This is a genomic window from Streptomyces sp. NPDC050743 (assembly GCF_044456925.1).
Lineage (GTDB): Bacteria > Actinomycetota > Actinomycetes > Streptomycetales > Streptomycetaceae > Streptomyces.
In genome coordinates, this window is record NZ_JBITGJ010000029.1 from 1 (window position 1) to 55162 (window position 55162).

General features: G+C 72.3%; 53 protein-coding genes and 3 pseudogenes (1 of these 56 cut by a window edge). 30 read left to right on the forward strand and 26 right to left on the reverse strand.

Translation table 11 applies throughout. The features are described from left to right. A pseudogene (locus tag ACIBJF_RS25705) lies at positions 1-192 on the forward strand (IS110 family transposase); the annotation flags it as partial. Positions 193-237: 45 nt separating this feature from the next. Here ACIBJF_RS25705 and ACIBJF_RS25710 read toward each other — a convergent pair. From ACIBJF_RS25710 to ACIBJF_RS25720, 3 genes and pseudogenes are all read right to left on the reverse strand, one after another. Next, positions 238-1233, reverse strand: a pseudogene (locus ACIBJF_RS25710) (IS256 family transposase); the annotation flags it as partial. A 566-nt stretch (positions 1234-1799) separates the two neighbouring features. Then, complete coding sequence (locus tag ACIBJF_RS25715) at positions 1800-2054, reverse strand: hypothetical protein (RefSeq protein ID WP_399177018.1); 255 nt, start codon at positions 2052-2054, stop codon at positions 1800-1802. Positions 2055-2196: 142 nt separating this feature from the next. After that, positions 2197-2604, reverse strand: a complete 408-nt coding sequence (locus ACIBJF_RS25720; protein ID WP_399177021.1) for a helix-turn-helix transcriptional regulator — start codon at positions 2602-2604, stop codon at positions 2197-2199. A gap of 234 nt (positions 2605-2838) precedes the next feature. Here ACIBJF_RS25720 and ACIBJF_RS25725 point away from each other — a divergent pair, with 234 nt between their 5' ends. From ACIBJF_RS25725 to ACIBJF_RS25750, 6 genes are all read left to right on the forward strand, one after another. Beyond that, a complete protein-coding gene (locus tag ACIBJF_RS25725; RefSeq protein ID WP_399177023.1) occupies positions 2839-3054 on the forward strand; it encodes a hypothetical protein in 216 nt (71 codons plus the stop codon). A 41-nt stretch (positions 3055-3095) separates the two neighbouring features. Then, a complete protein-coding gene (locus ACIBJF_RS25730; protein WP_399177025.1) occupies positions 3096-3314 on the forward strand; it encodes a hypothetical protein in 219 nt (72 codons plus the stop codon). 135 nt (positions 3315-3449) lie between these two features. Then, complete coding sequence (locus tag ACIBJF_RS25735) at positions 3450-5372, forward strand: hypothetical protein (protein WP_399177027.1); 1923 nt, start codon at positions 3450-3452, stop codon at positions 5370-5372. A gap of 107 nt (positions 5373-5479) precedes the next feature. Further along, entirely contained in the window at positions 5480-6154 is a 675-nt protein-coding gene (locus tag ACIBJF_RS25740; RefSeq protein WP_399177029.1) for a hypothetical protein, read from the forward strand. Between the two features lie 140 nt (positions 6155-6294). Continuing rightward, positions 6295-7470 carry a 4-hydroxybenzoate 3-monooxygenase gene (locus ACIBJF_RS25745; protein WP_399177031.1) on the forward strand — a complete coding sequence of 392 codons (1176 nt, stop codon included), beginning with the start codon at positions 6295-6297 and terminating at the stop codon, positions 7468-7470. A 186-nt stretch (positions 7471-7656) separates the two neighbouring features. Then, the gene (locus ACIBJF_RS25750; RefSeq protein WP_399177033.1) at positions 7657-8511 is read left to right on the forward strand and encodes a Bax inhibitor-1/YccA family protein; all 855 of its coding nucleotides are present in this window, start codon (positions 7657-7659) and stop codon (positions 8509-8511) included. A 67-nt stretch (positions 8512-8578) separates the two neighbouring features. Here ACIBJF_RS25750 and ACIBJF_RS25755 read toward each other — a convergent pair whose 3' ends face one another. Continuing rightward, positions 8579-8809: a DUF4287 domain-containing protein gene (locus ACIBJF_RS25755; protein ID WP_020940491.1), complete on the reverse strand. Its 231-nt coding sequence runs from the start codon at positions 8807-8809 to the stop codon at positions 8579-8581. A 99-nt stretch (positions 8810-8908) separates the two neighbouring features. Between ACIBJF_RS25755 and ACIBJF_RS25760 the strand changes: the two genes are divergently transcribed. Further along, positions 8909-9220 carry a hypothetical protein gene (locus ACIBJF_RS25760; RefSeq protein ID WP_399177034.1) on the forward strand — a complete coding sequence of 104 codons (312 nt, stop codon included), beginning with the start codon at positions 8909-8911 and terminating at the stop codon, positions 9218-9220. A gap of 10 nt (positions 9221-9230) precedes the next feature. Here ACIBJF_RS25760 and ACIBJF_RS25765 read toward each other — a convergent pair whose 3' ends face one another. From ACIBJF_RS25765 to ACIBJF_RS25775, 3 genes are all read right to left on the reverse strand, one after another. Beyond that, entirely contained in the window at positions 9231-10022 is a 792-nt protein-coding gene (locus ACIBJF_RS25765) for a hypothetical protein (protein ID WP_399177035.1), read from the reverse strand. Between the two features lie 283 nt (positions 10023-10305). Continuing rightward, positions 10306-11523, reverse strand: a complete 1218-nt coding sequence (locus tag ACIBJF_RS25770; protein WP_399177037.1) for an acetyl-CoA C-acetyltransferase — start codon at positions 11521-11523, stop codon at positions 10306-10308. A gap of 891 nt (positions 11524-12414) precedes the next feature. After that, positions 12415-13434: an SGNH/GDSL hydrolase family protein gene (locus ACIBJF_RS25775; RefSeq protein ID WP_399177039.1), complete on the reverse strand. Its 1020-nt coding sequence runs from the start codon at positions 13432-13434 to the stop codon at positions 12415-12417. 159 nt (positions 13435-13593) lie between these two features. Between ACIBJF_RS25775 and ACIBJF_RS25780 the strand changes: the two genes are divergently transcribed. Further along, positions 13594-14985: a cystathionine beta-synthase gene (locus ACIBJF_RS25780; RefSeq protein WP_399177041.1), complete on the forward strand. Its 1392-nt coding sequence runs from the start codon at positions 13594-13596 to the stop codon at positions 14983-14985. Positions 14986-15313: 328 nt separating this feature from the next. Here ACIBJF_RS25780 and ACIBJF_RS25785 read toward each other — a convergent pair whose 3' ends face one another. The 7 genes from ACIBJF_RS25785 to ACIBJF_RS25815 form a co-directional block, all read right to left on the reverse strand. Further along, positions 15314-15628 carry a hypothetical protein gene (locus ACIBJF_RS25785; protein WP_399177043.1) on the reverse strand — a complete coding sequence of 105 codons (315 nt, stop codon included), beginning with the start codon at positions 15626-15628 and terminating at the stop codon, positions 15314-15316. 229 nt (positions 15629-15857) lie between these two features. Beyond that, positions 15858-16280, reverse strand: a complete 423-nt coding sequence (locus ACIBJF_RS25790) for a hypothetical protein (protein ID WP_399177045.1) — start codon at positions 16278-16280, stop codon at positions 15858-15860. A 10-nt stretch (positions 16281-16290) separates the two neighbouring features. Beyond that, entirely contained in the window at positions 16291-17706 is a 1416-nt protein-coding gene (locus ACIBJF_RS25795; RefSeq protein ID WP_399177046.1) for a purine-cytosine permease family protein, read from the reverse strand. Then, on the reverse strand, positions 17707-18639 hold the full coding sequence (locus tag ACIBJF_RS25800) for an ABC transporter substrate-binding protein (RefSeq protein WP_399177048.1): 933 nt from the start codon (positions 18637-18639) through the stop codon (positions 17707-17709). A 12-nt stretch (positions 18640-18651) separates the two neighbouring features. Next, positions 18652-19314, reverse strand: a complete 663-nt coding sequence (locus tag ACIBJF_RS25805) for an ABC transporter permease (protein ID WP_399177049.1) — start codon at positions 19312-19314, stop codon at positions 18652-18654. After that, positions 19314-19955, reverse strand: coding sequence for an ABC transporter permease (locus ACIBJF_RS25810; protein ID WP_351807415.1), 642 nt, complete (start codon positions 19953-19955; stop codon positions 19314-19316). Before ACIBJF_RS25810 ends, ACIBJF_RS25805 begins: the two co-directional genes overlap by 1 nt. Next, positions 19952-20986: an ABC transporter ATP-binding protein gene (locus ACIBJF_RS25815; protein WP_399177051.1), complete on the reverse strand. Its 1035-nt coding sequence runs from the start codon at positions 20984-20986 to the stop codon at positions 19952-19954. Before ACIBJF_RS25815 ends, ACIBJF_RS25810 begins: the two co-directional genes overlap by 4 nt. Before the next feature lie 141 nt (positions 20987-21127). Here ACIBJF_RS25815 and ACIBJF_RS25820 point away from each other — a divergent pair, with 141 nt between their 5' ends. The 3 genes and pseudogenes from ACIBJF_RS25820 to ACIBJF_RS25830 form a co-directional block, all read left to right on the forward strand. Then, the gene (locus ACIBJF_RS25820) at positions 21128-22645 is read left to right on the forward strand and encodes an aromatic amino acid ammonia-lyase (RefSeq protein ID WP_399177054.1); all 1518 of its coding nucleotides are present in this window, start codon (positions 21128-21130) and stop codon (positions 22643-22645) included. Then, positions 22642-23544, forward strand: coding sequence for a MurR/RpiR family transcriptional regulator (locus tag ACIBJF_RS25825; RefSeq protein ID WP_399177056.1), 903 nt, complete (start codon positions 22642-22644; stop codon positions 23542-23544). The genes ACIBJF_RS25820 and ACIBJF_RS25825 overlap by 4 nt, the downstream gene beginning before the upstream one ends. 93 nt (positions 23545-23637) lie before the next feature. Continuing rightward, positions 23638-24219, forward strand: a pseudogene (locus ACIBJF_RS25830) (hypothetical protein); the annotation flags it as partial. 16 nt (positions 24220-24235) lie between these two features. Here ACIBJF_RS25830 and ACIBJF_RS25835 read toward each other — a convergent pair. The 5 genes from ACIBJF_RS25835 to ACIBJF_RS25855 form a co-directional block, all read right to left on the reverse strand. Further along, complete coding sequence (locus tag ACIBJF_RS25835) at positions 24236-24610, reverse strand: hypothetical protein (protein WP_356311675.1); 375 nt, start codon at positions 24608-24610, stop codon at positions 24236-24238. A 20-nt stretch (positions 24611-24630) separates the two neighbouring features. Further along, positions 24631-25146 (reverse strand): roadblock/LC7 domain-containing protein, encoded by a 516-nt coding sequence (locus ACIBJF_RS25840; RefSeq protein WP_399177059.1) that lies wholly within the window; start codon positions 25144-25146, stop codon positions 24631-24633. Positions 25147-25177: 31 nt separating this feature from the next. Further along, positions 25178-25981 (reverse strand): transcriptional regulator, encoded by an 804-nt coding sequence (locus tag ACIBJF_RS25845; RefSeq protein ID WP_399177061.1) that lies wholly within the window; start codon positions 25979-25981, stop codon positions 25178-25180. Then, positions 25978-26364, reverse strand: coding sequence for a hypothetical protein (locus tag ACIBJF_RS25850; protein ID WP_399177063.1), 387 nt, complete (start codon positions 26362-26364; stop codon positions 25978-25980). The genes ACIBJF_RS25845 and ACIBJF_RS25850 overlap by 4 nt, the downstream gene beginning before the upstream one ends. A 180-nt stretch (positions 26365-26544) precedes the next feature. After that, a complete protein-coding gene (locus ACIBJF_RS25855) occupies positions 26545-27984 on the reverse strand; it encodes a diaminopimelate decarboxylase (RefSeq protein WP_399177065.1) in 1440 nt (479 codons plus the stop codon). A 106-nt stretch (positions 27985-28090) separates the two neighbouring features. Between ACIBJF_RS25855 and hutU the strand changes: the two genes are divergently transcribed. Genes hutU through hutI form a run of 4 tightly spaced genes read left to right on the forward strand, consistent with a single transcriptional unit; the run spans position 28091 to position 33508 of the window. Next, entirely contained in the window at positions 28091-29755 is a 1665-nt protein-coding gene (gene hutU / locus ACIBJF_RS25860) for a urocanate hydratase (protein ID WP_399177066.1), read from the forward strand. Next, positions 29752-30969, forward strand: coding sequence for an allantoate amidohydrolase (locus ACIBJF_RS25865; protein ID WP_399177068.1), 1218 nt, complete (start codon positions 29752-29754; stop codon positions 30967-30969). Before hutU ends, ACIBJF_RS25865 begins: the two co-directional genes overlap by 4 nt. Next, a complete protein-coding gene (locus tag ACIBJF_RS25870) occupies positions 30966-32303 on the forward strand; it encodes a formimidoylglutamate deiminase (RefSeq protein WP_399177070.1) in 1338 nt (445 codons plus the stop codon). Before ACIBJF_RS25865 ends, ACIBJF_RS25870 begins: the two co-directional genes overlap by 4 nt. Positions 32304-32332: 29 nt before the next feature. Next, the gene (hutI, locus tag ACIBJF_RS25875) at positions 32333-33508 is read left to right on the forward strand and encodes an imidazolonepropionase (protein WP_399177071.1); all 1176 of its coding nucleotides are present in this window, start codon (positions 32333-32335) and stop codon (positions 33506-33508) included. Between the two features lie 30 nt (positions 33509-33538). Here the strand turns inward: hutI and ACIBJF_RS25880 are convergent, their stop codons facing one another. Both ACIBJF_RS25880 and ACIBJF_RS25885 read right to left on the reverse strand, forming a co-directional pair. Then, a complete protein-coding gene (locus ACIBJF_RS25880) occupies positions 33539-35107 on the reverse strand; it encodes an RICIN domain-containing protein (protein WP_399177073.1) in 1569 nt (522 codons plus the stop codon). Between the two features lie 310 nt (positions 35108-35417). Further along, the gene (locus ACIBJF_RS25885) at positions 35418-36314 is read right to left on the reverse strand and encodes an RNA polymerase sigma factor SigF (RefSeq protein WP_351807442.1); all 897 of its coding nucleotides are present in this window, start codon (positions 36312-36314) and stop codon (positions 35418-35420) included. 244 nt (positions 36315-36558) lie between these two features. Here ACIBJF_RS25885 and ACIBJF_RS25890 point away from each other — a divergent pair, with 244 nt between their 5' ends. The 7 genes from ACIBJF_RS25890 (at position 36559) to ACIBJF_RS25920 (ending at position 44198) form a co-directional block, all read left to right on the forward strand. Continuing rightward, the gene (locus ACIBJF_RS25890) at positions 36559-36936 is read left to right on the forward strand and encodes an STAS domain-containing protein (RefSeq protein ID WP_399177075.1); all 378 of its coding nucleotides are present in this window, start codon (positions 36559-36561) and stop codon (positions 36934-36936) included. Between the two features lie 306 nt (positions 36937-37242). Next, entirely contained in the window at positions 37243-37812 is a 570-nt protein-coding gene (locus tag ACIBJF_RS25895) for an ATP-binding protein (protein ID WP_399177076.1), read from the forward strand. 328 nt (positions 37813-38140) lie between these two features. After that, positions 38141-39424 carry a serine--tRNA ligase gene (serS, locus tag ACIBJF_RS25900; protein ID WP_399177078.1) on the forward strand — a complete coding sequence of 428 codons (1284 nt, stop codon included), beginning with the start codon at positions 38141-38143 and terminating at the stop codon, positions 39422-39424. A gap of 174 nt (positions 39425-39598) precedes the next feature. Next, positions 39599-40264: an LPXTG cell wall anchor domain-containing protein gene (locus tag ACIBJF_RS25905; RefSeq protein WP_399177080.1), complete on the forward strand. Its 666-nt coding sequence runs from the start codon at positions 39599-39601 to the stop codon at positions 40262-40264. A 201-nt stretch (positions 40265-40465) separates the two neighbouring features. Next, entirely contained in the window at positions 40466-41854 is a 1389-nt protein-coding gene (locus ACIBJF_RS25910) for a hypothetical protein (RefSeq protein WP_399177082.1), read from the forward strand. Continuing rightward, positions 41851-42930, forward strand: a complete 1080-nt coding sequence (locus ACIBJF_RS25915; protein WP_399177084.1) for a hypothetical protein — start codon at positions 41851-41853, stop codon at positions 42928-42930. Before ACIBJF_RS25910 ends, ACIBJF_RS25915 begins: the two co-directional genes overlap by 4 nt. Then, positions 42927-44198: a hypothetical protein gene (locus ACIBJF_RS25920; RefSeq protein ID WP_399177085.1), complete on the forward strand. Its 1272-nt coding sequence runs from the start codon at positions 42927-42929 to the stop codon at positions 44196-44198. Before ACIBJF_RS25915 ends, ACIBJF_RS25920 begins: the two co-directional genes overlap by 4 nt. Before the next feature lie 94 nt (positions 44199-44292). Here ACIBJF_RS25920 and ACIBJF_RS25925 read toward each other — a convergent pair whose 3' ends face one another. Then, positions 44293-45798 (reverse strand): oligopeptide:H+ symporter, encoded by a 1506-nt coding sequence (locus ACIBJF_RS25925; protein ID WP_399177087.1) that lies wholly within the window; start codon positions 45796-45798, stop codon positions 44293-44295. Between the two features lie 518 nt (positions 45799-46316). On the opposite strand from ACIBJF_RS25925, the gene ACIBJF_RS25930 reads away from it, so the two are divergent. After that, the gene (locus tag ACIBJF_RS25930) at positions 46317-46994 is read left to right on the forward strand and encodes a response regulator transcription factor (protein WP_020940464.1); all 678 of its coding nucleotides are present in this window, start codon (positions 46317-46319) and stop codon (positions 46992-46994) included. A gap of 49 nt (positions 46995-47043) precedes the next feature. Next, entirely contained in the window at positions 47044-48315 is a 1272-nt protein-coding gene (locus tag ACIBJF_RS25935) for an ATP-binding protein (protein ID WP_399177089.1), read from the forward strand. Between the two features lie 20 nt (positions 48316-48335). Here ACIBJF_RS25935 and ACIBJF_RS25940 read toward each other — a convergent pair whose 3' ends face one another. After that, the gene (locus ACIBJF_RS25940) at positions 48336-48842 is read right to left on the reverse strand and encodes a GtrA family protein (RefSeq protein WP_399177091.1); all 507 of its coding nucleotides are present in this window, start codon (positions 48840-48842) and stop codon (positions 48336-48338) included. 182 nt (positions 48843-49024) lie between these two features. Here ACIBJF_RS25940 and ACIBJF_RS25945 point away from each other — a divergent pair, with 182 nt between their 5' ends. Genes ACIBJF_RS25945 through ACIBJF_RS25955 form a run of 3 tightly spaced genes read left to right on the forward strand, consistent with a single transcriptional unit; the run spans position 49025 to position 51888 of the window. Continuing rightward, complete coding sequence (locus ACIBJF_RS25945; protein ID WP_399177093.1) at positions 49025-50164, forward strand: 5-(carboxyamino)imidazole ribonucleotide synthase; 1140 nt, start codon at positions 49025-49027, stop codon at positions 50162-50164. After that, positions 50161-50694 carry a 5-(carboxyamino)imidazole ribonucleotide mutase gene (gene purE / locus ACIBJF_RS25950; RefSeq protein ID WP_399177095.1) on the forward strand — a complete coding sequence of 178 codons (534 nt, stop codon included), beginning with the start codon at positions 50161-50163 and terminating at the stop codon, positions 50692-50694. The genes ACIBJF_RS25945 and purE overlap by 4 nt, the downstream gene beginning before the upstream one ends. A 6-nt stretch (positions 50695-50700) precedes the next feature. Next, complete coding sequence (locus ACIBJF_RS25955; protein WP_399177096.1) at positions 50701-51888, forward strand: dipeptidase; 1188 nt, start codon at positions 50701-50703, stop codon at positions 51886-51888. Here ACIBJF_RS25955 and ACIBJF_RS25960 read toward each other — a convergent pair. Beyond that, the gene (locus tag ACIBJF_RS25960; RefSeq protein ID WP_399177097.1) at positions 51828-52994 is read right to left on the reverse strand and encodes an alkene reductase; all 1167 of its coding nucleotides are present in this window, start codon (positions 52992-52994) and stop codon (positions 51828-51830) included. The two genes, ACIBJF_RS25955 and ACIBJF_RS25960, sit on opposite strands and share 61 nt — an antisense overlap. 61 nt (positions 52995-53055) lie before the next feature. Here ACIBJF_RS25960 and ACIBJF_RS25965 point away from each other — a divergent pair, with 61 nt between their 5' ends. Then, positions 53056-53415 (forward strand): MerR family transcriptional regulator, encoded by a 360-nt coding sequence (locus ACIBJF_RS25965; protein ID WP_399177099.1) that lies wholly within the window; start codon positions 53056-53058, stop codon positions 53413-53415. Positions 53416-53539: 124 nt separating this feature from the next. Continuing rightward, a complete protein-coding gene (locus tag ACIBJF_RS25970; protein ID WP_399177100.1) occupies positions 53540-54634 on the forward strand; it encodes a dipeptidase in 1095 nt (364 codons plus the stop codon). An 8-nt stretch (positions 54635-54642) separates the two neighbouring features. On the opposite strand, the gene ACIBJF_RS25975 is transcribed toward ACIBJF_RS25970, so the two are convergent. Together ACIBJF_RS25975 and ACIBJF_RS25980 are read right to left on the reverse strand one after the other, a co-directional pair. Next, positions 54643-55035, reverse strand: a complete 393-nt coding sequence (locus ACIBJF_RS25975; protein WP_399177102.1) for a VOC family protein — start codon at positions 55033-55035, stop codon at positions 54643-54645. Positions 55036-55055: 20 nt separating this feature from the next. Further along, positions 55056-55162 carry the end of a VOC family protein gene (locus ACIBJF_RS25980; protein ID WP_399177103.1) on the reverse strand. Its footprint extends 268 nt past the window's final position, so 107 of the gene's 375 nt are visible here — the last part of the coding sequence; its start codon lies off the right edge, out of view; the stop codon is at positions 55056-55058.

The window sequence follows — 55162 nt, forward strand, 5'->3', positions numbered from 1 at the left end:
TCTGCCCAGGCCGCCGCCCGTTGCTGCCCCGTCTCCAAGACGTTCTACGAGCGCAAGCGCAGCGAGGGCAAGGGCCACAAGCAGGCTGTGCTCGCCCTCGCCCGGCGCCGCCTCAACGTCCTGTGGGCCCTTATACGTGACGGCCGCGCGTTCGCAGCAACTCCGCACGACATCGCTGCCGCAGCGAACTGACCCGCTCACCGAGCGTCGCCATCACTACTTGACAAACCCATTGGGAATCTTCTTCCAGTGCCGATCAGGGAAGTCCGCGAACGCGGTCAGATCCTCCTTCGCCTCCAGCAGCATGACCCTGACCTTGGGGAACTGGCGGCCGAGCATGTCGGCGACGGTCTCGAGCTGGGCCCGGACGGCTGCGGCGTGGGGCTGGGCGAAGATCGTGCGGATGGTGGCGGCCACCATCTCGGCGGAGTCTTTCGGGATCACCGCGAAGACGTTCCGCAGGAAGTGAACGCGGCACCTTTGGTGGCCGGCACCGAGCATGACCTTGCGCACGGCCTTGACCAGGCCGCTGTGGTGGTCGGCGATGACCAGGCGGACCCCGGACAGTCCCCGCTCGCGCAGCGAGCGCAGGAACTCGCTCCAGAACGCCTCGGTCTCGCTGTCGCCGACCATCAGCCCCAGCACTTCGCGTCCGCCGTCCTCGGTGATGCCAGTGGCGATGACCACAGCCTGGGACACGATCTGGTGGTTCACGCGAGCCTTGCAGTAGGTCGCGTCCAAGTACACGTAGGGGAAGCGGGTATGGTCCAGCGGCCGGGTGCGGAAGGCCGTGAGTTCGACGTCCAGGGCGGCACAGAGCCGGGAGACCTCGCTCTTGGAGATCCCGCTGTCCGCGCCCAGGGCCCTGACCAGGTCGTCCACGCTGCGGGTGGAGACCCCGTGGACGTATGCCTCGACGATGACGGCATACAGGGCCCGGTCGATTCGGCGGCGGCGTTCGAGCAGGCTGGGGAAGAAGCTGCCGGTTCGGACCTTGGGGATCGCCAGGTCGAGATCGCCGGCCCGCGTGGTCAGCGTCTTCCCGCGGTGGCCGTTGCGCAGGTTGGTGCGGGTCTCGGTGTGCTCGCCGGGCTCCGCTCCGATGAACGAGGTGGCCTCGGCCTCGATCAGCTCCTGCAGGATCCGCTGGGCCAGGACCCGGACCAACTCGATTCCGTCCGCCGTACGCAGTGACTCCATCAGCCGGAGTAAGTCATGCTGGGACAAGGCCATCGCGTCACCTCTCTCAACGAGCCTCTCTACTCGGAGAGTTGCGCGATGGCCGCCCCATGACCAGGGGCTATGCAGAGATCGCTGCTACACCACTTGGCGGGACACCATCTGTCATCACGTGGAACCGTGGCGAGCACGGTGAGTGATCGGCGCGTGGCCTGCGTGAGACGGCCAAGCCTGTCCCGGTGGTTGCAGCACCGGTGGCAGTTCACCGTCGTACATGGCCATCCGAATTCGAACATCCCGGAGAGGGCTCCCGGCGGCGAACGCCAATGAATCGGACAAGGTTGGCATCCAGGAGGGCCGCTGGTTGCAGTTCTGGCTGCAATTGCCTCCCCCGGAGCGCGCCGCCGACCCGCTGCGCGGCGTCCTCCGTCAGCCTGCAGGTCGCTTGGGCGTCACTCTTGGTAACCGATTGGCCACCGATCAGATGTCGCGAGGGCAACCCACCGGAGTCCTGACAGCGGCGCGTGGGGTTGTGGGCGGGCGTGCGCGGCCGGTGGTGGGAGCGAGGGCAAGCGTGCCGGAACCGGCTGGTGATCCGCGCCTTTCGCGGGCCTGCCGCGTCACGCCCCCTCGTACACCGTCAGTACCGCTCCGTCCACCTCGATGCGCCGGCCCGCCCGGAGCCCGTCCGTGCGCAGGGTGCGCAGGCAGGTGTGGAACAGCTCCAGCTCGTCCGCGTCCAGGATCGCCGCGGCCAGGTCCAGCAGCTCGGTCACCGCGGCCTCGGTGAGCACCTCGGGCAGCTCGCCGGAGAGTAGGACGACCGATTCACCGGCGGGGGCCCGCACCACCGCGGTGGTGGGCCCGCCATGCACGAACAACACGTTCCCCCCAAAGAGCCCGGGTGGTCGTACGGCTCTCGCTCCTCGGGCAGGACGAGAGACTAGCGGGCGATGAAGGCCAATTCGGGGGAAGTTGCATGATTTTTCCGGCGTGGTCCATGAACGGACCGCCGGATCACTTCTCCGGTGCCGGGCCCGCGGACCGGCCGAGCAGGGACTCGACCAGGGCGGCGACATGCCGGCGGTCCTCGGCCGACAGCTGCTGCACGCTGGCGATGAGCAGGTCCACCTCGGGATCGGTGGTGCGAGCGGCCGTGGCGTCGGCGTCCTCGGCGGACGGGGTGCCGTAGACATGGATGCCGCAGGCCTCGGCCGCGGCCCGGCGCACGGCGTCGAGCGGCAGCTCGAGGCCCTTGGCCAGGCCTTCCAGCGTGCTGGCCTGGGGCATGCGGACGACCCGGTCGGCGGTGGCCAGGTGGTGGACGGTGGAGCGGGGCACACCGCCGCGCCGTGCCACGTCGCCGTAGGACCAGCCCTTGCGGTCGAGACGCTCACGGATCAACTGCTGCAGTGCGTTGGCCACCGAAGTCCACTTCCTGCTTGCCGCTCGACCTGACCGTGCCTGTCAGCGCCGATTCTACGGTCGGGTAGCGGGGCCGCCGAAAGGGTGATTCACCGGATCGAGGTTGCGGAGCGCTGTCACGAGGCTCTAGTGTCCAATCTCGTTGGACAGCTCGTCCGACCAAGTTGGACAGAGTCCGGGGGGAACCTGACTCTCTCCGACCGGAAGCGCCTGTTTCCCGAGGGGGAATCGACCATGTTGAACGCCCACGAGCTCGACGCCGAGTCCGCGGAGCTGCTGCCGGGCCGCGAGGCCCTGGGGCGGCTGAAGTTCAGCTTCCACCGGACGGTCAACGTCACCAAGCACGTCGCGAACATCAGCGCGCACAACGAGTCCGCCGCCCTGAACGACCACTCCTCGTGGTCCGTGGCCGACTCCGCCGCCGGCCAGACCATCAGCGTCAGCCAGTAGCCGCGCGCACCGACTCACCCACCACGAAAGGACCAACCACCATGAGCATGGACATGCGCGAGCTGGACGGCGAGTCCGCGGAGCTGCTGCCGGGCCGCGAGGCCCTCGGCCGGCTGAAGTTCAGCTTCCACCGGACGGTCAACGTCACCAAGCACGTGGCGAACATCAACGCCCACAACGAGTCGGCGGCCCTGAACGACCACTCCTCGTGGTCGGTCGCCGAGTCGTCGGCCCAGCAGACCATCACCGTCACGCAGTAACGGCACCACGGCCGTGGGGACGGACCGCACCGGCCCGAAGGGGCGCCGAGCGCCTCGGAGGGCTGAAGAGCACAGGGCGTGCGGGCGGTCCGTCCCCGCTGTCTTTTCCGGGGGGGACGTGGGGGGAGACCACACATGACGGTGCTCGACGACGGCACCAGCGCGCTGTACGACACCGGTCCGGTACCCGGGCCCGGCGGCTGGCCGGTGACGTACGAACAGGTGACGACCGGCAGCCTGCCGGTGCTCGGAACACCGGTCCAGCCGGCCCCGCGGCTCAGCGCGGGACTGCGGCTGCACGGCGAGTACCAGGGTTCGGGCTTCACCGAACCGAAGTACATCGCCCGCCGGGGGGACGGGCAGGTCGTCCAGCTGTCGCGGCTGCTGTACCTGGTGGCGTCGTCCGTCGACGGCGTCCGGGACGTCGAGACGATCGCCCACCGGGTCAGCGCCCGCTACGGCCGCGAGGTCAGCGGCGAGAACATCCGCTACCTGGTGGAGAACAAGCTCGAACCGCTCGGCGTGTGCGTGCCCGAGGGCCAGGAGGACGACGAGGTCGACGCCCCGCGCTCCGACCTGCTGCTCGCCCTCAAGGGCCACCGGGTGATCTTCGACGAACGCCGCACGGCGCGGATCGCGCGGGCCCTGGCCTGGCTGCACCGCCCGGCCGTGGTCGCCGCCGTCCTGCTCACGGCGCTCGTGATGGACGTCTGGCTGTTCGGCTTCTTCGGGGCGATCGAACCGGTGCTGGAGGTCCTGGACCAGCCGGTGCTGATCCTCGTCGTCTTCGCCCTCACCGTGGCCTCGCTCGTCTTCCACGAGTTCGGCCACGCCTCGGCCTGCCGGTACGGCGGCGCCCGGCCCGGCTGCATCGGCTGCGGGCTGTTCCTCATCTGGCCGTCGATGTACACCGACGTCACCGACGTCTACCGGATCTCCCGCGCCAGCCGGCTGCGCACGGACCTCGGCGGGGTGTACTTCAACGTCGTCTTCATGCTGGCCATGGCCGGGGCCTACTTCGCCACCGGGGCGCAGTTCTTCCTGGCCGCCGTCTACCTCGGGCACTTCGAGATCCTCGAACAGCTGATGCCGGCCGTCCGCCTGGACGGCTACTACATCCTGGGCGACCTCGCCGGAGTCCCCGATCTCTACGGCAAGATCAAGCCGATCCTGCTCTCGCTCGCGCCGGGCGCCAAGGGCCGGGCGGCGCGCGCGGAGGTCGCCGGGCTGAAGAGGTCCGCGCGCACCATCGTGGCCGGCTGGGTGCTGACGATGGTGCCGCTGATCGTCGGCGAGATGGGCTACGCGCTGTGGAACCTGCCCCGGATCCTCACCACGATGGTCCGCTCGCTGACCGAGCAACTCCTCGGCACCGGCGGGGCGTTCGCGCACGGGCAGATCGTCTCCGGGCTCGTCGGGGTGATCGGCTGCGTGATGCTGCTGTGCCCGATGGCCGGTGTCGTCTATCTGTCGGTGAAGATCGGCGGCCGGCTCTTCCGGGCCGCGAAACGCTCCACCGCCGGACGGCCCCGGCTGCGGCTCGCGCTGTGCGTGCTCGCCCTCGCCGGACTGACCGGGCTCTCCTACGCCTGGGTGTCCGGGGCGACCCCGAAGCCGCTGCCGAAGAAGCCCCCGATCGCACCGATCCTGCAGCCCGGGGTGCCCACCGAGGAGCCCTCGCCGCGGGACGCCTCGACCCCGGGCCCCGGCGGGCCTGGCGGGTACGGCACCGGCGGCGCCTCCGTGTCGCCTTCGGCGGTGCCGGGGGCGTCCGCGTCGGCGTCGGGTGACGGGCCGTCACCGGGCACCTCGATGAGCGCGTCCGCCTCCGCGCCGCAGTCCTCGGCGTCGGCTCCGGCACCGGGCGAGCCGACCGGCTCGAAGTCCCATGAGCCGGACTCCTCCACCGGCGGCGGCACCGCGAGTACGCCCCCGCCCACCAGCGAGGACCCCGGCACCCCGAGCTCCCCGACCCCGTCGGAGAGTGTCCCCACGTCACCGACCGCAAGCCCCACGCCCACACCGTCCGGCGACCCGCCCGCACCGGCGTCGTCCTGACGTCCAGAAGTCCGGTGCCCGACGTCGCTCTCCCTGAGCCACCGCCCGAAGCCACTGCCCGAAGACCGCTCTTCGCAGGCAGTCCTCATGACATCGCAGGAGACCCCATGAGCAGCCACCGCAAGGCACGCTCCAGCAACCACCCCCTCGCCCGCCGGGCCCTGGGCCTCAGCCTGTTCGCGGCCGGCATCGCCGGTGCGGCCACCGCCGTACCGGCCCAGGCGACGACCGGCGCCTCGCACATGGCCTTCGCCTCCGACCACATCTTCAGCCACGCCGATCGAGCCCATCACATGCGGGCCGAGGACTCCTTCACCATCCGCCAGTTCGGCACGGTCAACGCGGCGGCGGCGCGCAACCAGGCCAACGCCGTCTCGGCCGGCTGCTCGGCCGACGACCACTGCCGGTCGGTCGCGCTGTCCTTCCAGATCGTCACGTTCGCCGGTGAGCGCACACACCTGAACGCCGTGAACCTCAGCGACGCGGCCAACAAGGAGTGCACCGGCTGCCAGACCCTCGCCGGCGCCTACCAGTTCGTCGTCTCCACACCGGCACCGCTCACCCTCGACGCCGGCACCCGGCAGCAGCTCGCCGACATCCATAGCCGGCTGGACGCGCTGACCCGCTGCGCGCTGCCCGCGACCGAGCTGAAGACCCGGGTCGACGGCCTGGCGGGCGAGGTGAGCGCGGTCCTGCGCGATGCCGTCGCCCACGCGCCGAAGGCGGCCGCGCAGCCCACCGTCACCCTGCACCGTCATCTGGACGGCTGGCCGGGCCGCTGAACGCGGCGCCGAGCGACGGCCCGATGGGGCGCGATGCGCCCCATTGACATCGTTCGGCCCCCGGCGCAGACTCTGGCGCAAGATTGGTGAAGAAAAGTTCACTGCGCGAACGCCTAGAGTCGACTCGAAGGGACGAACCGATGCGCACCACCGTCGGCATCATCGGAGCCGGGCCGGCCGGACTGCTGCTCGCGCGGCTGCTGTACCGCGCCGGCATCGACTCGGTCGTCCTGGAGAGCCGCGACCGCGCCTACGTCGAACATCGGCAGCGCGCCGGAATCCTGGAGCAGGGCACCGTCGACGTGCTGCGCGCGGCAGGCGCCGGGGAGCGGATGGACCGGGAGGGCCTGCGGCACGACGGCATCGAACTGCGCTTCGACCGGCGCCGCCACCGCGTCGACTTCCCCGGCCTGACCGGCGGGCGGTCGGTGATGGTGTACGCCCAGACCGAGGTCTGCAAGGACCTGATCGCCCTTCAGCTGAAGGAGGGCGGGCCGCTGCTGTTCGAGGCGGAGGCGCTGGCGGTGGAGGGCGCCGAGGGCGACCGGCCGCGCATCCGGTTCCGGCACGAGGGCCGCGAGGACGTGCTGGAGTGCGACTACGCCGTGGGCTGCGACGGCTTCTGGGGCGTGGCCCGGGCCGCCTTCCCGGCCGCGCTGTCCCGGGTGTTCGAGCGGACGTACCCCTACGCCTGGCTCGGCGTCCTCGCCGACGTCGCGCCCTCGCACGACGAACTCGTCTACGCCCGCCACGACCGCGGCTTCGCCCTCCTGTCCATGCGCTCCCCGTCCGTCTCCCGCCTCTACCTCCAGGTGCCCGCCGGCACGGACGCCGACGAGTGGACGGACGCCGAGATCTGGTCGGAATTGGAGCGCCGTTTCGAGACCGCGGACGGCTGGCGGCTGGAACGCGGCCCCATCACCCAGAAGTCGGTCACGCCGATGCGCTCCTTCGTGCACGAGCCGATGCGCCACGGCCGGCTCTTCCTCGCCGGTGACGCTGCTCACATCGTGCCGCCGACCGGAGCCAAGGGGCTGAACCTCGCCGTCGGTGACGTCGTCACCCTCGCCCGCGCCCTCGTCCATGAGAGGGAGACCGGCTCGGCGGACCTCCTCGACGCCTACTCCGCGACCTGTCTGCGCCGCGTCTGGCAGGCCGAGCGGTTCTCCTACGACATGACGACGATGCTCCATCCGGCCCCGGACGCCACCCCCTTCGACGCCCGCCTCCAGCGGGCCCGGCTGGAGCGGATCGCCTCCTCCCGCGCGGCCGAGACCGACCTGGCCGAGGCGTACACCGGATTCCCGCTGGGTTAGCGGCGGGTCTCGGCGAGGTAGCAGGTTCGTCATGGAAGGCGATCACCCATGGCCGGGAATCACTCGTCCGCGTAGCGTGTTGGGCAGCACGGCAGGGGAAAGATCCTCCTCAAGTATCATGGTCGGTCCTTTGCCAATCCATTACTCTTGAGCCAAGGCTGCGCACGGCAGCCATGGAGGAGTGAAATGAGGAGCAGCAACCCGGTCTTCTCGCGACGGGGGTTCAGCCGCGACAACGGCTACGCCGGCTTCAACACCGCGCCGCAGGCCGGGTACGCACAGGGCAACCCGTACGCGCAGAACCCCTACGCCCAGAACCCGTACGCCCAGCAGGGTGCCGGCGCCCCGCCGCAGGCCCCCGCCACCACCGACCGGATGACCATGGACGACGTCGTCGTCCGCTCGGCCATCACGCTCGGCACCGTCGCCGTCGGCGCCGTCCTCGCCTGGGCGCTGCTGCCGGTCACGGCGACCAGCTACGGCCTGGCCGTCGGCTCGGCGATCGTCGCGTTCGTCCTGGCGATGGTCCAGAACTTCAAGCGCACCCCGTCGCCCGCGCTGATCCTCGGGTACGCCGCCTTCGAGGGCGTCTTCCTCGGTGTCATCAGCGAGATGTACAACAGCCGCTGGAGCGGCGCCCCCTTCCAGGCGGTGCTCGGCACCATGGCGGTCTCGGCCGCGACCCTGCTCGTCTACAAGGCCGGCTGGATCCGCGTCACCGCCCGCTACGCCCGCATCGGCATGGCCATCGCCATGGCGTTCCTGGTGGTCATGGCGGTCAACCTGCTGCTGGTCGTGTTCGGCGTCGCCGAGGACGGCGGTCTGCGCAGCTTCGGTCCGCTCGGCGCGCTCGTCGGCATCATCGCCATCGTGCTCGGCGCGTTCTTCCTGACCCTCGACTTCAAGCAGATCGAGGACGGCATCGCCTACGGCGCCCCGCGCAACGAGTCCTGGCTCGCCGCGTTCGGCCTCACCGTGACCCTGGTGTGGATCTACCTGGAGATGCTGCGCCTGGTGGCGATCTTCACCAACAACGACTAGCGCCCGCGCCGGTCATGAGGAGGGCCCCGGGTTCCGACCCGGGGCCCTTCGCCGTCTTCGGCGGCGGCTAGAGCAGCTTGCGTGCCGCCCTCCTCAGGTCGTACTCGTGGACGATCGCCTTCGCGTGGCCGTACGCGAGGTCGTACTCGTGCCGGAGCCAGCTGACCTTCTCCTCGAAGCGGAACAGGGCGGGGCCTTCTTCGACGGTGCGCAGCCAGTCGGACACTTCGCGACCGGTGCAGTGGGGGATGCGGGCGAGCAGATTGCGGTGGGTCTCCTCCGAGAAGAGCTGGGACATCGGCGCCTCCGAACGCAAAGGGGATGTAAGCCGGTCCTTCACGTCACCGTGCCTGAGCGTTCGCGTGTTGGCAACAGTGCGGCGCGTTACGCTCGGCGCGTGGTTGATACGACGCCCTTGACCCGAGCAGTGGATCACTTCGCCGACAAGTTGCGCGCGGCGCCGCAGAGCCGGCTTCAGCGGGGTGCCGCGGCCGAGGCCCTGGAGCTGGCCAGGGAGTTGGCCCGGCGGGCCCAGGCCGTCGAGGAGCCTGGAAGCGAGCCGCGGCAGATGCCGGACGCCGGGATGTTCGCCGCGGCCGATCAGATTCTCGTGGCCGTGCACGACTTGGCGCTGGTGCTGCGCAGTGACGACGAAGTCGCCGAGGCGGTGCGGGTGGTGGAGGAGGCGCGCCGGAGGGCGGGGGTCTGAGCGCCGTTCCCTACAGGGACGCGATGACCCTGTCCGCCAGGATGTAGACCATGTTCCTGTCGTCCTCGCCGTAGGCGAAGGTGAGGGTGTAGGCGCCGGAGACGCCGGAACCGCCGAGCAGATACGGGGCCTCGCCCGCGTCCACCGCCGCCGCCAGGCGCTCGGCGGTCTCGCGGTGGCCCGGGGTCATGCAGAGGGTGGTGCCGTCGGCGAAGACGTAGACGTCGAGGGTGCCGAGGGGGCCCGGGCGGACGTCGGAGAGCTCGACGCGTTCGGCGGCCAGCTGCTCCAGCGTGGTCACGGTGCGCTCGTGGTCGTTCACCGCCGGCGACTGCACCGGGACGAAGTCGGGGTGCGAGGGGTGACGGCGGCGGGCCGCGGCCAGTTCGGGCGACTCCCCGGCGAACTCGTCGGCGTCGGCGGTCGGCTCGGACACCGGCTCCAGGCCGACGAAGTCGGTCTGCCGGGGCAGGAACAGCTCGGTGTCGGGCAGGCCGAGCAGGGTCGGGGTGTCGGAGGCGTCACGGGCTTCCTGCGCGGCCCAGAAGGCGCGTGCCTCGGCCAGCTCGCGCTCCCGCTCCTCGGCGAGCGCCTCGGCCACGGCGGCGCGTATCTGGTCGGCGTCGGCGCCGCTGCGGGCGTTCGGCAGCAGCGCGCGCATGGCGGCCGACTGGTTCTCGGCGAGCTGGGTCTGCAGCTCTGCCAGCTGGCGGCGCAGCTTCAGGACGGTGCGCAGGACGGCGACGCCCACGGCGCCCGTGGCGGCCGTGGTGAGCAGCAGGGCGATCGGCATGGCGCTCACTGACGTACTCCCGGTTCAAAGTCGACCCCCGACTTCCTACATCAGCTTGAAGGGCGGACTAAGCAGCTGTCAGTGCGTAACGTCACGAAACGGACAGGACTTTGGCCTTGTGGTTTCGCCAGGGGCCGCGCTGACCTGCACTGACCTGCGCCGATGTGTCCGTCGAGCGAGATAGGTCACATCCTGGGGGAGATTCGATCACGAAAAGGCCCGGAACCGGGGAGTTTCCTCGGTTCCGGGCCGCTTCCTGACGTAAGGTGCCCGCCTCGCTACGGACGGTGGATCAGCTGAGGCGCTCGATGACCATCGCCATGCCCTGGCCGCCGCCGACGCACATCGTCTCCAGGCCGAACTGCTTGTCGTGCCACTGCAGGGAGTTGATGAGCGTGCCGGTGATCCGGGCGCCGGTCATGCCGAAGGGGTGGCCGACGGCGATGGCGCCGCCGTTGACGTTCAGCTTGTCGAGGTCGATGCCCAGTTCCCGGTAGGAGGGGATCACCTGGGCGGCGAAGGCCTCGTTGATCTCGACCAGGTCGATGTCGTCGATGGTGAGACCGGCGCGCTGGAGCGCCTGCTTGCTCGCCTCGACCGGGCCAAGGCCCATGATCTCGGGGGAGAGACCGGAGACGCCGGTGGACACGATCCGGGCGAGCGGGGTCAGGCCCAGCTCGCGGGCCTTGGTGTCGCTCATGATGACGACGGCGGCGGCGCCGTCGTTGAGCGGGCAGCAGTTGCCGGCTGTGACGAGTCCGTCCGGGCGGAAGACCGGCTTGAGGCCCGAGACGCCCTCCAGGGTGACGCCGGGGCGCGGGCCGTCGTCCTTGCTGACGACCGTGCCGTCGGGGAGGGTCACCGGGGTGATCTCGCGCTCCCAGAACCCGTTCTTGATGGCCTGCTCGGCCAGGTTCTGCGAGCGGACGCCGAACTCGTCCATGTCCTGGCGGGTGATGCCCTTGGCGCGCGCCAGGTTCTCGGCGGTCTGGCCCATCGCGATGTACGGGTCGGGCAGCAGGCCGTCCTCGCGCGGGTCGTGCCAGGTGGAGCCGGTCGACTCGGCGGTGGCCACGGTGCGGGCCTCGGCCTCGGCGAACAGCGGGTTGTGGGTGCCGGGCATGTCGGAGCTGCCGTGGGCGTAGCGGGAGACCATCTCGACACCGGCCGAGATGAAGACGTCGCCCTCGCCGGCCTTGATGGCGTGCAGGGCCATGCGGGAGGTCTGCAGGGACGAGGAGCAGTACCGGGTGATCGTGCAGCCCGGCAGGTGGTCCATGCCCATCTGTACGGCGACGATCCGGCCGAGGTTGTGACCCTGCTCGCCGCCGGGGAGGCCGCAGCCGAGCATCAGGTCGTCGATGTCCTTGGGGTCCAGCTCGGGGATCTTGGCGAGCGCGGCCTGGATGATCGTGGCGGTCAGGTCGTCGGGGCGCAGGTCCTTCAGGGAGCCCTTGACGGCGCGGCCGATGGGGGAGCGGGCGGTCGAGACGATGACGGCTTCGGGCATCACGGCTCCAGTGAACGGGGTTTTCTTCTCGGGCAGGGCCGGTTGGGAAGTTACCGCTACGTATGGTCCAGGTCACCGGTGTCGGGGTGTGACACTGACCGCAGTTTACTAAGCGCTTGCTTTGGCCTGCGGCGGCTTGGCCGACATCGTGCGGGTGGCTCCTGGTCGCCGTCCCGGGGGCTCCGCCCCCTGAACCCCCGCTCGCCCACCCTCCCACCGCCCCGGCCGGCCGAGAAGACACCGTGCCGGGTTCGCCGTGGACGGGAAGGGGGGCGCGGCGGGATCGGGGTGGTGGGCAGGCGGGTGTGGCGGTGGGTGGGGAAGACCCCGCGGCGGGATTGAGGTGGGTGGGCAGGCGGGGTGGCGGGGGCGCGGTGGGTGGGAAGGCGGCGTCACGGGGCGCGCCGGCGGGAGGCGTGGTGGGAGGCGTCGTGGTCGGGCGCTGGGTGGGAAGGCGTCGTGGCCGGGTCGTGGCGGGTGGGCAGGGCGAGGGTGGCGGCAGTAAGGCCGGGTTTCCGCCCCGGCTCCGGGGGCTGGGCCGGTTCGGGGGTGGAGGGGGGCCCTGTCCCCGCTTGCAGCTGACCGGGTCGGTTGGGCGGGTGGGCAGGGTCGATGGTGACGGCGGTGAGCTGGAGGCCGGACCCGGCTCCGGCCTTCCGGCCCGGCTCCGGCCTTCCGGCCCGGCTCCGGCCTTCCGGCCCAGCCCCCGGCCTTCCGGCCCGGCCGGTCTTCCAGCCCCGGCCCTGGCCTCCCCGGTCCCGGCCCCCCGAGCCCCCGCTCCAGGGGCTGGGGTGGCTTGGGGTGAAGGGGGCCACTGCCCCCGCTTTGCAGCCGACCGGGTCGCATGGGCCGGGGGGAGCGGGGGGTCTGGGATGCGGAGGCCCAGGTGGGTCACAGGGACGGGCGGGCGGGTTCGGCTTCCGGGACGCGGCGTCGGCGGCGGCGCTTCAGCAGGGCCCAAGGGCCTCGCGGCCCAGTCGGCATCGCCGCCGTGACCTCGGTACCCGCCTCCGACGCCGCCTCGGCCGCAGCCCGGGCGACCGGCAGGAAGCCCTCGCGCCGCGACACGTCCGGCCGTTCCTCCTCAGCCGGCCACAGGCCCAGCGCCGCGCACACCGTCGGCAGCACCGCCATCGCCGCCGTCGCGTACCCCTCCGCCGAGGGGTGGTAGTTGTCCGGCCCGAAGAGCTCCCGCGGGTTGGCCTCGAACTCGGGGCCCAGCAGGTCGCCCAGCGACACGGTCCGTCCCCCCTGCTCCACCACCCCGATCGTCTGCGCCGCCGCCAGCTGCCGCGAGGCCCGCCGGGCCAGCCAGCGCAGCGGCTGCTGCACCGGCTCGATGGTGCCGAGATCCGGGCAGGTGCCGACCACCACCTCCGCACCGGCCGTGCGCAGCCGTCGTACCGCCGCCGACAGGTGCCGTACCGAACGGGTCGGCGGCATCCGGTGGGTCACGTCGTTCGCGCCGATCATGATCACGCACACGTCCGGGACCGGCGACGCCCCCGACAGCACCGACGCCACCTGGCGGTCCAGGTCGTCGGACTGGGCGCCTGGCAGCGCCACGTTGCGCAGCTCCACCGGGCGTTCCGCCACCGCCGCCAGGCCCGAGGCCAGCAGCGCGCCCGGTGTCTGGCCGGCCCGGTGCACGCCCTGCCCGGCCGCCGTGGAGTCGCCGAGCATGGTCAGACGGAGGGGCGGTTCCCCGGGGACGTCGTAGGCGTGGCCGTACACGCCGTCGGCCACCGGGACGCGGCCGCCGCTGTGGTTGCCCACATGGCGCCGGGCCAGCCGTACCTCCGCGAGCAGCAGACCGACGGCGGCCGCGCCGAGAAGCCCGACCCCGCCGCCGCCGTACGCCGCTCCGGCCGCGATGCGCCGGGCCACTCTCGCCCTCGACATGCTGGTCATGCGTCGCCGCCACCTCCTCGTAGCCGTACACCCACTCCTTGCCCCGTACGGACCGTGCGTCAATCTCAACGGTGAGTGAACGGCCGCGCCGGCCACACGGCTGGCCTTAGGCTGGCGACACCACTAAGACCACATCTTTTGCAGCATCCGGAGACAACGGTGCAATTCCACGACTCGATGATCAGCCTCGTCGGCAACACCCCGCTGGTGCGGCTCAACAACGTGACCAAGGGCATCCAGGCCACCGTCCTGGCCAAGGTGGAGTACTTCAACCCGGGCGGCTCCGTGAAGGACCGCATCGCCCTGCGCATGATCGAGGCCGCCGAGCAGAGCGGTGAGCTCAAGCCGGGCGGGACGATCGTCGAGCCGACCAGTGGCAACACCGGTGTGGGGCTGGCCATCGTGGCTCAGCAGAAGGGGTACAAGTGCATCTTCGTGTGCCCCGACAAGGTCTCCACCGACAAGATCAACGTGCTGCGGGCCTACGGCGCCGAGGTCGTCGTGTGCCCGACCGCCGTCGCGCCCGAGCACCCGGACTCCTACTACAACGTCTCCGACCGGCTCGTGCGCGAGACTCCGGGGGCCTGGAAGCCCGACCAGTACTCCAACCCCAACAACCCGCTCTCGCACTATCACTCGACCGGCCCCGAGCTGTGGGAGCAGACCGAGGGCAGGATCACCCACTTCGTGGCGGGCGTGGGCACGGGCGGCACCATCTCCGGTACCGGCCGCTACCTGAAGGACGTCAGCGACGGCAAGGTCAAGGTCGTCGGCGCCGACCCCGAGGGCTCGGTGTACTCGGGCGGGTCCGGGCGGCCGTACCTGGTCGAGGGCGTCGGCGAGGACTTCTGGCCGACCGCCTACGACCGCACCGTCGCGGACGAGATCGTCGCGGTGTCCGACAAGGACTCCTTCCAGATGACCCGCCGGCTGGCCAAGGAGGAGGGCCTGCTGGTGGGCGGCTCCTGCGGCATGGCCGTCGTCGCGGCGCTGCGGGTCGCCGAGCGGCTCGGGCCGGACGACGTCGTGGTCGTGCTGCTTCCGGACAGCGGCCGCGGCTACCTCAGCAAGATCTTCAACGACGAGTGGATGGCCGACTACGGCTTCCTGGAGGACGAGGGCCCGAGCGCCCGCGTCGCCGACGTCCTGAACGACAAGGCGGCCGGCACCATCCCCTCCCTGGTGCACATGCACCCGGAGGAGACCGTCGGCCAGGCCATCGAGGTGCTGCGCGAGTACGGCGTCTCGCAGATGCCGGTCGTCAAGCCGGGCGCCGGTCACCCGGACGTGATGGCCGCCGAGGTCGTCGGGTCCGTGGTGGAACGCGAGCTGCTGGACGCCCTGTTCTCCAAGCGCGCCTCCCTCGACGACCCGCTGGAGAAGCACATGTGCGCCCCGCTGCCCCAGGTCGGCTCCGGCGAGCCGGTCGGCGACCTGATGTCCGTGCTCGGCTCGGCCGACGCGGCGATCGTCCTGGTCGAGGGCAAGCCCACCGGCGTGGTCAGCCGGCAGGACCTGCTGGCCTTCCTGGCCAAGGGCGGAAAGCAGTAGCGAAGCCCGGGTGAACTGCGGGTTCACCGGCGCCGTTTGAGGTGAGGCGGGGTTCGCGGAAGTGGTACGAGCGTGTCACGTGCGCGCAGCACCCGCTTAACACGCGTCCGGCACATTGGTGGATGTCGGCAGGGCGGGAGCGGCTCCCCGCCCCGGCCGGCGCCGAACGGCGCCAAGGACCTCCGGAGCGGCTCCCGGACCTCCATGGACGCCACGGACGCGCAAGCCCGGCCCTGACCCGGCCCGCGTCCCTCGCGGGGACCGCCGTCGTCCCGCCCCCCGGCAACGGGGGTGCGGCGGTCCCCGCGCAATTCTTTTCCGGACGGGTTCAGCGCGCGGCGCCGGGTGCCCGACTCCCCGGCGGAGCGAGGCGTTCGGCCGTCTCCGACCCCGGTTCCGGCGTGTACACCACGATCCTGTGCTCCGGCGCCGCCGGGATCTGGGCGGCGACCGCGTGCCACTCCGGATACAGCTCCCGGCCGGCCGGGTCCAGGAAGACCAGCCGGGGCACGTTCCGCTCGGCCGGTGCCAGACGGCCGAAGCCGTTCACCGCGTCGCCGAGCGCGTTCCAGGCGAGCAGGTTCATGCGGGTGTCCGGCACGAACGCCGGGCTGTGTGCCATGCCGTCGAGCAGGATCCGCACGCCGGGGCGTACGCGGGGCGTGGGCCGCTGCCGCCGCCCACGCTGCCGGCGGGGCCGCGCCACCGCGGCGCGGAGCTGTCCGGGCAGCTGGACGAGATGTTCGGGGCGATCGGCGGGCTGACGGCGGCCGAGGCCGCGGACGTCGCCGCCCCGCCTACGCCACCAGCCGGTCCCGGCACGTCGACCTCCGCCAGATCATGGTCCTGCCGACCCGGCAGGCGTGAGCGGGTCAGTCGTCGTCGGAGGGGCGGCGGCGGCCGCCGAACAGGGCCGGATTGGTGCGGGCGGCCTGGACGAGGTTGACGCCGACGACGCCGCCCCAGGAGATCAGCAGGCCGGACAGGCCGGCGTTGTAGGCGCCGATCGCCGACAGCGGGATCGCCAGCACCAGCGAGACGACGGCGAGGCCGAACCGCTCGGCCCAGGAGTCCGCGCCGGCCCCGGGGCGGTTGCCGCGCGCCACCTGCATCCGCTGCTCGGCCAGTGTCCGGCGCAGCCGGCGCTCGACCGCCCCGTCGATGCGCTGGTCGACCTTCTCCAGGAAGGAGTCGACCAGCGCCGACTCGTACTCCTCGCCCAGTTCCCTGCGGGTCTGGAGGGTGGCGTCGAGTTCTTTTCTCAGGTCGGTGTCCCGCCCGTCCGTTCCGGTCATGAGGGACACGTTAGAGAGCGCTCACGCCCTGCGCACTGGGGACAACCCCCCTCTTGCCGTCCTCGGGCGGGTAGGCCGCGTTGCGCCGGCCCACCAGCCAGTACAGCAGCGCCGGTACGGCCAGGCCCACGATCCAGGAGATGTCCGCGCCGCCCAGCGGCTCCACCAGCGGGCCGGTGTAGAAGCCCGTGGCGAGGAACGGCAGCTGGGCGAGCAGGCCCAGCGCGTACACGGCGAGGGCGTCCCAACGCCAGGCGCCGTAGCGGCCGTGCGGGTCGGACAGGGCCGGGATGTCGTAGCGCTCCTTGGAGATCAGGTAGTAGTCGACCAGGTTGATCGCCGACCAGGGCGTGAAGAAGGTCAGCAGGAACAGCAGGAAGTCCTTGAAGGAGGACAGGAAGCTGTCCCTGCCGAGCAGGGCGACCGCCGTGCCGGCCACCATGACCAGCGCGATGTACGCGGCCCGCCCGGCCCGTGACAGCCGGCGCTGCCCGCGAAAGCCGCTCACGCTCGTCACCACCGACATGAAACCGCCGTAGGTGTTGAGCACGTTGATGGTGAGCTTGCCGAGCGCGATGACGAAGTAGAAGAAGGAGGCAACGAGTCCGGTGCCGCCGAGGGCGACGACGTAACCGACCTGGCTGTCCAGGAACTTCGCGCCCGCGGTCGCCGCGACCAGCACGCCGAAGGTCATCGACCACTGGCTGCCCAGCGCCGAGCCGGACAGCGTCCACCAGAAGGTCGCCCTCGTGGACGTCGTGCGCGGCAGATAGCGCGAGTAGTCCGCCACGTACGGCCCGAACGCCAGCTGCCAGGACGCCGACAGGGACATCGCCAGCAGGAACATCGGCAGTGAGAAGTGGGCGTCGTGCAGCAGTGCGGTCAGGTCCGCGCGGTCGAGGAGCCGGATGCCGAGGTAGACGAAGGCCAGCGCGCAGATCACGCTGGCCACCCGGCCGAGGGCGTGGATGACCCGGTAGCCGACGGCCGCCGTGACCGCCGTGACGGCCGCGAACACGACGATCCCGGTCGTGTCGCCGGTGTGCGTCAGCTCGCCCACCGCCTGCCCGGCGAGCACACTGCCGGACGCGAAGAAGCCGACGTACATCACGATCACCAGGAGCAGCGGTACGACCGCCCCGCGCACCCCGAACTGCGCCCGCGACTGGATCATCTGCGGCAGACCGAGCCGGGGGCCCTGCGCCGAGTGCAGGGCCATCACCGCGCCGCCGAGCAGATTGCCCAGCAGCAGGCCGGTCAGCGACCAGACGACGTCCCCGCCGAAGACGACCGCGAGGGCGCCGGTGACGACCGCCGTGATCTGCAGGTTGGCACCCAGCCAGAGCGTGAACTGGCTGAAGGCGGTGCCATGGCGCTCCTCGTCCGGGACGACGTCGATGGAGCGTAGTTCCACCAGGCCGCTCATCTACTTCACCAGCCCGTGCTGCTTCGCGTAGGCGTTGGCCACGTCCTCGGGGTCCTTCTTGTCCTTGTCCACCTGCCGGTTGAGCTCGGTGAGCTGGGCGGTGGTCAGCAGGTTGCCGAGCCGGGCGAGGGCCTTGCGGACGGTGTCGTCGGCCTTGCGGTCGGCGATGAGCGGGACGATGTGCTGGCTGGGGATCAGGTGCTGGGGGTCGGTGAGCACCACCCAGTCGTTGGCCTTGATGTCGGTGTCGGTGGTGAACAGGTTCGCCACGTCCACGTCGCCCTTCTTCAACGCGCCCTTGACCAGCGGCCCGTCGGAGTCGAGCGACTTGAACTCCTTGAACTCCACGCCGTACACGTCCTTCAGGCCGACCGCGCCGACCTGACGCTTCTTCACCTCGGGGGCGGCGCCGATGACCAGCTTCCCGTTCTGCTTCCTCAGGTCGGCGAGGGACGCCAGGCCGTACTTCTTCGCCGTCTCGCGGGTGACGACGAAGGCGTCGGAGTCCTCCGCCATGCCGTACGGCAGCACCTGGAGTCCGGCCGGGAGGGCCTGGGTGAGGGCGTTCTGCATCTCGCCCGACTCGGTGGCCGTGACCTTCGGGGCCAGGTAGTTGAGGAGGGCGCCCTGGTACTCGGGCAGCAGGTCGATGTCGCCGCCCCTGAGGGCGGGGATGACGATCTCGCGGGTGCCGAGGTTGGGGCGGACGGTCGTCTTCACACCGGCGCCCTGGAGGGCGGCGGCGTAGAGGTAGCCGAGGACCTGGTTCTCGGTGAAGTTGGCCGTGCCGATGGTGACTCCGCCCTTGCTGGAGCCACCGCCGCCGGCGGCGGAGCCCTGGCCGTTGAGGGAGGTGATGCCGCCCGCGCAGGCGGAGAGGGCGGGGACGGAGGCGACCGCGAACAGGCCGCCGAGGACAGTACGTCGGTTCATTGGTCGTTTTCCCTACGCGGTGCGGTGACGGAAGAGGAAGCGCTGGAGCGAGGCCAGGGCCACGTCCAGGACGACGGCGACGACGGCGACCAGCACCGCCCCGCCGAGCACCTGGACCAGGTCGCGCTGGGCGAGGCCGTCGAAGACGTAGCGGCCCAGCCCCCCGAAGGAGACGTACGCGGCGATGGTCGCCGTGGCGACGACCTGGATCAGGGCCAGGCGCAGGCCGCTCATGATCAGCGGCAGCGCGAGCGGCAGCTCGACCTGGAACAGGACCTGGTGGCCGCGCATGCCCTGGCCACGGGCGGCGTCCTTGACGTCCGGGTCGACGGCGGTCATCCCGGCGTAGGTGTTGGTGACGATCGCCGGGACGGCGAGGGCGACCAGCGCGACGTACACCGGCAGCATCGACAGGCCGCCGGCCAGGAAGACCAGGACGACCAGGCCGACGGTCGGCAGGGCGCGGCCGAAGGAGGCGAGGTTGATCGCGAGGAACGCGCCCTTGCCGGTGTGCCCGATCAGCAGGCCGAGCGGCAGGCCGATGGCGGCGGCGATGAGCGTGGCCAGCAGCGAGTACTGCAGGTGTTCGGCGAGGCGGTGCGCGATGCCGTCCGGGCCGGTCCACTGGGAGCCGCTGACCAGCCACGTCCCGAGGTTCTTGAACAGTTCGTACATCAGGCTCGCCTCCTGGCCCAGGGGGTGAGGGCGTACTGGACGGCGACCAGGGCCGCGTCCGCGACGACCGCGAGGAGCAAGGTGAGGACCACTCCGGCGATCACCGGGGTCGGGAAGTTGCGCTGGAAGCCGTCGGTGAAGAGCTGGCCGAGGCCGCCGTCGCCGATGTAGGTCGCGACGGAGACCAGGGAGATCGACATGACGGTGGCGATCCGGACGCCCGCCATGATCACGGGGAGCGCGAGCGGGAACTCGACGGTGAGGAGGGTGCGCAGGGGGCGCGTGCCCATCGCCTTCGCCGCTTCCTTCACCTTCACGGGGACCGAGTCCAGGCCCTCGACGGTGTTCCGCAGCAGGACGACCAGGGTGTAGACCGTCAGGCCGGTCACGGTGGTGGTGCGGGTCAGGCCGCTGACCGGCAGCAGCAGGACGAAGATCGCGATCGAGGGGATCGTGAAGAGGACGTTGGACGCGCCGAGCAGGAAGCCGCGCAGCCGGGGGATCCGGTGGGCGACCACGGCCAGCGGCAGCGAGATCAGCAGGCCCAGGGCGACGGCCGTGAGGGCGGCCTGGAGGTGGGAGAGCGTGAGGGTGGTGAGGTCGTCGGTGTGGGCCGATATCCAGGACCAGTCGATCGTCATGCGGCCACCCTCACTTCGGCGTGGGCGCGCCCGGCGTGCTCGTGGATGTCGTCGCGGGAGGACACTCCGGTGAGGACGCCGTCGGCGTCGACACGGGCGATCAGTCCGGTGGGGGAGGCGACCGACTCGTTGAGGGCCGACAGCAGGGAGTCGGTGTCCTTCAGCGGGCGCACCGGGAGCTCGGTGTCCTTCGAGGCCCAGTGCAGGGGCTTGTTCGCCGCGTCGAGGACGAGGGTCCAGGCGCCGCCCTGCGGTGCCGGGCCCTGGGGGACGTCGGCGAGGGTCTTCAGGGACAGCAGCTTCAGGCCGCGCTCGGCGCCGAGGAAGCCGGCCACGAAGTCGTCGGCGGGGCGGGCGAGGAGTTCGGCGGGCGGGGCGCACTGGACCAGGTGGCCGCCGGTGCGGAACACGGCGATCCGGTCGCCGAGCCGTACCGCCTCGTCGATGTCGTGCGTGACGAAGACGATGGTCTTGTTCAGCTCCGCCTGGAGCCGGAGAAGTTCGTCCTGGAGCTGGGTGCGCACGACCGGGTCGACGGCGCCGAACGGCTCGTCCATGAGCAGCACCGGCGGGTCGGCTGCCAGGGCGCGGGCGACGCCGACGCGCTGCTGCTGGCCGCCGGAGAGCTGGTGCGGGTAGCGCTTGCCGGCCTCGGGGGCCAGGCCGACGGTCTCCAGCAGTTCGGCGGCGCGGGTCCGGGCCTTCCTGCGGTTCCAGCCGAGCAGCAGCGGGACGGTGGCGATGTTGTCGAGCACCGTGCGGTGCGGGAAGAGGCCGGCCTGCTGGATGACATAGCCGATGGAGCGGCGCAGCTCGGCCGCGTCCTGCCGGGTGACGTCCTTGCCGCCGACGCGGATGGTGCCGGAGGTCGGCTCGACCATCCGGTTGATCATCCGCAGGGTGGTGGTCTTGCCGCAACCGGAGGATCCGACCAGGACGGTGATACCGCCTTCCGGCATCTCCAGGCTGAGGTCGTGGACTGCTGTCGTGCCGTTGGGGAAGCGCTTGTGGACCGCGTCGAACTGGATCATGAGATGTCCCTTGCCCGGCTGTATAACGTCATGCAGAGTTCTTGGTGTGTGAATAGCTTGTCAACGGTTCAGCGTTAATCCGCTGTAACGGATGACCGAAGAACAAGAACAGCTGTCCGGATTGAGGAGTGTTTGGGCGTGATGTCGTCTCGCATCGTGGACGCGCCGATGTCTGTGCCGTCCGCGCGGTCCATGGCCGTGGCCCTGGACGGTTCCGGACTCGGCGTCGAGGACGTCGTGCGGCTCGCCGACGGCGCCGTGCGTCCCGTCCCCGAGGCCGAGGCGATGCGGCGCGTGGAGCGCTCCTGGAACGCCGCCCGGCAGATCGCCGCCACCGGGCGCGTCTACGGCCGCTCCACCGGCGTGGGCGCCAACCGGAACGAGGACGTGCCCACCGAGGCCGCCGCCGGCCACGGTCTGCGGCTGCTGCGCAGCCACGCCGGCGCGATCGGCGAGGAGCTCCCCGCCCGCCAGGTGCGGGCCATGCTCGCCGTCCGCGCCAACCAGCTGCTGGCCGGCGGCGCGGGCCTCAGGCCCGGCGTGGTCACCGCCCTGTGCGAGGCCCTGGAGACCGGCGCGCACCCGGTCGTCAACGAGTTCGGCTCCGTCGGCACCGGCGACATCGCGGCCCTCGCCCAGGTCGGGCTCGCACTCGCCGGGGAACACCCCTGGCGCGGCGCCGGCGCCCCCGAGCCGCAGCCCCTCGACAACAACGACGCCCTCGCCCTGATCAGCAGCAACGCCCTCACCCTCGGCCAGTCCGCGCTCGCCCTGCACGAACTGCGCGGGCTCATCGGCGCCACCCAGGTCGTCGCGGCGCTGTCCCTGCTCGCCGTCGACGGCTCCCACGAGGCGTACGCCGCCCCCGTGCACGCCGCCCGCCCGCACCGGGGCAGCACCGAGGTGGCCCGGCGGATGCGGCAGCTGATCGGCGCCGCCGACCGGCCGACCCCGCCGCTCGGCCGGATCCAGGACCCCTACGGCTTCCGCTGCCTGCCCCAGATCCACGGCCCGGCACACGACGCCGCCGACGCCCTGGAGCAGGTCCTCACCGTGGAGATCAACGCGGCCGCCGAGAACCCGCTCATCGCCCCCGAGGACCTCGCCGCCTACCACCACGGCGGCTTCTACCAGGCCCAACTGGCGCTGGCCCTGGACCACTTCAGGCTCGCGCTGACCCAGGTGGCCCGGCTGTCCACGTCCCGCCTGTCCACGCTCAACGAGCCCGCCTACACCCGGCTGCGCCCCTTCCTCGCCGACCACGAGCCGGCCTCCTCCGGCGTGATGATCCTGGAGTACGCGGCCGGAGCGGCCCTCGGCGATCTGCGGGCCTTCTCCGCGCCCGCCTCGCTCGGCCACGCTGTACTCTCCCGGGGCGTCGAGGAACAGGCGAGCTTCGCCTCGCTCGCCGCGCGGCAGACCCTGCGCGCGTGCGGTGCGTATCGTCTGGTGGTCGGCTGCGAACTGGTGGCCGCCGTCCGCGCGCTGCGCCAGCGCGATCTGCGGCCCGACCCCGGGCTGCCGGTCGGCCGGGCGTTCGCGCTCGCCGAGTCGGTCCTCGATCCCGACCCGGCCGACCGGCCGCTCACGGACGACGTGACGGAGGCGGCCGCACTGCTCGACCGGTTCACGGACATCTGGAGGGGGAGCGCGTCATGAGCGTGGACAGGGTGGACAGGGGTGTGGGCAGGGGTGTGGACAGGAGTGCCGAGGCGGCGGGCCTGACGGACAGCCCCGCCAACCGGCTGCAGGCGCTCTTCGAGGGGCACCGGCTCACGCCGACCCAGCGCCGTATCGCGCACAGCATGGTCCGGCGGGCCGCCGACGTGCCCTTCCTGTCCAGCGTGGAGCTGGCCGAGCTGGCCGGGGTCAGCCAGCCGTCGGTGACCCGGTTCGCCGTGGCGCTCGGCTTCGACGGCTATCCGGCGCTGCGCAAGCACCTGCGCGAGGTCGTACCCGCCGAGCCGGCCGCCGAGGCCGGCGCCTTCAACGAGTACCAGCAGGCCGTCGAGGCCGAGATCGAGAACCTGAGGCACCTCGCCGACCTGCTCGCCGACCCGCGCCCGGTGCAGAGGGCCGGCCGGATCCTGGCCGCCTCCCGCCCGCTGCCGGTGCTCGGCCTGCGCGCCGCCGCCTCCCAGGCGTACGGCTTCGCCTACTTCGCCGCCAAGGTCCACCCGGACGTCCGGCTGCTCAACGAGGGCGGCACCATGATCCAGGACCGGATCGACGCGGCCGTCCGCGCGGGCGCCTCCGCACTGCTGTGCTTCGCCCTGCCCCGGCATCCGCGCGAGGTCGTCGACACCCTCGCCTACGCCAAGGACGTCGGCCTGACGACCGTCACGGTCGCCGACTCCGCCTTCGCGCCGGTCGCCAAGTACTCCGACCTGCTGCTGCCCGCCGCCGTGGGCACCGGGCTCGCCTTCGACACCGCGTGCGCGCCGATGCTGCTCGGACGGGTGCTCCTGGAGGCGGTCTGCGACGACCTGCCCCAGGCGCAGGCCCGGCTGGAGGAGTTCGACGCGAAGGCGGCGGCGCGCGGCCTCTTCGTGGAATAGGGGCCGTCCGCTCTCAGATTCGTCTCACGTTCGGCCGCTAGCGTCCCGACGACACTCAAGGCGCTTTGCGGACACGTGACACGGGAGGCTGACGTGGCGCGCGGAGGACAGGGGCTGGCCCGGGTGGCCGTCGTCGTACGGGCGGGGGCCGCACCGCTGTGGTGGTTCGGGGTGTGCGCCGCCGGGATCGGGGTGCTGCCGCCCGGGCTGACCGGGCGGCGGATCGGGGTGCTCGCCGGGGCGGCGCTGTTCCTCGTCGGCGCGGCGGCCGCGGCGCTGGTGCGCCGGGGCCGGTACGGCGCCCTCGCCCGCGGCGCGGCCCGCGCGGGCAAGTACGACGTGCTGCAGGACCGGGCGGTGACCGTGCGCAACTGGCGCCGGGGCCACCGCTGGTGGCTGCTGTCGGCCTTCGCCGCCGCGCTCGGCTCCTCCTTCGCGGTGCCGGTGGCCGGCGGCATGCTGCTGGCCGGGCTCGGCACCGGGCTGCGGCTGAAGGCCGCCTGGCTCGGGCGCCGCGAACGCGCCGAGCAGACGCTGCTGTGGGTGCGCGTCGACTGGCTCGACCAGCGCGGCGGCAGCCCGGCGGGCAAGGCCGTGAAGGGCCTGCGCGGTACGGGCATCGCGGCCGGCGACGCGGCCCCGGGCGGGGCCCGCCGCCGTACCGCGGCCCTGGTCCAGGCCTCGCCGGGGCTCAGACCTCCAGTTCCTGCTCGATCTTCCTCAGCTGGTGCCGGGCCATCGCCAGGTTGGCCCGGGAGGCGTCGAGGACCAGGTAGAGGAACAGGCCGTTGCCGCCCCGGCTGTTGAGCAGGCGGATCAGGTGGTACTGGTCGGACAGCGTGATCAGGATGTCCTCGATCCCGCCCTTGAGGCCCAGCATCTCCATCGTGCGCATCTTGGCGCGGACCACGTCGGTGTTGCCCGCGGCGGCCACGTTCAGGTCGAAGCTCTTGCTGCCGCCCATCGTGCCCAGCGCCATGCCGCTGGTGTAGTCGACGAGCGCGACGCCGGTGGCGCCCTCGATGGAGGTGAGGGCTTCCTTCAGCGCGGTCTCGGTGTTGGCCATGGTGGATCCTCTCGAACGGTTCAACTGTCGGTCGCGGTGCGCGCGTCGGCGCTTGCCGCGCGGGGCGTGCGGGTCGTGCGGGTACGGGTGGTCGGGGGTGTGGTGCTGACGGCGCCCAGCGGCCGCCCGGCGCGCCGGGCCTGTCGGGCCGCGGCGTCGGCGGCGTCGAGCAGCTCCCCGACGCGGGCCCCGGCGCGGCGGCCCTCCAGGTGCAGCCGGCCGACGTTGACCCGGTCCTGGGCGAGCAGGGTCAGTACGGCGGTGCGGCCGGCCGCGTAGGTGGCGACATAGCCGCGCTCGCCGCGCACCAGCAGCTCCCGGAAGCCGCCGTTGCCGGTGGCGTCGGCGACCCGCACGGCGACGCCGAGCGCGGCGGCGGTGAGGGCGGCGAGGCCCTCCGGGTCGACTCCGGGCGTGTCGTGGGCGACGACGAGACCGTCGACGCCGGCCGCCAGGGCGCCGGTGAGCTGCGGCACCCGGTTGCGCAGCTGGTGCAGTTCGGCCAGGACGGCCTCGAGGTCCTCCTCGGACACCATCAGCTCTCTCCTCTCGGCGGTGCGGGGCCGTTCAAAGTGCCTCCAGCGCATCCCTGAGCCTCTTCAGCAGCGCGATGTCGGGGTCGGTGACCGGGGGTAGAGGCGGCGGTGCGGGCGCCGCCGGCCGGGGTGCGACATGGCCGGCCGCCACGAGCCGGCGTACGTCCACCAGCGTGTGGAAGGCCTGCCGGCCCAGGTTCCGGGCGATCTGGGTGGCCGTGCGGACGCCGTCCACGCGGTCCAGGACCGCCCGCTGCCGGGGCCTGACCGGCGCGGTGGCGGCCCGTCCGGCGGCCGGGGCCGCGCGGATCAGCGGGGCGCTGTCGGCGGCCGGGTCGGGCCACAGCCGGTGCAGCAGCAGGCGGCGGCGCAGCGTCTCGCGTTCCAGGGCGACGACCGGGACCGAGGGCAGCGGGCCTAGGCGGGGCGCGCGGTCGTAGCGGAAGCGGCCCGGGGCGCTGCTCGGGGCCAGCGCGAAGTACCCGGCGTCGTAGAGCGCGTCCAGGTGGCACAGCTCCAGCGCGCCCGCGGGTAACAGTCCGGAGTCCAGCAGGAGTTCGGCGGCGTGCAGCGGGCCGGAGGTCTCGGCGGCGGCCTGCTGCCAGGCGGTGGCCGCGAGAGTGTTGTGGGCCGTCAGGAGCACGTCGAGACCGGGGGCGAACGGGCTCTCCGCGTGCACCACCCGGCCCTCGGCGAGGTACAGGGTGCCGTGCTCGCGGACCAGGACGCCGGTGGCCCGTTCCTCGGCGAGCCGGGTCAGCATCGGCGACAGCGCCCCGCCGGCCGACCTGTCCCGCACCGGCAGGGGCGGCGGAGGTATCTCGGCCACGGTCATCCCAGCACCAGCCGGGCCGCCATCTCGCCGAGCCGGATCCGGGCGAGCGCGAGATTGCCCTCCTCGCGGCCGAGCCACAGGTGCAGGAAGACGCTGCTGTCGAAGGACGTGTCCACGAATCTCAGCAGGTGGTAGCTGTCGCGGTTGCTGACGATCACATCCTCGACGGGCGGGTGCCCCTCGTCGGACTGGGTCGCGAAGGCGCCGTGCTCGGCGGCCATCCGGGCCAGTTCGGCGGCCTCGGCGGCGGTCGTCTCGTGATCGCCGCCGGGCGCCTCCCCGACCGTGCCGAGGGCCAGTCCGCTCGTCCAGTCCACCAGTGCCGCTCCCCGGGCACCGGGCAATCGCATCGCTTCCAGCAGGCACTCGTCGATTCCGGGCACCGGTGGCTCCCCTCCCGCCTGGTTCTCCGGCTGAGTGACAGCGACACTACGCACCGTGCGCGGGGAAGGTGGAGCCTTTGGCATTTTCCAGTGGAACATGCTTCCGGCGTACTAATGTGGGTCAACTGGCCTCTGCGTCAGGGGAGTTGATCCATTTGTTCGAGGGGTGCCGGGGGTGCGTCAACGGCTTCCCGGTGCTCGGAGGGTGGTGAGCGCGTCCGCGTGCGCCCCGCCGGACTCCGCCACCACCTCGGCGATGGTCTGCGGCTCCCGTACGACCGCGAAGGCGACGCCTCCCGAGCCGTCCGGCGCGAAGCCGTAGATGCCCGGCCGGACAAGGGAGTTGTAGGCGTAGTGGTGGGCGAAGTAGTACGCGCCCGTGTCCAGCGCCGCCGCGTAGTCGCCCTGCTCCAGGAGGGGCAGCGCCCGCCCCTCCGCCAGCAGGTCGCCCGAGAAGCAGGCCGGCCCGGCCACGTCCTGCACCACCTCCGGGCCCGGCTTCGGCCGTCCCTTGGCGTCGTACGCGGCGATCCTCAGCGGCCACGCTTCCGGCGCGTACACCGTCCGCGTCGCCACCTGCACGCCGGCGTGCGTCACCGCGATCCGCCGGCCGCCCGCGCTCTTGGCGTACTCCACCCGGGCCACCATCGTCCCCTGTTTGGCCAGCAGCGACCGCCCGAACTCGGTCACGAGCCCGTACCGCCCGTCGAACAGTCCCGGCACCTCCTCGGCCAGCAGCCGGCCGTACTGCGCGTACGAGGGCGCCGTCGCCTCGGCCGCGAAGTTCACCGGCAGCCCGCCGCCGATGTCGAGCGTGTCGATCTGCCGCCGCCCCGCCCGCTCGTTGATCTCCTCCGCGAGCGCGTACGTCTCCGCCGCGCCCCGCGCCAGCAGCGCCAGCGGGATGCCCTGCGAGCCGGTGTGCGCGTGCAGCCGGGTCAGCCACGGCCGGTCCAGATACGCCCGTACGACCCACTCGCGCGCCCCCTCGTCGCGCAGCGCCACCCCGAACTTGGAGGTCTCCGTCGCCGTCGAGGTGGCCCCGATCGCGCCACCGCCGACCTGCGGGTTCACCCTCAGGCCGAGCGGGGACCTGGTCGGCGCGGACCGCACCAGGGCGTCCAGCCGGTCCAGCTCCTGCGGGTTGTCGGCGTTCACCGCGATGCCCAGGGCCAGCGCCTCGCGCAGCTCCGCCGGGGTCTTGGCGGGCGAGTCCAGCACGGTGCGGGCCGCCGGCATCCCGGCCGCCCGCACCAGCGCCAGCTCGCCCGGGCTCGCCACCTCCGCGCCGATGCCCGCCTCGTGCAGCAGCCGCAGCACGGGCACCAGCGGGGTCGCCTTCACCGCGAACGCGTGCAGCACCGGCGTCCCGGGCGGCACGACCGCGTCGAACGCCGCCCGCAGCGCCGCCGCCGACTGACGGATCCCGGCCACGTCCAGCAGCCCCACCACGGCCGCGTCCGGCCCGAGCAGCCCCTGTTCCACGGCGGCCCGCACCGCCTCGTCCCGCCGCGCGGCGCGCTCCCGCGCCTCGGTCGCCCCGGCCTCCGCGCCGCCGTACCGGATGTCCCGCTCCACGGCCTCTCCCCTCGTGTCCCCTGGTGTCCGTCTCGGGTACATCCAGCCAAACACCCACGACGCGCGGACGGGGACGCCCCGATGTATTGACTAGTTCTATTCAGAAAGACAGGATGTGAATAGACAGAGCAACAGGAGGAGGCAGACGATGTCGGGACCCCGCCCCGTACGAGCACCGCGCGGCACGGAACTGAGCGCCCTGGGATGGCAGCAGGAAGCCGCGCTGCGCATGCTGCAGAACAATCTCGACCCGGAGGTCGCGGAACACCCCGACAAGCTCGTCGTCTACGGCGGCACGGGCAAGGCCGCCCGTGACTGGCGCTCCTACGACGCGATGGTCCGCACGCTGAAGACCCTCAAGCAGGACGAGACCATGCTGGTCCAGTCCGGCCGCCCGGTCGGCGTGATGCAGACCCACGAGTGGGCCCCGCGCGTCCTGATCGCCAACTCCAACCTGGTCGGCGACTGGGCCAACTGGGAGGAGTTCCGCCGTCTGGAGGCCCTCGGCCTGACCATGTACGGCCAGATGACCGCCGGCTCCTGGATCTACATCGGCACCCAGGGCATCCTCCAGGGCACCTACGAGACCTTCTCCGCCGTCGCCGCGAAGAAGTTCGGCGGCACCCTCGCCGGGACCATCACCCTGACCGCCGGCCTCGGCGGCATGGGCGGCGCCCAGCCCCTCGCCGTGACCATGAACGACGGCGTCGCGATCTGCATCGACTGCGACCCGCGCGCCATCGAGCGCCGCATCGAGCACCGCTACCTGGACGTCAGGGCCGACAACCTCGACCACGCGCTCCAGCTGGCCACCGAGGCCCGCGACCAGCGCAGGCCGCTGTCCATCGGCGTCCTCGGCAACGCGGCCGAGCTGGTCCCGCAGCTGCTCGCGATGAACGCCCCCATCGACATCGTCACCGACCAGACCTCCGCCCACGACCCGCTGTCCTACCTGCCGGTGGGCGTGGCCTTCGAGGACATGGCCGACGCCGCCGCGAAGGACCCGGCCGGCTTCACCACGCGTGCCCGCGAGTCCATGGCGCGTCACGTGGAGGCCATGGTCGGTTTCATGGACGCAGGCGCCGAGGTCTTCGACTACGGCAACTCCATCCGCGGCGAGGCCCAGCTGGCGGGCTACGACCGGGCGTTCGCCTTCCCCGGCTTCGTCCCCGCCTACATCCGGCCGCTGTTCTGCGAGGGCAAGGGCCCGTTCCGCTGGGCCGCCCTGTCCGGCGACCCCGCCGACATCGCCAAGACCGACAAGGCGATCCTGGAGCTGTTCCCGGAGAACGAGTCCCTGGCCCGCTGGATCAAGATGGCCCGCGAGCGCGTCCACTTCCAGGGCCTGCCCGCCCGCATCTGCTGGCTCGGCTACGGCGAGCGCGACAAGGCCGGCGAGCGCTTCAACGACATGGTGGCCTCCGGCGAGCTGGCCGCCCCGCTGGCCATCGGCCGCGACCACTTGGACTGCGGGTCCGTCGCCTCCCCGTACCGCGAGACCGAGGCCATGCTCGACGGATCCGACGCGATCGCCGACTGGCCGCTGCTGAACGCCATGGTGAACGTGGCCTCCGGCGCGTCGTGGGTCTCCATCCACCACGGTGGTGGCGTGGGCATGGGCCGGTCCATTCACGCCGGGCAGGTGACCGTGGCCGACGGTACGAAGCTGGGTGGCGAGAAGATCCGGCGCGTCCTCACCAACGACCCCGGTATGGGTGTCATCCGGCACGTGGACGCCGGGTACGACATCGCGGAGTCGGTGGCCGCGGAGCGCGGTGTCCGGGTGCCCATGCGCGAGGGTGACGACGCGTGAGTTTCCACAGCATGTGGGCGGAGCTGCTGCCGATCGGCCGCAGCTCCGCCTCCGGGGGCTACCGGCGCTACGCCTGGACCGGCGCCGACGCCGACTGCCGGGCGTGGTTCAAGGAGCAGGCCGAGGCACGCGGGTTGACCTACGAGGTCGACCGCAACGGCAACCAGTGGGCCTGGCTCGGTGACCCCGCCGCCGGGGACGCCGTCGTCACTGGGTCCCACCTGGACTCCGTGCCCGACGGTGGCGCCTTCGACGGCCCTCTCGGTGTGGTCTCCTCCTTCGCGGCCCTCGACGAGCTGCGGAGCAGGAACGCGCGGTTCGCCAAGCCCCTGGCCGTCGTCAACTTCGGGGACGAGGAAGGGGCCCGGTTCGGGCTCGCCTGCGTCGGGTCGCGGCTCACCGCCGGGCAGCTGACCGTCGAGCAGGCCCACCGGCTCACCGACGCCGACGGGGTCAGCCTCCCGCAGGCCATGGAGGCCGCCGGACACGACCCCGAGGGCATCGGGGCCGACCCCGAGCGGCTGGCCCGGATCGGCGCCTTCGTCGAGCTGCACGTCGAGCAGGGACGGGCCCTGGACCTGTCCGGCGACCGGGTGGGCATCGCCAGCGCCATCTGGCCGCACGGCCGCTGGAGGTTCGACTTCCGGGGCGAGGCCAACCACGCCGGCACCACCCGGCTGGCCGACCGCCGCGACCCGATGCCGTCCTACGCCGAGACCGTGCTCGCCGCCCGCCGCGAGGCCGAACTCGCCGGTGCCGTCGCCACCTTCGGCAAGATCGCCGTGGAGCCCAACGGGGTCAACGCGATCCCCTCCCTCGTGCGCGGCTGGCTCGACTCCCGCGCCGCCGACCAGGACACCCTGGACACCGTGGTCGGCGGGATCGAGAAGGCCGCACGGGAGCACGCGGACGCCCACGGCATCGACCTGGACGTCGTACGGGAGTCCTTCACGCCCGTCGTCGAGTTCGACCACGCCCTGCGCGACGAGCTCGGCCGCATCCTCGGCAAGGACACCGGCCTGAAGGTGCCCGTCCTCGGGACCGGGGCCGGACACGACGCCGGAATCCTCTCCGGCAGCGTTCCGACCGCCATGCTGTTCGTGCGCAACCCCACCGGTGTCTCGCACTCCCCGGCCGAGTTCGCCGCCGAGGACGACTGCGTGGCCGGGGTGCGCGCGCTCGCCGACGTACTGGAAGGGCTGGCCTGCAGGTGACCAAGCGGACCTACTGGTTGGAGCACGCCTGGCTCGGCCGATGCGTCGAGCCGGGGGTCGTCGTCGAGACCGAGGGCGGGCGGATCGGTGCCGTGCGCACCGGGGCGCCCACCCCGCCGCCCGGCGCCGAGGTGCTGCGCGGGCTCACCCTGCCGGGGCTCGCCAACGCCCACAGCCACGCCTTCCACCGGGCGCTGCGCGGCACCGTCCAGGTCGGCTCCGGCACCTTCTGGACCTGGCGCGAGGTGATGTACTCCGTCGCCGACCACCTGACCCCGGACACCTACCACGCCCTGGCGCGCGCGGTGTACGCCGAGATGGCCCTGGCCGGCGTCACCTGCGTCGGCGAGTTCCACTACGTGCACCACGCGCCCGGCGGCACCCCTTACGCCGACCCCAACGCCATGGGCGAGGCGCTGATCGACGCCGCCGCCGAGGCCGGCATCCGGATCACCCTCCTCGACACCTGCTACCTGTCCTCCGGCTTCGGCGAGGCCCCGAACACCCACCAGCTGCGGTTCTCCGACGGCAGCGCCCAGGCCTGGGCCGAACGCTGTGCAGTTCTCAAGGACCGGGACCACGCGCGGATCGGGGCGGCGATTCACTCCGTACGGGCCGTGCCCGCCGGGCAGTTGGCGACCGTGGCGGAGTGGGCCGGGCAGCGGCGAGCCCCGCTGCATGTGCACCTGTCGGAGCAGACCGCCGAGAACGACGCCTGCCTCGCCGCGCACGGCTGCACGCCCACCCGGCTGCTCGCCGACCACGGCGTCCTCGGGCCGCGCACCACCGGCGTGCACAACACCCATCTCACCGACGAGGACATCGCCCTGCTCGGCGGCTCGGGCACCGGCACCTGCATGTGCCCGACGACCGAGCGCGACCTGGCCGACGGCATCGGCCCGGCCGTCGCCCTGCAGCGGGCCGGCTCCCCGCTCTGTCTCGGCTCCGACAGCCACGCCGTCATCGACCTGCTCGAAGAGGCGCGCGCGATGGAGCTGAACGAGCGGCTGCGCACCCGCACCCGGGGGCACTGGACGGCCGACTCCCTGCTGCGGGCCGCCACTGCCGACGGCCACGCCGCCCTCGGCTGGGACGAGGCCGGCACCCTCGAAGCCGGCGCCCTCGCCGACTTCACCACCATCGCCCTCGACTCGGTCAGGACAGCGGGCCCGCTGCCCAGGCTGGGCGCCGAGACGGCCGTATTCGCGGCGAGCGCGGCGGACGTACGGCATACGGTCGTGGGCGGCCGGCACGTCGTACGGGACGGGGCGCACACCCTCGTACCCGACGTGCCGCGGGCGCTGTCCGCCGCCGTCGAAGCCCTCCGCGGCTGAACCCCGTCGCTCCCCACAAGGACGAGACCATGAGCAGCAGCACCGTCATCACCAACATCGCCACGCTGGTCACCAACGACCCCTCCCTCGGTGACGGCTCCCCCCTCGGTCTGATCCAGGACGCGGCCGTCGTCATCGACGGCGACCGCGTCGCGTGGACCGGTGAATCCAGCAAAGCACCCGCCACTGACAACCGGGTCGACGCGGGCGGCCGGGCGGTGCTGCCGGGCTTCGTGGACTCCCACTCGCACCTGGTCTTCGCCGGGGACCGCACGCAGGAGTTCAACGCCCGCATGTCCGGCCGCTCCTACTCGGCGGGCGGCATCCGCACCACGGTCGCGGCCACCCGGGCGGCGAGCGACGCGGACCTGGAGGCCAACCTGACCCGTTACCTCGACGAGGCCCTCCGCCAGGGCACGACGACCTTCGAGACCAAGTCGGGTTACGGCCTGACCGTCGAGGACGAGTACCGCGCGCTGCGCCTCGCGGCGCGGCACACCGACGAGGTGACGTACCTCGGCGCGCACATCGTCCCGCCCGACTACGCCGACGACCCGGCCGCCTACGTCGCCCTGGTCACCGGCGAGATGCTGGACGCCTGCGCGCCGCACGCCCGCTGGATCGACGTGTTCTGCGAGAAGGGCGCCTTCGACGGCGACCAGGCCCGCGCGATCCTCACGGCCGGCAAGGCGAAGGGCCTGCACCCCCGCATCCACGCCAACCAGCTCTCCTACGGCCCCGGCGTCCAGCTGGCCGTCGAACTGGACGCGGCCAGCGCCGACCACTGCACCCACCTCACGGACGCCGACGTGGACGCGCTCGCCAACGGCGACACGGTGGCCACGCTCCTGCCGGGCGCCGAGTTCTCCACCCGCGCCGAATGGCCGGACGCCCGCCGCCTGCTGGACGCCGGCGTCACGGTCGCCCTCTCCACGGACTGCAACCCGGGCTCGTCCTTCACCTCCTCGCTGCCCTTCTGCATCGCCCTGGCCGTGCGCGACATGCGGATGACCCCGGACGAGGCGGTCTGGTCGGCCACGGCGGGCGGCGCGGCGGCCCTGCGCCGCACCGACATCGGCCGCCTCACCCCCGGCGCCCGGGCCGACCTGACCCTCCTGGACGCCCCCAGCCACGTCCACCTCGCCTACCGCCCGGGCGTGCCCCTGGTCAGCGGGGTGTGGCGGCGCGGCGAACGGGTGGTCTGAGCGGGGACCGGCGGCGGAAGGCGGCCGGGGTCACCGTGCCCCGGCCCGCCACCGCTGCTCTTGGCCGTCGTCCAGGGGCTGCAAAGACACGTCGTATCCGCCGTCCGGGGTCACCGCCGTCTCGATGGCGATGTTCGGGCGGATCGTGCCGTCGGGGTCGACGGTGAAGCGGAGGTTCTCGCCGTTGCCGCCGTAGACCGAGTCGCACGTCCAGATGCCCACGCCGCGGTCGGTCGAGCCCCGGCTGTCCAGGCAGAAGTCGTCGTCGGCCGCCGAGCGCAGCACGCCCAGGTAGGTGTCGAACCTCCAGCGCTGGGTGTCGGCGGAGGAGCAGGGGGCCGTGACGACGTCGTTGCCCCGCGACAGATCGCCGTCGCGGATGTCCAGGCAGCGGCCCGTGGCCAGGTTCACCACCTGGGCGAAGGAGGTGCCGGGGGGTGTGAACGCGGGTGTCGGCTTCGCGGTGGGCTTCCGGGTGCGCGGCGGGTGCGTGGCCGGGCGGGACGGGCTCGGCGAGGGGGACGGGGAGCGGGGGGAGGGGGAGTTCGTGGGGGAGGGCGACGCGGACGGGGTGACGGAGACCGTCGCCGTCACCGTCACCGGTGGCGCCGTGGGCGTCGCGGCCGTCGGCTGCTGGTCGTCGGTGTGGGCCGGGGTGAGGGCGAACACCAGGAGCGGGGTCAGGGCCACGCCCAGGGCCGCCGAGGCCAGCAGGACGCGGCGCCGGGGCGGCCAGGACGGACGCACGGCGGCGGGGCCGGGGGCGGCCGGGGGCTCCCCGGCGCGTATGTACGCCGTTCCGCTCCACGGCAGCAGGCCCTCCGCCAGGGTCTGCCGGGGCGCGTCCCGCAGGGCCCGCAGGTCCTCGAAGGCGGCCGTGCAGTGCGGGCAGCGGGCCATGTGGGCGTCCAGGTCGGGACTGCGGCGCGGGCCGTCGGGCCGTACCGCCTCCTCGATCAGCCGGCGGAAGTCGGCGCAGCGCGGGTCGTCGGAGGCGGCGAGACGGTCGCGCAGGCAGGCCTGGGCCAGGGCCTTGAGGGCCTGCGGGGTGCCGTAGGCCACGTCGACGCCGCTCAGGCCGAGGAAGGCGGCGGTGCGGTCCTGCGCCTCCGCCTCCAGCACGCCGTACCAGATCAGGCCCTGGGTGCGGGAGGGCAGCGAGCGGAACGCCGGGAGCAGGGGCGGGGTGGGGCCCTCGGGCAGGCCGGAGGCGTTCAGGACGAGCAGCAGCCCGGGGTCGACGCCGGCGGAGCGCTCGTCGCGCGCCCAGCCGGTCGCCAGCCGCGCGGTGAGCAGCAGCAGCCGGTGGCGCAGCGGGACGGCCGGGTCGACGCCCCGGGCCGTCTCGCGGGCCGCCGTGGTGAAGACCTCGGCCGCCAGCCGGCGGGCGGCGGACTCGCCCGCCGCGCACAGCCGGGCGTAGGCCAGGACCGCCGGATGGTGCCGGCGGCGCAGTTCCTGCAGCGCGGGGTACGCCGTCGCCGTGGGGGAACGCAGCAGTTCGGTCAGCCGGGCGTCCGGCGCGTCCTCGTGCTCCGCGGGTGCCCCGGTGCCGCCCGCCTCGGTTCCGCCCGTTCCGGCCCCGTCCCCCTGAGCCATGCGTCCAGCCTCCTCGCGCCCCGGGGGACCGCGCCGTTGCGTCCCCGGTCTGACATACCGGCCAGTAGCCAGTTGGGGGGCCATAGTGGTCGAGGGGGACCGCCGGGGAAAGAGGTTTCCGCGGGTAACCACATAACGGTTGGGATCACGGGGCCAGTTGAGCGCAAGAGCGGCCGGGAACCGGGAATGGCGGGCGGAATCGGGGATACCCGTGCCACCCGGAGAGGTGGGTCCGGCGGCGGCAACGCCGCAGCGGCCCGGCACCGGTGGCCGGGCCGCTGCGAAGGCGTCACAGCAGCGGACGCGGAGGTCACTCCTCGATCGTCAGACCCTTGCGCAGCCGTACCAGCGTGCGGGACAGCAGCCGGGACACGTGCATCTGGGAGATGCCGAGTTCCTCGCCGATCTCCGACTGGGTCATGTTCGCCACGAACCGCAGGGAGAGGATCTTCCGGTCCCGTGGCGGGAGCTCGGCGATCAGCGGCTTGAGGGACTCGACGTACTCGATGCCCTCCAGCCCGTGGTCCTCGTATCCGATGCGGTCCGCGAGGGCGCCCTCGGTCTCGTCCTCCTCGGGCTGGGCGTCCAGCGAGGAGGCCGTGTACGCGTTCGAGGCGGCCATGCCCTCGACGACCTCGTCGTTGGAGATGCCGAGCTTCTCGGCGAGCTCCTGGACGGTCGGGGCCCGGTCCAGCCGCTGGGCCAGCTCGTCCCCGGCCTTGGCCAGGTCCAGGCGCAGCTCCTGCAGCCTGCGCGGAACCCGCACGGACCACGAGGTGTCGCGGAAGAAACGCTTGATCTCGCCGATGATGGTCGGCATCGCGAAGGTGGGGAATTCCACCCCGCGGGCGAGTTCGAAGCGGTCGATCGCCTTGATCAGGCCGATGGTGCCGACCTGGATGATGTCCTCCATCGGCTCGCTGCGGGAGCGGAAGCGGGAGGCGGCGAACTTCACCAGCGCGAGGTTGAGCTCGACGAGGGTGTTGCGGACGTACGAGTACTCGTGCGTCCCTTCCTCCAGCGACTGAAGGCGCTCGAAGAGGGTCTTGGACAAGGCCCGCGCGTCGACCGGGCCGATCTCGTCGTAAGGGGGGATCTCCGGGAGTCCCTCGAAGGGGTCGAGGGGGTCGATGGGATGATCCAGTGGTTCCGGTGGGGGTGTCGACGTCGCGATCGGGGTATGCGATTCGTCGAGCCGGGGTGACATGGTGTCCTCCATCGTTCTCGGCATATGGCTGCCGAAGCCGTGCGTGCACTGCGGTGTGCGGCGCCTCCGAAGCCGGCGTGTAGGGGCAGGTGTCCTTACTAGCCCTACCTGCTAGACCGAGGCGATCGCAAGTGCGTTCTGTTCGGATATGTCCGGTTCTGTGAGGTTCTTCGGGTGCCGGAGTGTGCGGGAGGGCGTAATGTTCGAGAGCAGTCAGCGTCCACGACCTCGGGAGAGAGACGGCATGGACCACGGGACGGTCGGCAGCGCACAGTCGGGCCGGCTTCTGGTGGAGGTGCGGGAAGAGGGCTCCAGCGCCGTTGTGACACCGGCGGGTGAGCTCGATCACCACACCGCCGATCTTCTGCGCGAGCCCCTCGACGACCTCTTGGCCAAGGGCTTCTCACGCCTAGTCGTGGACTGCACCCGCCTGGAGTTCTGCGACTCCACGGGTCTCAACGTCCTGCTCGGCGCCCGGCTCAAGGCCGAGGCCGCCGGCGGCGGGGTCCATCTGGCGGGGATGCAGCCGGTGGTCGCCCGTGTGTTCGAGATCACGGGTGCCGAGGCGGTCTTCACCGTCCACGACTCCGTGGAGGCGGCCCTGGCCGACGGCACCGGCTGAGTCCGCCGTCCGCGCCCTTGCCCGTGTGCCACCGGCCGCGGGCGTCCGCACCCGGCACGCCGAAAACGGGGGTGTTGTGCCGTATCGGTCGGGCAGGAGAGGGCAGGAGGAAGACGGGGCACCCCCTGACGACCGCCGGCCCGAACCGCCCCGGGACCGGCGCAACGACTGGACGGACGTACGTGCGACGGACGGGCGAGCAGGACACCCCGCGCGGACGGCGGGCGGGCGACGTACGGACCGGCCGGCACGAAGCGATGCCGGCCGTTGGATCGTGAACCGGTGAATCGGTGAGGTGAAGCGCTGATGAGCACCACCCGGCCTTACCCGCCGGGCGACCGCGGCCCGGAGCCCAGCGGCGCTTCCGGGGCGTCCGAGGGGGATGCGCCGACGCCCGGCGTGCCCACGGGGGCAGCCGCGCCGTCCGTGCCGCCCGGCCCCGCCGACGGCACCCAGGGCACCGGCGGGCCGCAGGTCCGCAGAATCGGCCTGCAGGGCGAGAGCGGGGTCGTCCCGCTCGCCCGCGACTTCACCCGCCAGGCGCTGTACGCGTGGGGCTGGCTGCCCGCCGCGGGCGCCGAGCAGCGGGCCGCGGCCGAGGACGTGCTGCTCGTGGTCTCCGAACTGGTCACCAATGCCTGCCTGCACGCCGAGGGCCCCGACGAACTGCTCCTGGCCTGCGACAACAAGGTGATCCGGGTCGAGGTCTCCGACCACGGCACCGGCCAGCCGGCCCCCCGCACCCCGCACCGCGCCGGCCGCCCCGGCGGCCACGGCATGTTCATCGTGCAGCGGCTGTGTCTGGACTGGGGCGTCGTCCGCGCCGCGGGCCGGCCGGGCAAGACGGTGTGGGCGGAGCTGGGCGCACCGGCGTGAGCCCCGCCACGGCGCCCGGGGAAATTCGCTTTCCCGTGGGTACGGCCCTTCCTACCCTGGGCGCAACGCGCTGACGGAGACGAGTAGCCCGGGCTCAGCGAGCCGAGAGAGCCGCCCCCCGCTGTGAAGGCGGCCTCGCACCCCGGTGTGAATCCCCTCCCGAGTGCGGGGAGGAAATGCCCCGCCGGCCGGCCCCCGTCATCGGGCCCGACGAGGCCGTCGTACGACGGCGAAGGCGTGGTGGCACCGCGAGCACCCTCTCGCCCACGCCCCGAGGGAACCGACCCGGGGCGGACCGTGCCGCCCCGCCGACCAGTTGGGCAGCACCATGCTTGACGTCACCCTCATCCGACAGCACCCCCGACGCGTCCGCGAAGGCCTCGCCAAACGCGGCCTGGACGTGGACCTCGACACCTTTCTCGCCCTCGACCAGCGGCTGCGCGAGGCCCGTACGGCCCTGGAGCGGCTGCGCGGCGAACGGCGCCGCGTCTCGGCGGACGTCGCGGCCCGCCGCCGGGCCGGCGAACCGGCGGACGAACTCCTCGACAGGGCCGCGGAACTGGCCGACCGGGTCGCCGGGGCGACCGCCGCGCACGGCAGGCTGGACGCCGCACACCGCGCGTTCCTCGACGGGCTGCCGAACCTCCCCGATCCGGACGTGCCCGCGGGCGGCAAGGAACACAACGAGGTCGTCCGCACCGGGGGCGCCCGCCCGGAGTTCGCGTTCCCGCCCCGCGACCACGTACGGCTCACCGAGGACCTCGCCCTGGTCGACCACCGGCGCGGCGCCGCGCTCGCCGGCAGCGGCAACTGGGTCTACCGGGGCGAGGGCGCCGCGCTGGAGTGGGCCCTGCTCAACCACTTCCTGGACCGCCACCGCCGGGCCGGGTACACCTTCGTCCTGCCGCCCCACCTGCTGACCTGGCAGGCCGGCTACACCGCCGGCCAGTTCCCGAAGTTCGCGGACGACGTCTTCGTCACCGACCGCGGTGCCGACGGCCGTCCCGAGCGGTTCCTGCTGCCCACCGCCGAGACCGCGCTCGCCGCCCTGCACCACGGCGAGACCCTCGACGAGCGCGAGCTGCCCCTCAAGTACGTGGCCTACACGCCCTGTTACCGCAAGGAGGCCGGTGGCTACCGCACCGCCGAGCGGGGCACCCTGCGCGGCCACCAGTTCAACAAGGTCGAACTGTTCCAGCTCACCCGGCCCGACGGCTCGGACGCGGCCCAGCGGGAACTGCTGGCCGCGGCCGAGCAGTTGGTGACCGACCTCGGACTGCACCACCGGGTCACCCGGCTCGCCGCCGGGGACACCAGCGCCGCGCAGGCCAGTACGTACGACGTCGAGGTGTGGCTGCCGAGCCTCGGCACCTACGCGGAGGTCAGCTCGGTGTCGAACGCCCGCGACTACCAGGCGCGGCGCGGTGGCATCCGGTACCGCCCGGCCGGGGGCGGCAGGGCGGGGTACGTCCACACCCTCAACGCCTCGGGTCTGGCCACCAGCCGTCTGGTGCCGGCCCTCCTGGAACAGCACCAGCGGGCCGACGGCACCATCGCCGTGCCCGAGGTGCTGTGGCGCTGGGGCCTGCCGGAGGTACTGCGCAGGCCGTAGGCCCCGGCCCACCCTCCACTCGGGCCACGCGTCACACACGCCGGATCGTCACAACTCCGGCGTGTGATGCGTCTTCCCTCCTCGCGGCGCCGGGCGTACCTTGACGGCCAAATCTGATACGCCGTCAGGAACTGCTCGCCCGCATGCATCCGGAACGAATGGGGTGGACCGACCGTGTCGTACCCGAAACGCACCGCCGCGCTCGCGTCCGCCGCGGCCCTGGCCGGCTCGGCGGTGCTGCTGTCCGCGCCGGCCGCCCACGCCGACGTCGTCGACGTCAACTACCGCTGCCAGACCCCGATCGGCGTCAAGAGCGCCGTCTCGCCCATCGACATCAAGGGCGTCAAGAGCGGCGGCGGCTACACGATCACCATGTCCTGGCAGAAGGGTGTCTCCTCCAGCCCCGTCGAACTGGGCAAGGGCGCGATGACCCCGAGCGCGAGCATCAGGCTCGGCGGCGCGGACAGCGGCACGCTGCCGGTCAGCGGGCCCGCCAACGCGGCCGCGATCCCCGCCAACACCCCCATCAAGATCAGCGATCTGACCGGCACCTACACGCCGAAGAAGACCGGCAAGGTCACCTTCACGCCGGGCACGCTGATCATCAAGGCGCTCGGCACGACGACGACCTGCACCCCGACCAACAGCCCGAAACCGGGTCTCACCCTGGACGTGACCGCAGCCGGCGGCTCCTCCTCGACGTCCTCCGGCGGACAGCTCCCGCAGACCGGCCCCGAGGACGACGCGATCGCCCTCGGCACACTCGGCGGCACGGTGCTCCTCGCCGGTGCGGCGGGCACCCTCTGGCTGACCCGGCGCGGCCAGCCGTCGCGCCGCTGACCTGGTCCGACGACGGCCGGGGCGCGGGCCGACGGCTCAAGCCCGGGTAACCGCGAAGCCGAGGTCGTCGTCGAGGCCCAGGTCACCCGTTGGAGTCCAGGCCAACCGCTGGAGCCGCCCATGCTGTCCGCCGCCCGCGCCCTGACCCGCGCGCCGAGTCGTGCGCTGCCGCGCCGCCGACGCCCACCAGGGTCGCGCGCCGTGCCCGGGGCTCGTCCCGTCCTGCTCTCTGCCCGCGCCGCCCCGACCCTGGCCCTGTGCCTGTGCGCCCTGCTGGGTGCCGCACCCGGCGCCTTGGCCACGCCCGCGGAGTGGTCCATCGCGCCCGCGGGCGGCGGCCGTCCGTCCTTCTATGCCGAAGGCTCGGCCGGGACGGTCCTGCAGGACACGGTGGTCGTCGTCAACCCCGGGCGGGCGCCGGTCGTCGTACGGCTGTCCGGCACCGGCCTGCGGACCGTGTTCGCCGGCGAGGCCGGGAACGGGATACGCGTCCCGGCCCGCACCCACGCCGAGGTGCCCTTCACGGTGACCGTGCCGGACGGGGCCGCGCCCGGCGACCGCTCCGGTGCCGTCGTCGCGCGGGACACGCGGGGGCGTACGGCGACCGTCCCGGTCCGGCTGCGCGTCGGCGGTCCGGCGCTCGCCGCGCTGACCGTCGAGCACCTCGCCGTGCACGCCGACCGCATCACGTACGAGTTGGTCAACCGCGGTACGACCGTGCTGGCGCCGCGGCTCGCGGTGCGCGCGGACGGGGTCCTCGGGCGGGTCCTGGACCGCGCGCCGCGCACCCTCCCCGTCCACCTGCGCCCCGGCGCCCGCGTGAAGCTCACCGAGCCCTGGCCGGACCGGCCCGCGCTGGACGCGGTCGACGTACGGCTGACGGTCACGGCCCCGGGCGGAGCCCACGACACGGCGACCACGTCGGCCCGGTTCGTGCCGTGGCCGACGGTGGCGGGCGGCGCGTTGTTCGCGGGGGCGGTCGCGGCATTCGCAGTCCGCAGGCGGCGCCGCCCCACGCACTCCGACGATCCGACGCCCAGCGGCTCGACGCCCGGTGTCCCGGCCCCCGACGGCCCGGCGTCGTCCCGGGTCGCCTCCTCCGATCCGGTCACGCCCGGCACCCCGGTCCCCGACGGCCCGGCGTCCCGGCTCCCCTCCTCCGATCCGGTCACGCCCGGCTCTCCGGCCGCACCCGAAGGCCCGGTGACCGGCCCCCCGACGACCGGGGTCCCGAAGCCCGGCCGTCCGACGCCCAGCGGCTCGACGCCTGGTATAGCGGCCCCCCACGGCCCGGCGGCCCAGGTCTGCGTCACCGATTCCTTGACGACCGGCTCCCTGTCCCCCAGCGCCCCGCCACCCGAAGGCCTGGCTCCCGAAGGCGCTGTGACCGACCCCCTGGCGACCGGGGTGCCGAAGCCCGGCCGGGCGATGCCCGACGGCCCGTCAGCCCGACCGGCGCTCGGAGCCTCGAAGCACCCCGAACCCGTCGGACGGCCGCCCACCCGGACGGCACCCGGTGGTGTGCGAGGCGCTGTTGCCGCCGGTGTCCCGTACCTCGGCGGTGAGTTGACGGAAGGTGCGGTGAAGTGAGCGGGAAGGCAAGGATTCTGCGGCCGGTGGCGGTGCTGGTGGCGGTGCTGGCGTTGCTTGGTGGCGGCGGCCCGGCGTATGCGGTGGACCGTCCCGTGGTGAAGCTGTCGGTGACTCAGGCCGGTGCCGGCGGCTCGGTCACCGTCAGCGGGAGTGGCTGGAGGGCGCACACCCTGCTGATGGTGTTGGTGTGCGGGCGGGCCACACCGGACCGGGGTGTCATCGGCGGCACCAACTCCTGCGCCAACGGCGACGGCCGGGCCGTGACCACCGACGCCCAGGGGGCCTTCAGCCGGAAGCTCCCGGTCGCCGAACCTCCCGTGCCCTGCCCCTGTGTGGTGCACGTGGCCACCGTCACCGGCGCCGAGGCGGAGGCGGACGCCGTCCTGCGGGTCGCCGGGCATCCCGTCGCCCCGCTGCCCGCCGAACAGTCCGGGGGACGGCTGGTGATTCTCTCCGACACGCGGCTGACCGGGTCGAGCGGACTGCTCACCTGGTTCGGGGCGCCGCCGAGCCGCACCCTGGTCTTCACCGTCGGCAACACCGGCACCAGCGCGATCAAGGACCCGGTGTTCCAGGTCGGCTCCGCGCACGGCGTCTTCGCCCCGCAGTGGGACGACCGGCAGTGGCACGGCACCCTGGCCCCGGGCCGGAAGGCCGAGGTCAGGCTGCCGGTCGAGCTGACCGCCGGGGCGCACGGCGACTACACCGTCTCCCTGAGGTACACCGGCAGGGTCCTCGCGGAACAGCCGTGGGGCGTGGGCCGCCCCTGGGGCGTGACGCTGTTCTGGACCTTGCTCTGCCTGGTCGTCCCGGCCGCGCTGTTCCGCGTCGGCATGGCCGTGGTGGACCGGGTCCGGCCGCGCCGACCGGGCGCTGCCCGCCTCACCCGCACCCTGCGCCCGCCCCGGCTGCCCCGCACCGGCGGCCGTAGCGCCGAACCGCCCCCCACGAACCCGACCCTGCCGTGGTTCGACTCGGACTCCGTCCCGGGCGACCCGGCCGGCCGGCTCTCCGCACCGCACTCCGACAGCCCGGCGAGTCCCACGACTCCCACCACGAAAGGACCGACGTGAGCATCCGAAGGAGAGGTACGGCCGCGGGCGCCGCGCTGGCGCTGAGCGGTGCGGGCGTCCTGCTGGGCCTCGCCGCGAGCCCCGCGCAGGCGGCCGAGGTGTCGTACGCCACCCACTGTGTGCCGCCCGCCGGCATCAGCCCGATCGACGGCACCACCAAGGTCGAGATCACGGCCCCGGCCACGGCGAAGGTCGGCGACACGGTGGACGTCGTGTGGAAGTTCGTCCAGGCCGCGTCCAAGAACCCCGACATCATCGACCTGCCCGCGAACTCCGTCCAGCCGTCCGGGATCCTGAAGGCGGCCGGGGCACAGGCCGCCGACATCGCGATGCAGGGGATGCGCACGAACCCCGCGATCCCCAAGGGCGGCGCCATGGTGCTGTCCGACATGAAGGGCAGCATCAAGCTGACGACGGCCGGCGAGGTGACGCTGACGCCGGACGCGTACACCGTCAACGCGATGTCGACCGACACCAAGTGCACGCCGAAGGAGACCGTGCAGAAGGCGGCGGCCATCCAGGTCACGGGTGGGGGCGGGGGCGGCACGCCCAGCCCGACGCCGACGCCGTCGACGACCCCCACACCGTCGGCCACGCCGACGACCACGGCCTCCCCGACCGCCACCGGCGGCAGCGGCCAGACCGACTACACCGGCAAGGAGGTGCAGGTCCCCTACGCCTGCAAGACCCCGATCGGCGACAAGAACGCGACCTCCCCGGTGCAGATCAACGCCAGGAGGAACGGCGGGGACTTCGATTTCACCGTGCAGTTCAAGAAGTCGGTGATGAACAGCCCCGCCGACATCCCGAAGGGTTCCGTGAAGCCGTCCATGGAGGTGGTGCTGGGCGGCGCCGACAAGGGCACGGTGCATGTGGAGGGGCCGACGAACGCGAAGGACATCAAGTCCGGCGACCCGATCGAGATCCCCGACCTCACGGGCACCTACAAGCCCGGCGCGAGCGGCACCTCGACCCTGTCCCCGGGCGTCCTGACGGTCAAGGCGCTCGGTACGACCACGACGTGCACGCCGACGAAGACGGAGGTCTCGCTCACCCTGGACACCAGCCGGCAGCAGGGCGGCGCGTCCGGAGGCACGTCCACCTCCGGCGGCTCGACGGGCGGCGGCAGCGCCTCCGGCTCCGGCGGCCTCGCCGAGACCGGCGCGAGCGACCACGGCGCCTTGAAGGCCCTCGGCCTGGTGGCGGGCACGGCGATCCTGCTGGGCGGCGCGGTGTTCACGTTCATGCCGAAGCGAAGGACGCGCTGACTCCCGGACACACGGAAGAGGGCCACCGCATCCGGGGATGCGGTGGCCCTCCTCAGGGAGCCGCCTCAGCGGAGGTCAGCGACGTCCGCGCACGTCAGTGCACGTCTCCCATGAGCTTGTTGACCTTCTTGCGGTACATCCACACCGCCACACCGGCGACGACGGCGAGCACGGCCTCCAGGGCGACGAAGCCCATCTTGTCGAGGTTGACGCCGCCGATGGCCGGGTTGGACACCAGCGCGGTGACCGAGTCGCCCGCGGTGACCGCGAGGAACCAGACACCCATCATCTGCGAGGCGTACTTCTTCGGCGCCATCTTCGTCGTCACCGACAGACCCACCGGAGACAGCGTCAGCTCACCGACGGTCTGCACGAAGTAGATCGCGACCAGCCACATCGCCGCGGCCTTGTGACCGCCCTCGGCGATCGACAGCGGGGCGAGGAAGAGGAAGAAGGACGCACCGATCAGCACCAGGCCGGAGGCGAACTTCACGATCGTGCTCGGCTCCTTGCCGCGGCGGTTCAGCCACAGCCACAGCCAGGCGAAGACCGGCGCCAAGGCCATGATCATGACCGGGTTGACCGACTGGTACCAGGAGACCGGGAACGTCCAGCCGGCGATCGAGTTCTTGGCCGAGCCGTCCGCGAACAGCGACAGGGTCGAACCACCCTGGTCGTAGATCATCCAGAAGACGGCGGCGGCGACGAAGAACCAGACGTACGCCGACACCTTCGACTTCTCGGCCGAGTCCAGGTCCTTGTCCCGGCGGATGCGGGCGATGACCAGGACCGGCACGATCAGGCCGATGAGTGTGAGCGGGATCAGCGCCCAGTTCAGGGTGAAGTGGCCGGTGCCGCCGACGACGCCGTAGAAGACCGCGGCGATGGCGAGCCAGATCAGGCCCTTGCGCAGGGTGGCGGACTTCTCCGCGGGGCTCAGCGGGGTCGGGACCTCGCTGCTCTTCGGGTTCAGGTGACGGCCGCCCAGCAGGTACTGGGCCAGACCAAGCGCCATGCCGAGCGCGGCCAGCGCGAAGCCCAGGTGCCAGTTGACGTTCTCACCGACGGTGCCGATGACCAGCGGCGCGGCGAAGGCGCCCAGGTTGATGCCGATGTAGAAGAGGGTGAAGCCACCGTCCCGGCGCGGGTCGTCCGGGCCCTTGTAGAGGTGGCCGACCATCGTGGAGATGTTGGCCTTCAGCAGACCCGAACCGATGGCGACGAGACCCAGGCCGACGAAGAAGCTGGCGGCCACGGGGAGCGCGAGGCACAGGTGGCCCAGCATGATGATCAGACCCGCCGCGGCGACCGTCTTGCGGGGGCCGAGGAAGCGGTCCGCGACCCAGCCGCCGGGCAGGGCGAGCAGGTACACGAGCGACACGTACACCGAGTAGATCGCGGTCGCCGTGCCCGCGCTCATGTGGAGGCCGCCCGGGGCCACCAGGTACAGCGGGAGCAGAGCCCTCATGCCGTAGTAGGAGAAACGCTCCCACATCTCGGTCATGAAGAGAGTGGCCAGGCCGCGGGGGTGGCCGAAGAAGGTCTTCTCGGAACCGGGGGTGCCCGGGCGGACCGAGTCCTTCGTCAGGCTGGACGCCATGGTCGTTCCTTGCTGGTCGGGACGCGCTGCTGGAGCGTTGCGCGCCCGGTGGGGCGGCCGGCACCGGCAGGGTCGGCCGCCCGCCCCCAACGCCCGAGGGGATTTCAGCCTCCGGGTCTCGGAAGCGGTGGACGGCGACCACCGGGATCCACGCCCCGTCGCGCGGCGATGCGCTGCGGAGCCCGGCCAGAGGTCATTCCTTTCAAGGCTGATCTTCGTCAACCCGCACACAAAAGAGACCTTCAGCGTCGTCTGCCCGCCGAAGGTCCCCTGGTGTACTACAGGCGTTCAGGTCACTGTAAGGCAGGACACTGCCGGATATGGAAGGACTTGAGACACGGATCACAGGTGTCGAAGGAACCGCAGGACCTGAATCGAAGGTCCTTCCTACGATCGCATCCCTAGAGCGATGGTTCGTACCAACGACGTGCCGACGACGTGCCGGCGGCGTGCGAAGGTAAGAGTTCCTGGCAGCGATCACACCCCAGCACCGTGCGCGGGCGGTCTACCATCACCTCATGACCCGTGTACTGCTCGCCGAGGACGACGCGTCCATCTCGGAGCCGCTGGCCCGCGCCCTGCGCCGGGAAGGTTACGAGGTCGAGGTGCGCGAGGACGGACCCACCGCGCTGGACGCCGGCATGCAGGGCGGCGTCGACCTGGTCGTACTGGACCTGGGCCTGCCGGGCATGGACGGCCTGGAGGTCGCCCGCCGGCTGCGGGCCGACGGCCACACCGTGCCGATCCTCATCCTGACCGCGCGGGCCGACGAGGTGGACACCGTCGTCGGCCTGGACGCGGGCGCCGACGACTACGTCACCAAGCCCTTCCGGCTCGCCGAACTGCTCGCCCGCGTACGGGCCCTGCTCCGGCGCGGTGCCGCCGAGCCGCAGCAGCCGCCGGCCACCCACGGGGTGCGGATCGACGTCGAGTCGCACCGGGCGTGGATGGGCGACGAGGAACTCCAGCTCACCGCCAAGGAGTTCGACCTGCTGCGAGTGCTCGTGCGGGACGCCGGCCGGGTCGTCACGCGCGACCAGCTGATGCGCGAGGTCTGGGACACCACGTGGTGGTCCTCCACCAAAACCCTCGACATGCACATCTCCTGGCTGCGCAAGAAGCTCGGCGACGACGCGGCGAACCCCCGCTACATCGCCACGGTGCGTGGAGTGGGCTTCCGCTTCGAGAAGAGCTGAGCCCCCGGAGCCCCTCCCCAGGGCCAGCGATCACCTCAGGTAACGGAACATGCGCCGACGTCTCATCCAGTCCACCCTCGCCGTCGTCCTCGTGGTGATCGCCGTCTTCGGCATCTCCCTGGTGATCGTCGAGACCCGGACGATCAGCAACAGCGCCCAGGAGCGGGTGGACTCCGAGGCGGTGCGGCTGGCCAGCATCGTGGACAGCCGGCTCCTCGCCGCGGAGAAGGTCAACGCGGACGCGCTGCGCAATCCGGTCAGCAAGGAGCAGTACGCGGTCATCCGCATGCCCGGCCAGACGCCCATCGAGATCGGCACCAAGCCGCATGGCGATGTGATCCGCGCCACGCAGCGGGGCGAGGAGGGCGAGAGCGTCACCGTGGAGGAGCCGCGCTCCGCGGTCACCCGCGAGGTCGGCCGGACCCTGCTGATCATCGGCCTGGTGGCGCTGCTCGCGGTCATCGCGGCCGTGCTGCTCGCCGTACGCCAGGCCAACCGGCTCGCCTCCCCGCTGACCGACCTTGCGGAGACCGCCGAGCGGCTCGGCTCCGGCGACCCGCGCCCGCGGCACAAGCGCTACGGCGTCCCCGAGCTGGACCGGGTCGCCGATGTGCTGGACTCCTCCGCCGAGCGGATCGGGCGCATGCTGACCGCCGAGCGGCGCCTGGCCGCCGACGCCTCCCACCAGCTGCGCACCCCGCTCACCGCGCTGTCCATGCGCCTGGAGGAGATCACCCTCACCGACGACCCGGACATCGTGAAGGAAGAGGCGAACGTCGCGCTCACCCAGGTCGAGCGGCTCACGGACGTCGTCGAGCGGCTGCTGACGAACTCCCGCGACCCGCGCACCGGCTCCGCCGTCACCTTCGACCTGGACGAGGTCATCCAGCAGCAGCTCGCCGAGTGGCGGCCCGCCTACCGCAGCGCCGGCCGGGCCATCGTCAGCTCCGGCAAGCGGCATCTGCAGGCCGTCGGCACCCCGGGGGCCGTCGCCCAGGTGCTGGCGGCACTGATCGAGAACTCCCTCATGCACGGCGGCGGCACGGTCGCGCTGCGCACCCGGGTCACCGGCAACCAGGCCGTGGTCGAGGTCACCGACGAGGGCCCCGGCGTCCCCGCCGACCTCGGCGCGCGGATCTTCGAGCGGACGATCAGCGGACGGAACTCCACGGGGATCGGCCTGGCCGTCGCCCGCGACCTCGCGGAGGCCGACGGGGGGCGCTTGGAGCTGCTCCAGGCCCAGCCACCGGTCTTCGGCCTGTTCCTGTCGCGTACGCCGCCGGCCCGCAAGACGGGGGAGGACCTGCCGACGGTTCGGTGAACCGCCGGCCGCGAGCCGGGTCAGGGAACCCGCTGGGACTTCGGCTCGGGCTCGTTGTGCGGCTTCTTCGCCTCCGCCACCAGGATCGACTCCGCCTCCTGCGCCGGCATGGCCCGGAACACCCAGGTGCGGTACGACCAGAAGCGGAACAGGGTCGCGATGCCGATGCCGACGAACTTGAAGACGTTGCTCTGCAGCGGGCTGTCCCAGCCGAACCCGTAGGTCGCCGCGTACAGCACGCCGTTCTCGATCACCAGGCCGATCGCGCTGAAGAAGAGGAAGAGCGTGAGTTCCTTGGTGCGGCCGCTCTTGTCGCGGTCCCGGTAGGTCCAGTACCGGAAGCCCACGTAGTTGAAGGCGATGGCGACCACGGTCGCGATGATGCTGGCGCGCACCACCGGCAGGTCGGACACGTGCCGGACCAGGTTGAAGACGCCGAGATTGACAAAGATGCCCGCAACGCCGACGGTGCCGAACTTGGCCACCTCGCGTACGAGCCGTTGCAGCCCCGAGGAACGAGGTTCCATGGCTGTGCAGCTCCCGTCGGTAGGTTTCGTCGGCCCAGCCATGCTATCCAGACGAACCCTCCACCGCCTGTGCACAAGGCCAAGACCAGGAAACAGATCGTAAAGAGGGCGGAAAGTGGCTGGTAAGAGTTCGTGAGAGGGACACGATCCGGCCGTCCCGGCGTGGCCGATACGCTAGGGGTGTGACGTTCCCGGTAGTCGGCATGGTCGGCGGGGGGCAGCTCGCGCGTATGACGCACGAGGCGGGCATCCCGTTGGGCATCAGGTTCAAGCTTCTCAGTGACACCCCGCAGGACTCGGCGGCCCAGGTCGTGAGCGATGTTGTCATCGGCGACTATCGCGATCTGGACACGCTGCGCGAGTTCGCGCGCGGTTGCGATGTGATCACCTTCGATCACGAACATGTACCCACCGAGCACCTCAGGGCCCTGGAGGCGGACGGCATCCCCGTGCGTCCGGGCTCCGACGCGCTGGTGCACGCCCAGGACAAGGGCGTGATGCGCGCGAGGCTCGACGCGATCGGCATCCCGTGCCCGCGGCACCGGATCGTCGCCGACCCGGAGGACGTGGTCCGGTTCGCGGCCGAGGGGGACGGCTTCCCGGTCGTGCTGAAGACCGTCCGCGGCGGCTACGACGGCAAGGGCGTGTGGGTCGTGGACAGCGCCGAGGAGGCCGCCGAGCCGTTCCGGGCCGGTGTCCCGGTCCTCGCCGAGGAGAAGGTCGACTACGTCCGCGAGCTCGCCGCCAACGTCGTACGCTCCCCGCACGGCCAGGCCGTCGCCTACCCGGTGGTGGAGTCGCAGCAGGTCAACGGCGTCTGCGACACGGTCATAGCCCCGGCGCCCGACCTGGACGCAGCCCTCGCCCTGCAGGCCGAGCAGATGGCCCTGACCATCGCCAAGGAACTGGGTGTCGTCGGGCACCTCGCCGTCGAGCTGTTCCAGACCCGCGACGGCCGCGTCCTCGTCAACGAGCTGGCGATGCGCCCGCACAACTCCGGCCACTGGAGCCAGGACGGCGCGATCACCTCGCAGTTCGCCAACCACGTCCGCGCGGTCCTCGACCTCCCGCTCGGCGACCCGCGTCCGCGCGCCAAGTGGACGGTCATGGTCAACGTCCTGGGCGGCGACTACCCGGACATGTACTCCGCGTACTTGCACTGCATGGCCCGCGACCCCAAGCTCAAGATCCACATGTACGGCAAGGACGTGAAGCCCGGCCGCAAGGTCGGTCACGTCAACACCTACGGCGACGACCTGGACGACGTGCTGGAACGCGCCCGTCACGCAGCCGGCTATCTGAGAGGCACCATCACCGAATGAGCACCGCTGCCGGCCCCGTCGTGGGCATCGTCATGGGGTCGGACTCCGACTGGCCCGTCATGGAGGCCGCCGCCAAGGCCCTGGACGAGTTCGAGATCGCCTACGAGGTCGACGTCGTCTCCGCGCACCGCATGCCCCGCGAGATGATCACGTACGGCGAGCAGGCCGCCGACCGCGGACTGAAGGTGATCATCGCCGGCGCCGGCGGCGCCGCCCACCTGCCCGGCATGCTCGCCTCCGTCACCCCGCTGCCGGTCATCGGCGTGCCGGTGCCGCTGAAGTACCTCGACGGCATGGACTCGCTGCTGTCCATCGTGCAGATGCCGGCCGGGGTCCCGGTCGCCACCGTCTCCGTCGCCGGTGCCCGCAACGCCGGTCTCCTCGCCGCCCGCATCCTCGCCGCGCACGACGAGGACCTGCTGCACCGGATGCGCGACTTCCAGCAGGACCTCAACGACCAGGCCACCGAGAAGGGCAAGCGGCTGCGTGCCAAGGTCGAGGGGTCGAGCGGCTTCGGCTTCGGGAAGTAACAGGCAATGACCTCACTGGACGAAGCACGGTCCCTGCTGCGCGAGTTCCCGGTCGTCGACGGCCACAACGACCTGCCGTGGGCGCTGCGCGAGCAGGTCCGCTACGACCTCGCCGCCCGCGACATCGCCGTACGGCAGGACGCCCATCTGCACACCGACATCCCGCGGCTGCGCGCGGGCGGGGTCGGGGCGCAGTACTGGTCGGTGTACGTACGCTCGGACCTGCCCGGGGCGGTGCCGGCGACCCTCGAACAGATCGACTGCGTACGGCGGCTCATCGCCCGCCACCCCGCCGATCTGCGGGCCGCGCTGACCGCCGCCGACATGGAGGCGGCGCGCGCGGAGGGCCGTATCGCCTCCCTCATGGGCGCGGAGGGCGGGCACTCGATCGACAACTCCCTCGGCACCCTGCGCGGCCTGTACGAGCTGGGCGTGCGCTACATGACGCTCACCCACAACGACAACAACGACTGGGCGGACTCCGCCACGGACGAGCCGAAGGTCGGCGGTCTGTCCGCGTTCGGCCGCGAGGTGGTCCGCGAGATGAACCGCCTCGGCATGCTGGTCGACCTCTCCCACGTGGCCCCCACGACCATGCGGGCCGCGCTGGACACCACGTCCGCGCCGGTGATCTTCTCGCACTCCTCGGCGCGGGCCGTGTGCGACCATCCGCGCAACATCCCCGACGACGTCCTGGAGCGGATGGCCGCGGGCGGCGGCATGGCGATGGTGACGTTCGTGCCGAAGTTCGTGCTCCAGGCGGCCGTCGACTGGACGGCCGCGGCCGACGAGAACATGCGCGCCCACGGTCTGCACCACCTCGACACCAGCCCCGAGGCGATGAAGATCCACCAGGCCTTCGAGGAGCGCAACCCGCGCCCGGTCGCCACGGTGTCCACGGTCGCGGACCACCTGGACCACATGCGCGAGGTGGCCGGCATCGACCACCTGGGCATCGGCGGCGACTACGACGGCACCGCCTTCACCCCGGACGGTCTGAACGACGTCTCCGGCTATCCGAACCTGCTCGCCGAGCTGCTGGACCGCGGCTGGTCCAAGGCCGACCTGGCCAAGCTGACCTGGCAGAACGCGGTGCGGGTGCTGGGCGCGGCGGAGGACGTGGCCCGTGACCTTCAGGCGACCCGCGCCCCGTCCGACGCCACCATCGAGTCGCTGGACGGCAGTCCCGCCTGATCCGCGAGGGCGGGGTAGTCGTTGTAGCCGGCGGCCCCGCCCACGTACATGAAGTACCTCTCCCGGACCGGGTTGAGCGGTGCGCCGAGGCGCAGCCGGGTGACCAGGTCCGGGTTGGCGAGGAACGGCCGGCCCAGCGCCACCAGGTCGGCGCCGGCCGCCAGCATCTCCCGCGCGGCCCGGGTGACGCCCTGCGTGGACAGGTCGGTCAGGTCGGGGTTGCCGATGAGGACGCCGGGCCAGTCGGCGCGGATCCGCCGGTACCAGCCGGTGGCCGGGCCGGAGCGCACCAGGTGCAGATAGGCGAGGTCCAGCCCCTTCAGGCGGTCCAGCAGCGTGGCGTAGAGGCCGTCGGTGTCCTCCTCCAGGACGCCGTTGACCGTGCTCGCGGGGGAGATGCGGATGCCGACCCGGTCCGCGCCGATCGCGTCGGCCACCGCCTCGGTCACCTCCGCCGCGAACCGCACCCGCCGCTCGGCGGGGCCGCCGTAGCCGTCGGTGCGGCGGTTGGTGTCGTCCGCGAGGAACTGGTGCAGCAGCATCCCGTTGGCCGAGTGCACCTCCACGCCCTCGAAGCCCGCCTCGACGGCCCGGCGTGCGGCGGCGGCGAAGTCGGCGACGGTGGCGCGGATGTCGTCCGCCGTCATCTCGCGCGGGACCGCGGCCCGCCGGTGGCCCTGCGGGGTGAAGATCGTCTCCGGCAGGGGGACGGGGGAGGGCGCGAGCGGGGTGAGGCCGGTGGTCGCCGGATGGCTCACCCGGCCGCCGTGCTGGAGCTGGAGGAACATCCGCCCGCCGGCCGCCCGCACCGCGTCGGTGACCCGCCGCCAGCCGGACACGTGCCGGTCGGTGTGGATGGCGGTGATGTCCGGGTACGTCTGCCCGACCGGGTTGGGCGTCGAGCCCTCGGCGATGATCAGTCCGGCGGAGGCGCGCTGGGCGTAGTGGGTGACCATCAGGTCCGTGGGGGTGCCGTCGGCCTCCGCGCGGTTGCGGGTGAGCGGGGCCATCACCAGGTGGTTGGGCAGGGCGAGCCGCCCGAGCCGGGCCGGTGCCAGGAGGCCGGTGGGGTCCGCGGGGTCCGTGAAGTGCGTTGTCTGCGTCATGCCGGCACGGTAGAACTTGACACCGATGTGAGATTCAAGCCCTCTTCCGGCGGAGGCGGACATGCGGATCGGTGAACTCGCCCGGCGCACCGGCGTGAGCGAGCGGTCGCTGCGCTACTACGAGACCCAGGGGCTCCTCACCGCCGAGCGCACCCCCGGCGGCCACCGCGACTACCCGGAACGGGCCGTCGACCGGGTCATCCGGATCCAGGAGCTGTACGCGGCCGGGCTGCACAGCGAGAAGATCAGGCAGCTGCTGCCCTGCATGCGCGACCGGGACGGCGGACCCTCCGCGATCGCCACCCCGCGTCTGGTGCGGGACCTGACCGCCGAGCGCGACCGGATCGACCGCATGATCGCCGATCTGCGGCGCTCCCGGGAGACCCTGGACGAGGTCATCCGCACGGCCCGGGAGGCCTGACCGGCCGTACCCCCGAACGCCCCACTCACCAGGAAGCCATCCTCCCCTCCGTGCGACCGTGGCGATACGCCCAGCCCGACGCAGCTCTCGACCGCGTAAGCCACGACGACGTACGGAGCCCGCCATGGCCGACCTCCAGGACGACATCCCCTCCACGACCGAGGTCGGTGAGGACGGCGGCCTGCCGGACGACCCTTTTGTCTCGGAGCCCGCGTCCCTGCAGCGGGCCCACGCCCTGCTGGCCGCCCACCCGGTCGCCGACGGCTACAGCGGACTGCCGTGGGCCCTGCGCCATCTGTCCTGGTACGACCTGGAGCTGGGCGAGGCGGCCGTCGACACCGACATACCGCGGATGCGGGAGGGGCATGTGGGCGCGCTGTTCTGGTCGCTGCACCTGCCCGAGGGCCCCGGCGGCGACCGTGCCACCTCCGCGACGCTGGAACAGCTGGACCAGGCGCGGTCGGTGATCGAGGCCCATCCGGAGGGCCTGCGCCTGGTGGGCACCGCCGGGCAGATCATCGACGCCCGCAACTGCGGCCGGGTCGCGGTGGTGCTGGGCCCGGCCCATGCCACCGCGCTCGACGACTCCCTCGGCATCCTGCGTGTCCTGCACGCCCTCGGCCTGCGCGTGCTCACGCTCGCGGGCACCGCGTGGGCGGGGGAGAGGGGGCTGACCCGGTTCGGCGAGGAGGTGGTGCGCGAGATGAACCGGCTCGGTGTGGTCGCCGATGTCTCCGGCGCCTCCCCGGCCACTGCCGCACGTGCCCTCGCGCTGTCCAAGACCCCGGTGCTGTGCACCCGCTCCGCCGCCCGGGCCCTGCGCCCGCATCCGGCCAACCTGTCCGACGAGCTGCTCGCGGCGGTGGGCGCGGCGGGGGGCCTGTGCATGGTGCCGCTGACCGCCGAGCAGACCGGGCCGGCGGTCCAGGACGTCGCCGACCACCTCGACCACGTCCGGGACGTGGCCGGCCCGGAGTGCGTGGGCCTGTCCGGCACCTACGACTCCGGCGCCGCCCACCCCCGCGACCTCGCCGACGCCTCCCGCTACCCCCACCTGATCGCCGAACTGCTCCGGCGCGGCTGGTCGGAGACCGAGCTGGCCCTGCTGACCTGGGGCAACGTCCAACGGGTGCTGCGCAGCGCGGACTTCACGGCGCGGGCCGCGCAGCACCGCCGGGAGGCGTCCAACGCGAAGATCGGGGAGCTGGACGGCTCCTGATCAGGGCGTCACGGGTGCTCGATCCGGCACAGGCAGAACGGATGCCCGGCCGGGTCGGCGTACACCTGGAAGTCCTTCTTCTCCCGGTCCTGAAGGTCCAGCGGCCGGGCGCCCAGCGCCAGCACCCGCTCGTGGGCCGCGTCGATCTCGGCCCAGGTCCGGCCCGCGTCGAAGTCGAGGTGAAACTGCTGGCCGTTGCGGTCCGCGCGCGGCCACTCCGGCGGGGTGTGCCCCTCGGCCCGCTGGAAGGCCAGCCGCGGCCCGTCCGGCACCCGCAGGACGACCCAGTCGTCGTCCTCGGCCTCGGGGGTGCCCCCGGCCACCGCCGCGTAGAAGGCGGCCAGCGCGTGCGGATCGGGGCAGTCGAGCACGACGGAGCGGAAACGGGCGACGGACGCCATGGTGTCCTCCTTCGGGCGGCTCAGCAGGCGCACAGGCAGAACGGGTGCCCAGCGGGGTCGGCGTACACACGGAAGGTCCGCTCGCGGTCATCCGCGTCCAGCGGCCTGGCGCCCAGCTCCAGCACGC

Excerpts from the sequence above, each read along its gene's own strand:
- ACIBJF_RS25820 (WP_399177054.1), top strand. The coding sequence starts at position 21,128 with ATGTCGTCTCGCATCGTGGACGCGCCGATGTCTGTGCCGTCCGCGCGG.
- ACIBJF_RS25880 (WP_399177073.1), bottom strand. The coding sequence starts at position 35,107 with ATGGCTCAGGGGGACGGGGCCGGAACGGGCGGAACCGAGGCGGGCGGC.
- ACIBJF_RS25940 (WP_399177091.1), bottom strand. The coding sequence starts at position 48,842 with ATGGAACCTCGTTCCTCGGGGCTGCAACGGCTCGTACGCGAGGTGGCC.
- ACIBJF_RS25855 (WP_399177065.1), bottom strand. The coding sequence starts at position 27,984 with ATGTACCCGAGACGGACACCAGGGGACACGAGGGGAGAGGCCGTGGAG.
- ACIBJF_RS25815 (WP_399177051.1), bottom strand. The coding sequence starts at position 20,986 with ATGATCCAGTTCGACGCGGTCCACAAGCGCTTCCCCAACGGCACGACA.
- ACIBJF_RS25810 (WP_351807415.1), bottom strand. The coding sequence starts at position 19,955 with ATGACGATCGACTGGTCCTGGATATCGGCCCACACCGACGACCTCACC.
- ACIBJF_RS25800 (WP_399177048.1), bottom strand. The coding sequence starts at position 18,639 with ATGAACCGACGTACTGTCCTCGGCGGCCTGTTCGCGGTCGCCTCCGTC.
- ACIBJF_RS25890 (WP_399177075.1), top strand. The coding sequence starts at position 36,559 with ATGGACCACGGGACGGTCGGCAGCGCACAGTCGGGCCGGCTTCTGGTG.
- ACIBJF_RS25745 (WP_399177031.1), top strand. The coding sequence starts at position 6,295 with ATGCGCACCACCGTCGGCATCATCGGAGCCGGGCCGGCCGGACTGCTG.
- ACIBJF_RS25840 (WP_399177059.1), bottom strand. The coding sequence starts at position 25,146 with ATGGTGTCCGAGGAGGACCTCGAGGCCGTCCTGGCCGAACTGCACCAG.
- ACIBJF_RS25775 (WP_399177039.1), bottom strand. The coding sequence starts at position 13,434 with ATGACCAGCATGTCGAGGGCGAGAGTGGCCCGGCGCATCGCGGCCGGA.
- ACIBJF_RS25805 (WP_399177049.1), bottom strand. The coding sequence starts at position 19,314 with ATGTACGAACTGTTCAAGAACCTCGGGACGTGGCTGGTCAGCGGCTCC.
- ACIBJF_RS25895 (WP_399177076.1), top strand. The coding sequence starts at position 37,243 with ATGAGCACCACCCGGCCTTACCCGCCGGGCGACCGCGGCCCGGAGCCC.
- ACIBJF_RS25770 (WP_399177037.1), bottom strand. The coding sequence starts at position 11,523 with ATGCCCGAAGCCGTCATCGTCTCGACCGCCCGCTCCCCCATCGGCCGC.
- ACIBJF_RS25925 (WP_399177087.1), bottom strand. The coding sequence starts at position 45,798 with ATGGCGTCCAGCCTGACGAAGGACTCGGTCCGCCCGGGCACCCCCGGT.
- ACIBJF_RS25960 (WP_399177097.1), bottom strand. The coding sequence starts at position 52,994 with ATGACGCAGACAACGCACTTCACGGACCCCGCGGACCCCACCGGCCTC.
- ACIBJF_RS25790 (WP_399177045.1), bottom strand. The coding sequence starts at position 16,280 with ATGACCGGAACGGACGGGCGGGACACCGACCTGAGAAAAGAACTCGAC.
- ACIBJF_RS25835 (WP_356311675.1), bottom strand. The coding sequence starts at position 24,610 with ATGGCCAACACCGAGACCGCGCTGAAGGAAGCCCTCACCTCCATCGAG.
- ACIBJF_RS25935 (WP_399177089.1), top strand. The coding sequence starts at position 47,044 with ATGCGCCGACGTCTCATCCAGTCCACCCTCGCCGTCGTCCTCGTGGTG.
- ACIBJF_RS25930 (WP_020940464.1), top strand. The coding sequence starts at position 46,317 with ATGACCCGTGTACTGCTCGCCGAGGACGACGCGTCCATCTCGGAGCCG.
- purE (WP_399177095.1), top strand. The coding sequence starts at position 50,161 with ATGAGCACCGCTGCCGGCCCCGTCGTGGGCATCGTCATGGGGTCGGAC.
- ACIBJF_RS25740 (WP_399177029.1), top strand. The coding sequence starts at position 5,480 with ATGAGCAGCCACCGCAAGGCACGCTCCAGCAACCACCCCCTCGCCCGC.
- ACIBJF_RS25725 (WP_399177023.1), top strand. The coding sequence starts at position 2,839 with ATGTTGAACGCCCACGAGCTCGACGCCGAGTCCGCGGAGCTGCTGCCG.
- serS (WP_399177078.1), top strand. The coding sequence starts at position 38,141 with ATGCTTGACGTCACCCTCATCCGACAGCACCCCCGACGCGTCCGCGAA.
- ACIBJF_RS25825 (WP_399177056.1), top strand. The coding sequence starts at position 22,642 with ATGAGCGTGGACAGGGTGGACAGGGGTGTGGGCAGGGGTGTGGACAGG.
- hutI (WP_399177071.1), top strand. The coding sequence starts at position 32,333 with ATGAGCAGCAGCACCGTCATCACCAACATCGCCACGCTGGTCACCAAC.
- ACIBJF_RS25845 (WP_399177061.1), bottom strand. The coding sequence starts at position 25,981 with ATGACCGTGGCCGAGATACCTCCGCCGCCCCTGCCGGTGCGGGACAGG.
- ACIBJF_RS25750 (WP_399177033.1), top strand. The coding sequence starts at position 7,657 with ATGAGGAGCAGCAACCCGGTCTTCTCGCGACGGGGGTTCAGCCGCGAC.
- ACIBJF_RS25975 (WP_399177102.1), bottom strand. The coding sequence starts at position 55,035 with ATGGCGTCCGTCGCCCGTTTCCGCTCCGTCGTGCTCGACTGCCCCGAT.
- ACIBJF_RS25970 (WP_399177100.1), top strand. The coding sequence starts at position 53,540 with ATGGCCGACCTCCAGGACGACATCCCCTCCACGACCGAGGTCGGTGAG.
- ACIBJF_RS25755 (WP_020940491.1), bottom strand. The coding sequence starts at position 8,809 with ATGTCCCAGCTCTTCTCGGAGGAGACCCACCGCAATCTGCTCGCCCGC.
- ACIBJF_RS25955 (WP_399177096.1), top strand. The coding sequence starts at position 50,701 with ATGACCTCACTGGACGAAGCACGGTCCCTGCTGCGCGAGTTCCCGGTC.
- ACIBJF_RS25735 (WP_399177027.1), top strand. The coding sequence starts at position 3,450 with ATGACGGTGCTCGACGACGGCACCAGCGCGCTGTACGACACCGGTCCG.
- hutU (WP_399177066.1), top strand. The coding sequence starts at position 28,091 with ATGTCGGGACCCCGCCCCGTACGAGCACCGCGCGGCACGGAACTGAGC.
- ACIBJF_RS25965 (WP_399177099.1), top strand. The coding sequence starts at position 53,056 with ATGCGGATCGGTGAACTCGCCCGGCGCACCGGCGTGAGCGAGCGGTCG.
- ACIBJF_RS25795 (WP_399177046.1), bottom strand. The coding sequence starts at position 17,706 with ATGAGCGGCCTGGTGGAACTACGCTCCATCGACGTCGTCCCGGACGAG.
- ACIBJF_RS25885 (WP_351807442.1), bottom strand. The coding sequence starts at position 36,314 with ATGTCACCCCGGCTCGACGAATCGCATACCCCGATCGCGACGTCGACA.
- ACIBJF_RS25730 (WP_399177025.1), top strand. The coding sequence starts at position 3,096 with ATGAGCATGGACATGCGCGAGCTGGACGGCGAGTCCGCGGAGCTGCTG.